This is a genomic window from Pseudomonas sp. RIT357 (assembly GCF_000632245.1).
GTDB classification, from domain to species: Bacteria; Pseudomonadota; Gammaproteobacteria; order Pseudomonadales; family Pseudomonadaceae; genus Aquipseudomonas; species Aquipseudomonas sivasensis.
On the sequence record NZ_JFYX01000003.1, the window covers coordinates 57672 to 114254 of the forward strand.

Annotated in this window: 53 protein-coding genes and 1 tRNA gene (2 of these 54 running past the window's edge); 30 read left to right on the plus strand and 24 right to left on the minus strand. The window is 60.2% G+C overall.

Annotated features, from left to right (window positions below):
• Positions 1-3 carry the beginning of a hypothetical protein gene (locus BW43_RS22620; protein WP_050442801.1) on the minus strand. Its footprint begins 585 nt before the window's first position, so only the first 3 of its 588 coding nucleotides appear in the window; the start codon lies at positions 1-3; its stop codon lies beyond the left edge, outside the window.
• Positions 4-364: 361 nt separating this feature from the next.
• On the opposite strand from BW43_RS22620, the gene BW43_RS22615 reads away from it, so the two are divergent.
• The 4 genes from BW43_RS22615 to BW43_RS28125 all read left to right on the plus strand — a co-directional run bounded on the left by BW43_RS22615 (position 365) and on the right by BW43_RS28125 (position 6540).
• On the plus strand, positions 365-805 hold the full coding sequence (locus BW43_RS22615; RefSeq protein ID WP_032884862.1) for a hypothetical protein: 441 nt from the start codon (positions 365-367) through the stop codon (positions 803-805).
• Positions 806-1280: 475 nt separating this feature from the next.
• A complete protein-coding gene (locus BW43_RS22610; protein WP_032884864.1) occupies positions 1281-2186 on the plus strand; it encodes a YafY family protein in 906 nt (301 codons plus the stop codon).
• The gene (locus tag BW43_RS22605) at positions 2186-3766 is read left to right on the plus strand and encodes a hypothetical protein (RefSeq protein ID WP_050442802.1); all 1581 of its coding nucleotides are present in this window, start codon (positions 2186-2188) and stop codon (positions 3764-3766) included. The genes BW43_RS22610 and BW43_RS22605 overlap by 1 nt, the downstream gene beginning before the upstream one ends.
• Positions 3763-6540: an AAA family ATPase gene (locus BW43_RS28125; RefSeq protein WP_081797600.1), complete on the plus strand. Its 2778-nt coding sequence runs from the start codon at positions 3763-3765 to the stop codon at positions 6538-6540. Before BW43_RS22605 ends, BW43_RS28125 begins: the two co-directional genes overlap by 4 nt.
• A gap of 287 nt (positions 6541-6827) precedes the next feature.
• Here BW43_RS28125 and BW43_RS22600 read toward each other — a convergent pair.
• A tRNA-Arg gene (locus BW43_RS22600) sits at positions 6828-6904 on the minus strand.
• Positions 6905-7262: 358 nt separating this feature from the next.
• On the opposite strand from BW43_RS22600, the gene gabD reads away from it, so the two are divergent.
• From gabD to BW43_RS22585, 3 genes are all read left to right on the plus strand, one after another.
• Positions 7263-8705: an NADP-dependent succinate-semialdehyde dehydrogenase gene (gene gabD / locus BW43_RS22595; RefSeq protein ID WP_032884866.1), complete on the plus strand. Its 1443-nt coding sequence runs from the start codon at positions 7263-7265 to the stop codon at positions 8703-8705.
• 183 nt (positions 8706-8888) lie between these two features.
• Positions 8889-10166 carry a 4-aminobutyrate--2-oxoglutarate transaminase gene (gene gabT / locus BW43_RS22590; RefSeq protein ID WP_032884867.1) on the plus strand — a complete coding sequence of 426 codons (1278 nt, stop codon included), beginning with the start codon at positions 8889-8891 and terminating at the stop codon, positions 10164-10166.
• A gap of 139 nt (positions 10167-10305) precedes the next feature.
• Positions 10306-11514 carry an HDOD domain-containing protein gene (locus BW43_RS22585; protein ID WP_032884869.1) on the plus strand — a complete coding sequence of 403 codons (1209 nt, stop codon included), beginning with the start codon at positions 10306-10308 and terminating at the stop codon, positions 11512-11514.
• A 65-nt stretch (positions 11515-11579) separates the two neighbouring features.
• On the opposite strand, the gene BW43_RS22580 is transcribed toward BW43_RS22585, so the two are convergent.
• Both BW43_RS22580 and desA read right to left on the minus strand, forming a co-directional pair.
• Positions 11580-12581 (minus strand): sensor domain-containing diguanylate cyclase, encoded by a 1002-nt coding sequence (locus tag BW43_RS22580; protein ID WP_032884871.1) that lies wholly within the window; start codon positions 12579-12581, stop codon positions 11580-11582.
• Between the two features lie 188 nt (positions 12582-12769).
• Positions 12770-13954, minus strand: a complete 1185-nt coding sequence (gene desA, locus BW43_RS22575) for a delta-9 fatty acid desaturase DesA (protein ID WP_032884873.1) — start codon at positions 13952-13954, stop codon at positions 12770-12772.
• A gap of 166 nt (positions 13955-14120) precedes the next feature.
• On the opposite strand from desA, the gene dibA reads away from it, so the two are divergent.
• The 6 genes from dibA to BW43_RS22545 all read left to right on the plus strand — a co-directional run bounded on the left by dibA (position 14121) and on the right by BW43_RS22545 (position 20358).
• Positions 14121-16034, plus strand: a complete 1914-nt coding sequence (dibA, locus tag BW43_RS22570; RefSeq protein WP_032884874.1) for a phosphodiesterase DibA — start codon at positions 14121-14123, stop codon at positions 16032-16034.
• 300 nt (positions 16035-16334) lie between these two features.
• Positions 16335-16517 (plus strand): sulfur starvation response protein OscA, encoded by a 183-nt coding sequence (gene oscA, locus BW43_RS22565; protein WP_003170956.1) that lies wholly within the window; start codon positions 16335-16337, stop codon positions 16515-16517.
• Positions 16518-16582: 65 nt separating this feature from the next.
• Positions 16583-17593, plus strand: a complete 1011-nt coding sequence (locus tag BW43_RS22560) for a sulfate ABC transporter substrate-binding protein (RefSeq protein WP_027607869.1) — start codon at positions 16583-16585, stop codon at positions 17591-17593.
• A gap of 76 nt (positions 17594-17669) precedes the next feature.
• Positions 17670-18488: a sulfate ABC transporter permease subunit CysT gene (gene cysT / locus BW43_RS22555; RefSeq protein WP_027607868.1), complete on the plus strand. Its 819-nt coding sequence runs from the start codon at positions 17670-17672 to the stop codon at positions 18486-18488.
• Positions 18489-18501: 13 nt separating this feature from the next.
• A complete protein-coding gene (cysW, locus tag BW43_RS22550; protein WP_032884876.1) occupies positions 18502-19374 on the plus strand; it encodes a sulfate ABC transporter permease subunit CysW in 873 nt (290 codons plus the stop codon).
• Between the two features lie 3 nt (positions 19375-19377).
• Positions 19378-20358 (plus strand): sulfate/molybdate ABC transporter ATP-binding protein, encoded by a 981-nt coding sequence (locus tag BW43_RS22545; RefSeq protein WP_032884878.1) that lies wholly within the window; start codon positions 19378-19380, stop codon positions 20356-20358.
• 125 nt (positions 20359-20483) lie between these two features.
• On the opposite strand, the gene BW43_RS22540 is transcribed toward BW43_RS22545, so the two are convergent.
• Positions 20484-21011 carry a DUF962 domain-containing protein gene (locus tag BW43_RS22540; protein ID WP_032884879.1) on the minus strand — a complete coding sequence of 176 codons (528 nt, stop codon included), beginning with the start codon at positions 21009-21011 and terminating at the stop codon, positions 20484-20486.
• Positions 21012-21094: 83 nt separating this feature from the next.
• On the opposite strand from BW43_RS22540, the gene BW43_RS22535 reads away from it, so the two are divergent.
• The gene (locus BW43_RS22535) at positions 21095-21781 is read left to right on the plus strand and encodes a Crp/Fnr family transcriptional regulator (RefSeq protein ID WP_032884881.1); all 687 of its coding nucleotides are present in this window, start codon (positions 21095-21097) and stop codon (positions 21779-21781) included.
• Between the two features lies 1 nt (position 21782).
• Here the strand turns inward: BW43_RS22535 and uraH are convergent, their stop codons facing one another.
• Both uraH and BW43_RS22525 read right to left on the minus strand, forming a co-directional pair.
• Positions 21783-22193, minus strand: coding sequence for a hydroxyisourate hydrolase (uraH, locus tag BW43_RS22530; protein WP_032884882.1), 411 nt, complete (start codon positions 22191-22193; stop codon positions 21783-21785).
• A gap of 22 nt (positions 22194-22215) precedes the next feature.
• Positions 22216-22689 (minus strand): heme-binding protein, encoded by a 474-nt coding sequence (locus tag BW43_RS22525; RefSeq protein WP_032884884.1) that lies wholly within the window; start codon positions 22687-22689, stop codon positions 22216-22218.
• A gap of 100 nt (positions 22690-22789) precedes the next feature.
• Between BW43_RS22525 and BW43_RS22520 the strand changes: the two genes are divergently transcribed.
• Positions 22790-23155: a response regulator gene (locus tag BW43_RS22520; protein ID WP_032884886.1), complete on the plus strand. Its 366-nt coding sequence runs from the start codon at positions 22790-22792 to the stop codon at positions 23153-23155.
• Between the two features lie 126 nt (positions 23156-23281).
• Here the strand turns inward: BW43_RS22520 and BW43_RS22515 are convergent, their stop codons facing one another.
• Positions 23282-24286: an AraC family transcriptional regulator gene (locus BW43_RS22515; protein ID WP_032884887.1), complete on the minus strand. Its 1005-nt coding sequence runs from the start codon at positions 24284-24286 to the stop codon at positions 23282-23284.
• Positions 24287-24387: 101 nt separating this feature from the next.
• On the opposite strand from BW43_RS22515, the gene BW43_RS22510 reads away from it, so the two are divergent.
• Positions 24388-25482, plus strand: coding sequence for a fatty acid desaturase (locus tag BW43_RS22510; protein ID WP_032884888.1), 1095 nt, complete (start codon positions 24388-24390; stop codon positions 25480-25482).
• Here BW43_RS22510 and BW43_RS28130 read toward each other — a convergent pair.
• The gene (locus tag BW43_RS28130) at positions 25373-26308 is read right to left on the minus strand and encodes a LysR family transcriptional regulator (protein ID WP_081797602.1); all 936 of its coding nucleotides are present in this window, start codon (positions 26306-26308) and stop codon (positions 25373-25375) included. The two genes, BW43_RS22510 and BW43_RS28130, sit on opposite strands and share 110 nt — an antisense overlap.
• A 97-nt stretch (positions 26309-26405) precedes the next feature.
• Positions 26406-27575 carry a CynX/NimT family MFS transporter gene (locus BW43_RS22505; protein ID WP_032884890.1) on the minus strand — a complete coding sequence of 390 codons (1170 nt, stop codon included), beginning with the start codon at positions 27573-27575 and terminating at the stop codon, positions 26406-26408.
• Between the two features lie 102 nt (positions 27576-27677).
• Between BW43_RS22505 and BW43_RS22500 the strand changes: the two genes are divergently transcribed.
• From BW43_RS22500 to BW43_RS22485, 4 genes are all read left to right on the plus strand, one after another.
• The gene (locus tag BW43_RS22500; protein ID WP_032884891.1) at positions 27678-28544 is read left to right on the plus strand and encodes a LysR family transcriptional regulator; all 867 of its coding nucleotides are present in this window, start codon (positions 27678-27680) and stop codon (positions 28542-28544) included.
• 222 nt (positions 28545-28766) lie between these two features.
• Positions 28767-29576, plus strand: coding sequence for an energy transducer TonB (locus BW43_RS22495; protein ID WP_032884892.1), 810 nt, complete (start codon positions 28767-28769; stop codon positions 29574-29576).
• Positions 29577-29627: 51 nt separating this feature from the next.
• On the plus strand, positions 29628-30350 hold the full coding sequence (locus tag BW43_RS22490) for a MotA/TolQ/ExbB proton channel family protein (RefSeq protein WP_099602154.1): 723 nt from the start codon (positions 29628-29630) through the stop codon (positions 30348-30350).
• A 1-nt stretch (position 30351) separates the two neighbouring features.
• Positions 30352-30753, plus strand: a complete 402-nt coding sequence (locus BW43_RS22485; protein ID WP_010565408.1) for a biopolymer transporter ExbD — start codon at positions 30352-30354, stop codon at positions 30751-30753.
• A gap of 84 nt (positions 30754-30837) precedes the next feature.
• Here the strand turns inward: BW43_RS22485 and BW43_RS22480 are convergent, their stop codons facing one another.
• Both BW43_RS22480 and BW43_RS22475 read right to left on the minus strand, forming a co-directional pair.
• Positions 30838-31785 carry a LysR substrate-binding domain-containing protein gene (locus BW43_RS22480; RefSeq protein ID WP_032884894.1) on the minus strand — a complete coding sequence of 316 codons (948 nt, stop codon included), beginning with the start codon at positions 31783-31785 and terminating at the stop codon, positions 30838-30840.
• The gene (locus tag BW43_RS22475) at positions 31785-32633 is read right to left on the minus strand and encodes an EamA family transporter (RefSeq protein WP_032884895.1); all 849 of its coding nucleotides are present in this window, start codon (positions 32631-32633) and stop codon (positions 31785-31787) included. Before BW43_RS22475 ends, BW43_RS22480 begins: the two co-directional genes overlap by 1 nt.
• A gap of 895 nt (positions 32634-33528) precedes the next feature.
• Here BW43_RS22475 and BW43_RS22470 point away from each other — a divergent pair.
• The 10 genes from BW43_RS22470 to BW43_RS22425 all read left to right on the plus strand — a co-directional run bounded on the left by BW43_RS22470 (position 33529) and on the right by BW43_RS22425 (position 44913).
• Positions 33529-34110, plus strand: coding sequence for an alpha/beta hydrolase (locus BW43_RS22470; protein ID WP_032884898.1), 582 nt, complete (start codon positions 33529-33531; stop codon positions 34108-34110).
• 48 nt (positions 34111-34158) lie between these two features.
• Positions 34159-35085 carry a sigma 54-interacting transcriptional regulator gene (locus BW43_RS22465; RefSeq protein WP_032884899.1) on the plus strand — a complete coding sequence of 309 codons (927 nt, stop codon included), beginning with the start codon at positions 34159-34161 and terminating at the stop codon, positions 35083-35085.
• A gap of 127 nt (positions 35086-35212) precedes the next feature.
• On the plus strand, positions 35213-35995 hold the full coding sequence (locus BW43_RS22460) for a MetQ/NlpA family ABC transporter substrate-binding protein (RefSeq protein WP_032884901.1): 783 nt from the start codon (positions 35213-35215) through the stop codon (positions 35993-35995).
• A gap of 512 nt (positions 35996-36507) precedes the next feature.
• On the plus strand, positions 36508-37173 hold the full coding sequence (locus tag BW43_RS22455; RefSeq protein ID WP_032884903.1) for an amino acid ABC transporter permease: 666 nt from the start codon (positions 36508-36510) through the stop codon (positions 37171-37173).
• A complete protein-coding gene (locus BW43_RS22450; protein WP_032884905.1) occupies positions 37154-37813 on the plus strand; it encodes an amino acid ABC transporter permease in 660 nt (219 codons plus the stop codon). The genes BW43_RS22455 and BW43_RS22450 overlap by 20 nt, the downstream gene beginning before the upstream one ends.
• Positions 37810-38586, plus strand: coding sequence for an amino acid ABC transporter ATP-binding protein (locus tag BW43_RS22445; protein WP_032884906.1), 777 nt, complete (start codon positions 37810-37812; stop codon positions 38584-38586). Before BW43_RS22450 ends, BW43_RS22445 begins: the two co-directional genes overlap by 4 nt.
• A complete protein-coding gene (locus BW43_RS22440; RefSeq protein ID WP_032884907.1) occupies positions 38583-39434 on the plus strand; it encodes a transporter substrate-binding domain-containing protein in 852 nt (283 codons plus the stop codon). Before BW43_RS22445 ends, BW43_RS22440 begins: the two co-directional genes overlap by 4 nt.
• Before the next feature lie 276 nt (positions 39435-39710).
• The gene (locus tag BW43_RS22435; RefSeq protein ID WP_032884908.1) at positions 39711-40793 is read left to right on the plus strand and encodes an efflux RND transporter periplasmic adaptor subunit; all 1083 of its coding nucleotides are present in this window, start codon (positions 39711-39713) and stop codon (positions 40791-40793) included.
• A complete protein-coding gene (locus tag BW43_RS22430) occupies positions 40790-41860 on the plus strand; it encodes an efflux RND transporter periplasmic adaptor subunit (protein ID WP_032884909.1) in 1071 nt (356 codons plus the stop codon). The genes BW43_RS22435 and BW43_RS22430 overlap by 4 nt, the downstream gene beginning before the upstream one ends.
• Entirely contained in the window at positions 41857-44913 is a 3057-nt protein-coding gene (locus tag BW43_RS22425; protein WP_032884910.1) for an efflux RND transporter permease subunit, read from the plus strand. Before BW43_RS22430 ends, BW43_RS22425 begins: the two co-directional genes overlap by 4 nt.
• A gap of 110 nt (positions 44914-45023) precedes the next feature.
• On the opposite strand, the gene BW43_RS22420 is transcribed toward BW43_RS22425, so the two are convergent.
• The 12 genes from BW43_RS22420 to BW43_RS22365 all read right to left on the minus strand — a co-directional run.
• A complete protein-coding gene (locus tag BW43_RS22420) occupies positions 45024-45650 on the minus strand; it encodes a bifunctional 2-polyprenyl-6-hydroxyphenol methylase/3-demethylubiquinol 3-O-methyltransferase UbiG (protein WP_032884912.1) in 627 nt (208 codons plus the stop codon).
• 39 nt (positions 45651-45689) lie between these two features.
• Positions 45690-46334, minus strand: coding sequence for a methionine ABC transporter permease (locus BW43_RS22415; protein ID WP_003187635.1), 645 nt, complete (start codon positions 46332-46334; stop codon positions 45690-45692).
• Positions 46324-47439, minus strand: a complete 1116-nt coding sequence (locus BW43_RS22410) for a methionine ABC transporter ATP-binding protein (RefSeq protein WP_032884913.1) — start codon at positions 47437-47439, stop codon at positions 46324-46326. Before BW43_RS22410 ends, BW43_RS22415 begins: the two co-directional genes overlap by 11 nt.
• Positions 47436-48251 (minus strand): MetQ/NlpA family ABC transporter substrate-binding protein, encoded by an 816-nt coding sequence (locus BW43_RS22405; protein WP_032884914.1) that lies wholly within the window; start codon positions 48249-48251, stop codon positions 47436-47438. The genes BW43_RS22410 and BW43_RS22405 overlap by 4 nt, the downstream gene beginning before the upstream one ends.
• Before the next feature lie 144 nt (positions 48252-48395).
• A complete protein-coding gene (locus BW43_RS22400; protein ID WP_032884915.1) occupies positions 48396-49748 on the minus strand; it encodes an LLM class flavin-dependent oxidoreductase in 1353 nt (450 codons plus the stop codon).
• Entirely contained in the window at positions 49748-50941 is a 1194-nt protein-coding gene (locus tag BW43_RS22395; RefSeq protein ID WP_032884916.1) for an SfnB family sulfur acquisition oxidoreductase, read from the minus strand. The genes BW43_RS22400 and BW43_RS22395 overlap by 1 nt, the downstream gene beginning before the upstream one ends.
• Positions 50942-50967: 26 nt before the next feature.
• The gene (locus BW43_RS22390) at positions 50968-52209 is read right to left on the minus strand and encodes an SfnB family sulfur acquisition oxidoreductase (protein WP_032884917.1); all 1242 of its coding nucleotides are present in this window, start codon (positions 52207-52209) and stop codon (positions 50968-50970) included.
• A 187-nt stretch (positions 52210-52396) separates the two neighbouring features.
• Positions 52397-53173: a hypothetical protein gene (locus BW43_RS22385; protein ID WP_032884918.1), complete on the minus strand. Its 777-nt coding sequence runs from the start codon at positions 53171-53173 to the stop codon at positions 52397-52399.
• A 327-nt stretch (positions 53174-53500) separates the two neighbouring features.
• Positions 53501-54247, minus strand: a complete 747-nt coding sequence (gene tcyN, locus BW43_RS22380) for an L-cystine ABC transporter ATP-binding protein TcyN (RefSeq protein ID WP_032884920.1) — start codon at positions 54245-54247, stop codon at positions 53501-53503.
• A 3-nt stretch (positions 54248-54250) separates the two neighbouring features.
• Complete coding sequence (gene tcyL / locus BW43_RS22375; RefSeq protein WP_032884921.1) at positions 54251-54916, minus strand: cystine ABC transporter permease; 666 nt, start codon at positions 54914-54916, stop codon at positions 54251-54253.
• Positions 54916-55710 carry a cystine ABC transporter substrate-binding protein gene (gene tcyJ, locus BW43_RS22370; RefSeq protein ID WP_032884923.1) on the minus strand — a complete coding sequence of 265 codons (795 nt, stop codon included), beginning with the start codon at positions 55708-55710 and terminating at the stop codon, positions 54916-54918. Before tcyJ ends, tcyL begins: the two co-directional genes overlap by 1 nt.
• Before the next feature lie 278 nt (positions 55711-55988).
• Positions 55989-56583 carry the 3' portion of a D-cysteine desulfhydrase gene (locus BW43_RS22365; protein WP_032884924.1) on the minus strand. Its footprint extends 401 nt past the window's final position, so only the last 595 of its 996 coding nucleotides appear in the window; the start codon falls outside the window, past its right edge — the gene reads right to left on this strand; its stop codon occupies positions 55989-55991.

The following is a 56583-nucleotide window of genomic DNA, read 5'->3' on the forward strand; positions in this document are numbered from 1 at the left end:
CATGGTGTGTCCTGACGTTTGGCTAAGAGGCCGGCGAGCAAAACGAACGACTTGAACCGTTTGTTAGCCCTCCGTCCGACTGCGGCATCAATGTACAGCCCCTAGCGGTACCGCTGACTGCAACGAGCATAGCGTGAAGTGGCGAGGGAAGTGGTACGGATGGCTAGTAATGGTTCTGTAGCCCCGTGTTTTATGGTCTGTAAACACAGGCGTTCCAATCCATCACCGATAAAGCTGTTGATTTTGCGCCTGACTGACAGTAATCGACCCGGAGCTGACTAGGTCAATTGAGCGCATCATCAACTGGCATTGGTTAGAATCCTCAGCTTATTTCGACAATGCTTGCTACAAACGAGGAAATTCCATGACAAGGATGGCCGCTGTTTTCACTTTACTGAGTTGCATGGCGTCGACCTCGGCATTGGCGGGGTCTGATTGTCCGTTTCCGCAGGGAATGCAGGCATCCATCGGTGCGTCGAAGCAAGCTATTGATGCCAGGCAAGCGGGCGTCGCCAAGGATGATCTGCTCACCAAAATTTCCCCGGCAGCCAACGGGCAGATGTCCCAGATGCTAAAGAGTATCGTCGATGAGGTTTACGATTATCCGGCATTGCTGCCCGAGGTGTATGCCGCCTTTCGGTTCGAGCGTTGCTTTGTTTCGCAGCAGCACGCCGAACAGGTGGCCGCTATGAAATTTTCCGATGCCTATCCGCTGCTGAAAAAATGCGAACAGCTCGACCCGGAAGGGGCCCGACCGCCTTGCGCAATGCGCGTAGTGCATACATTGACCGGAATTCCCGAGTAAACGATCCGTTAATTTGCTCGCAGGAATGCATGCTGTGTTGCTGCGTCCTGAAGTCGAGAGCGAGAGGTCGTCTAGATCCTTGTCCGCATCGAATGTCCGCCTTCTGGCCGATAGCAGACAGTCATCCACACAGTAAAATAGCCCGACATTAGACGTACCTCTCCAGCCAATCCCCTACGGCGTACTGGTTAATACGACAGCTCATCAATTCGAGCCCCCAGAGGTGCAAGCGATGTGAACACATCGTTCAAGATCAACGACGACTGATCGACGCCCACATCCCCGCCGCTAAAACCTTAGCATCAGCCACCCAAACCCTACCCCGCCTTTGAATACCACCCACCCCACCCAAAAAACCCTTGATTCACCCTTAATTAATGGCACATTGACACCCCTGAATTATTGCCACTGACATCACCTGTCAGTGGCGAGCATTAAGGTCAGTGCATCTTCAAACGGATTTGGGCAGCCAATCATGGCCACACCGCTACACGACACCCTGGCCCTTCGGCTGGCGGATATCCTTTTGCAGCTTAATCAAGGTGAGTCGCTGTGCCGCTATGACTTGGCGCAGCAGTTTGGTGTCAGTGAACGCACCATTTACCGCGACCTGAGCCGGCTCGCCGATGTGGTCGAACGCCTGCCCGATGGGCGCTACCAACTGACCAAGGAGCATCAAGGCAAGCTGCAGCCGCGTGATCTTGAGGCGTTTGCAAAGGTCACGGGAGTTAACCGACTGTTTCCGAACAACGGCCATCGGTTTCTTCGCTCGTTGCTGGCGCCGGATGAGCAGCGCAATTTTCTGGTCAAAGCCAACCATCACGAAAACGTAGAGCCCCATGACCAGCCGTTCCGGCAGTTGAACGAGGCCATTCGCCAACAACGCCAGTGCCGTCTGATGTATGCGGGCAAGCCGCGCACGCTGTGCCCTTATCGCTTGGTCAATAACAAAGGTATCTGGTACTTGGCGGCCACCGAGGCGGGTCAGTTGAAGGCCTTTGCCCTAGGGCGCATCAGCGTCTTGCACGTTACCAACGAGTCGTTCGTTGCGCAGCCGGCGGTGCATCTTCAGATCGAAGAAGACGACGATATCTGGTTCAGCAAAACCAAGATCACGGTGCAGCTCTCGGTTGCACCCGCCATCGCTTATTACTTTTTGCGCCGCCCGGTGGTGCCAGGGCAGCAGGTTGTCCGGACGCTGGGCAGCGGGGAGCTGATTGTCAGCAGCACCATCAGTCATGCCAACCAGATTTTGCCGATCATCCAGTATTGGGTTCCTCACGTACGCGTGCTGGAACCGGCCTGGCTTGCGGCGCAGTTGTACCGCGAACTTGAACACTACTTGCACACTGCAACCCAACCCACCACAGGAACTGAGTAATGAACCCACCGGTAAACGCGACTGAGTCCACCTCACTTATCCCACTGGACGGCGTATTGCTGAGCAGCGACGAGCACCAGACGCAACAGGCGCAGGTCATTGAGACGCAGATGTGGGGCGGCGCGGATAACACCGAGGCCACTGCCCGGTTGCTGTCCGAGTTCGTGCATTCCAGCGAGCAGCATTCGCACATGCCCGTCGAAGAGTGGTTGGCGCAGGAATTCGGCAAGCATCCTACCCTTTGGCAAAGCGATGCGGATCGGTTGGCGACGGCCAAGGAAGTGGTGACGTCGGTCATACGCTTCAATGAGTCGGCGAGCTCCTTGCGTGGGCACTTGCAGCGCGGGCAAAGCGAAGCCAGCTGGATCGCACGCGAATTGGAGAAAGGCGCGGGCGTCAGCGGCGCGGTTGGTGTGGGCCAATACGCTACGCGCATCGATGTGGCCCTGGCCGAAGCCACGGCCGGTGCCAGGGTGATGATCACCAACAACAATGGCGACATCAGTTTTTCGCCGAACCTGGATGGCTTTATCGCCGAGCAGCATCACGTCGACACATTCAATATCGACGCGGTGACCAAAGGCAGCGAATACCGGGCCAAGGTCGTTAACTCCAACGGCCTGAATTCGGTCGACATCGTGATCGTCGACGGCCAGGGCAATGTGGTGCATGAGTACCAGTCCAAATACGGCAGCGATGCCAAAGCCACCGAACAGTTGTTCAAGCGCGGCGAATACGGCGAGCAAAAACGCCTGGTGCCCGAGGGTCAAGGCAAAGACATCGCCAACAGCACCGAAGTCGTTGAGATCGACGGTGTGCAATCCGAGCCACTGAGCAAGGAACAGGCGCTGGAGTGGCAGCGCAAGGCCCGCGAGGAAGCGGAGGCGCGCCAGTATGAATGGAGCGACACCAACCGTATTAATGTGGGCAAGCAGATCGGCAAGCAGGCGCTGGTCGGTGCAAGTATCGCGGCGGGCTTGCACGGCGTGCGTATTTTGGCGCGACGTACCTGGAATGCACTGATGGGCAAGGAGAACCCACCGGCCAGCGTAGACCTCAGCGACTTCGTCAACAGCTCCCTGAGCAGCACCGCCCAGGTCTTCACCCAGGTGGCCGTCAGCGGTGCGTTGGTGGTGGCGGCCAAGAATGGTTTGCTCGGCGCCATCATGAAGCGCACCCCGGCGGGCCAGCTTGCGAATATTGCCTGTATCGCCTTAGCCAATACCAAAATTCTCTACCAACTCGCCACCGGCAAACTGTCCAAGGAAGAAGCGCTCAACCGCATGGGCCAAACCACCACTTCGGCGGTGTTTGCGATTGCCGCGGGCTCCAAAGGCAGTGCACTGGGCATGGCAATTGGCACCGTGTTCGGCCCACCTGGTATCGCCGCTGGCGGGTTTATCGGTGGCATGATTGGCGCCATGGCCGGCGGGGTGGTCGGTGAGCAGTTGTTCGAGGCCAGTAAAAGCTTGGTGCAGGCGTCGGTGGCTGTGGTCAATCGCGTCACGGCCAGTGTGGTGGAAGGCGCCAAGGCGCTGGCCAGCAGTCTGGGTAACTTTGCCAAAGGACTGTTCGCATGAGCTCCAGCCTCGCAGCGCTGAACGACAAACTCCACGCGCACTTGAGCGCCGGCTACCCCGGTTTCTACATTCAGTCCAGCGAAGAGGCGCGGGTTGACCGGGTGCTTGCGCAGGCCGGCGAAAGCCTTGGTCTGCATGTCATGGAGTGGAACCTCGCCTATGGCTGGGTAGACTTTCACACCAAGCAACCGCGCACCGACGCCTCCCAAACCGAGTTGGCGCACTGCCTGCCAGCGCTGGCGGACGAGGACCTGAGCCGCAAGTTGATCGTGATCAAGGATGCGAAGTCCGCCCTGGAAAACCAGCCGCTGGCGATCGCACGCCTCAAGCAACTGCTTAACCGTATCCAGCGCCATTATCGCGGCGAATGTGCGGTGGTGTTGGTTGCCGAAAGCCTGTTCATTGCGTCGCAGATTGAAGCGCAAATTACCTTGTTACCGCTGCCCTTGCCGGGGCGCGAGGACATTCTTGCGCAAATCGAGGCCTTCTCCGTAGAGCACGCCTTGAGTATTCCCAAGGCGTTGTTGCCACGCCTGGCCGCCACGTGCAGCGGGTTGAGCGAAGAGGAAATCCGTCAGGTGCTGGCCATGGTTCGACAGCCTCACCCTGAGCTGAACGATGCAGCCCTTGGCCTGATCCATTATGAGAAAGAACAGATCATCGCCAAAAGTGGCGTGCTGGAAATGGTCAAGGTCGGTGAGACGGCCAGCGACATCGGCGGCCTGGAAAACCTCAAGCATTGGCTCAAGCGCCGCGCTGAAATCTTCCGCCGCCTGGATGAAGCCGAACGAGCCGGTGTGACGGCGCCCAAGGGCGTACTGATCGCGGGCATGCCTGGCTGCGGTAAATCCCTTACCGCCAAGGCCGCTGCCCATCTGTTCCAATTGCCGCTGCTGCGCCTGGATATTGGCTCGCTGCTGGGCAAGTACGTCGGTGAAAGCGAGCACAACATGCGCCGCGCACTGACCATGGCCGAAAGCGTCAGCCCGTGCATTCTCTGGATCGACGAGCTGGAAAAAGCCTTCGTCGGGATGGGCAGCGGCGAAGGCTCGGAGGTTTCATCTCGGCTGTTTGGTTACTTCCTGACCTGGATGCAGGAAAAGACCGGCGCCGTGTTCGTGATTGCCACCGCCAACAACATCAGCGCCCTTCCCGCCGAGTTGCTGCGCAAAGGCCGTTTTGATGAGGTGTTCTACGTCGGCTTCCCCAATGCCAAGGAACGCTCGGCCATTCTGAATATTCACCTGAAGGACGACTGGCGGCAGTTCACAGAGCAGCAGCAACAGACCCTGGCGGCGCTGTGTCGCGACTATTCCGGCGCCGACATTCAGAACGCCGTAGGTGAGGCGCGCGAGAGCGCCTTTCTGGACGGGCAAGCGCTGACCCACGAAGACATCGAACGAGCGATCCGCACCACGGTGCCGCTGCGAGAAACCCTGCGTGAGCAAGTCGGCAAATACGAGGTGTTGTTTGAAAAGCTCAAGCTCAAGCCGGCCTCGCGAATCGACGGGCTGAGCATTGCGCAGATGATCCAGCTGGCCGACAGCCCCAACCCGATGCGCCGCAAAGAAGTGGCGTGTCACCTTGAGTGCCCGGATGACCTGCTGGAAAAACTCAGCACGGATACTGATGCCGAAGTTCGCCGCAGCGTGTACCGCAACCCCAACTGCACCGAGCGGTTGCTGGCCGGTTGCTTGAGCAAAGACAAGAAATCCGCCGACTTTGATATGACCACCTATCAACTCAGTTGCCTGCACCCACGTGCGCCCATGGACCTGTTGGCCAGCGAGCTGGGCAAGTGGGATGGCAGCGACTATATCCAGGAGGAGAACCTGCTGGCGTGTTCCCACCTGAGCGATGAGGTGTTGCTGGCGCTATTCAATAACAGCAAGAAGCACGCTACGCGCTTGGAGATTTGCAAGCAGACGACGTTGTCGGTGGAGCTACAAGCACAGTTGGTGGAAAGCCTGTGGGAGGTGGTGCTTAACAATCATGCGGAGCAGTTCCTCGCGTTTATCAACAACCCGGTACTGGATCCGTCGCTTCATAGGAAAATTGCGACTCACGATAAGCATCAGATCGTGAATGCGTTGATCAGGTTGGAGAACCTGTCTGAGGACGCGCAGATGGTGTTGCTCGGTGATGAGAACCACGTATTCAAACTTGCGGAGAACCCGAATATCAGCGCGCATGTCCAGTTGTCGTTGCTGTTGCAAGCGTTGTCTGAGGCACAGGTCAAAGTCGTCTTATCACAGCTTAAGCAGGGTGACGAAGAGATCACGATTCCTGAAGACATCGGTACGCATACATTCAGAAACAGCAGCTTCGAGGACGCTTATTCGAAACTTGCGAGCAGCCCGTGCTTAAGTGCTGACGCCATCAAAGTATTGGTAGCGATTGAGCGATATATTCACCACTCCCACATCAGTCTAAACCTTGCTAGCAACCCGCTGCTGCCCAGCTACTTGCAACTCAAGTTCGCCAACAGTGATGACCTAACACTGCAAACTTGCTTGGCGAATAACCCCAATCTCAGCGACGAGGCCCGTACCGTCCTGATCGAACAGGGTTACACGCCTGTGGTATGTGATGACTCTGCAGACAAAGCCCGCGCCGAGGTGAAACCCAAGCCGCGTAGTTCTGTAAGCACCGCCTCCCAGGGCAAAACAGTGGGCACTGCATTAGCTTCAGCCTTGGCCGGAAACCTTTTGGGCGGTGAAATAAAGCTACAAGGCGGTTTTTTCCCATCCTGGTTCAAGGGAGACAAATCCTAAAACAGACATCCATTCAGGCAAGCATTGCGGCATTGGGCGGGGCGGAAAATGGACGGAAAATGGGGACAGATTTATTTACGTTCAGACCAAAGCCCTATTCAATGCGTGACAACACACCTAACGCAGGATTGCAGGCTAGGAGCAGTGCCGACTGCCGGCCTGAGATCACAAGAGCCCATATGCGATGCAACTATCCGGAAACTCCATAAAGTTGCGCCCCAAGGCTTACAAAGAATCACCCACAAAAAAGCCCCAGGTCTTTCGACCTGGGGCTTTTTATCTGTATCTGGTGCACCCGGCGGGATTCGAACCCACGACCCCTGCCTTCGGAGGGCAGTACTCTATCCAGCTGAGCTACGGATGCTTGTGCGGGCGACATCATACCCATGTCGTCCTTGGGCGTCCATGCTGGTGTTTGGCGCTAGACCGGTAGGAAAAGGCCCTAAGTCGGGCGCCGGTGGTAACGGTGTGGGAACGTGGCGGGAGCGCGCTGATCTGAAAGTTCTGGCTAATGCGCCATTTTCGTTCTTTTTTTCGAACAGACTATTGCCCTGTACCCCCATTGATCCTAGGATTCGTTTGAGATTTCAAACGCTCTGTCTCCCGTGCGCATTCATCTTTCTCGCGTGCTGGGGCTGATTTCCCTGACGGCAGCCCACAAGGCGCCTTTCAACAACTCTAATTCGCTCCGCGTGCGCGCGGTGCTGTTAAGGAAAGCCGACATGCAGCTTAAAGATACCCAGTTGTTCCGCCAGCAAGCCTTTATCGATGGCGCTTGGGTCGATGCGGACAATGGTCAAACCATCAAGGTCAACAACCCTGCCACGGGCGAGATTCTCGGTACCGTGCCAAAGATGGGCGCCGCGGAAACCCGCCGTGCCATCGAAGCCGCCGACAAGGCCCTGCCGGCCTGGCGTGCGCTGACCGCCAAGGAGCGCGCCAACAAGCTGCGCCGTTGGTTCGAACTGCTGATTGAAAACCAGGACGACCTCGGTCGCCTGATGACTCTCGAACAAGGTAAGCCGCTGGCTGAAGCCAAGAGCGAAATCGTCTACGCCGCGTCCTTTATTGAGTGGTTCGCCGAAGAAGCCAAGCGCATCTATGGCGACGTGATCCCCGGCCACCAGCCCGACAAGCGCCTGATCGTGATCAAGCAGCCAATCGGCGTGACCGCAGCTATCACTCCTTGGAACTTCCCTGCCGCGATGATCACCCGTAAAGCCGGCCCGGCCCTGGCCGCCGGTTGCACCATGGTGATCAAGCCTGCGTCGCAAACCCCGTTCTCGGCCCTGGCGCTGGTTGAGCTGGCCCACCGTGCCGGTATCCCGAAAGGCGTGTTGAGCGTGGTCACCGGCAGCGCTGGTGACATCGGCGGCGAGCTGACCAGCAACCCGATCGTGCGTAAATTGTCCTTCACCGGCTCGACCGAAATCGGTCGTCAACTGATGGCTGAATGCGCCAAGGACATCAAGAAAGTCTCCCTGGAACTGGGCGGCAACGCGCCGTTTATCGTGTTCGACGACGCGGACCTGGATAAGGCCGTCGAAGGCGCGATCATCTCCAAGTACCGCAACAACGGTCAGACCTGCGTCTGCGCCAACCGCTTGTACATTCAGGACTCGGTCTACGACGCGTTCGCCGAAAAACTGAAAGTCGCGGTGGCCAAATTGAAGATCGGCAACGGTCTGGAAGACGGCACCACTACCGGCCCGCTGATCGACGAAAAAGCGGTGGCTAAGGTTCAGGAGCACATCGCGGATGCCTTGAGCAAAGGCGCCAAGCTGTTGGCCGGCGGCAAGGTCATGGAAGGCAACTTCTTCGAACCGACCATCCTGGTCGACGTGCCGAGAAACGCCGCTGTCGCCAAGGAAGAAACCTTCGGCCCGCTGGCGCCGCTGTTCCGTTTCAAGGACGAAGCCGAAGTGATCGCGATGTCCAACGACACCGAGTTCGGCCTGGCTTCCTACTTCTACGCCCGCGACCTGGGCCGTGTGTTCCGCGTGGCTGAAGCCCTGGAATACGGCATGGTCGGCGTCAACACCGGGTTGATCTCCAACGAAGTGGCGCCGTTCGGCGGCATCAAGGCCTCGGGCCTGGGCCGTGAAGGCTCCAAGTACGGGATCGAGGATTACCTGGAAATCAAATACCTCTGCCTGGGCATCTAAGCCCCGGTTTGGCATTGCAGTAAACGCAAAGGGCACGAGAGCGCTGACTCTTTGCGTGTTTCACACCGTTATTCGTAGTGGCCGGGAAAGCTGTGGCAGTCGATCATCGCATGCTGCCGTAGTTGCCTCCCCGCCACGTATTCCTTGGACCACGCCACCCGATGAGTGGCGAATGAGGACTTTATGAGCAAGACCAACGCATCCCTGATGAAACGCCGCGAAGCCGCTGTACCACGCGGTGTTGGCCAGATTCACCCGATCTTCGCTGAGTCGGCGAAGAACGCCACCGTGACCGACGTTGAAGGTCGCGAGTTCATCGACTTCGCCGGCGGTATCGCCGTGCTGAACACCGGCCACGTGCACCCGAAAATCATCGCCGCCGTGACCGAGCAACTGAACAAGTTGACCCACACCTGCTTCCAGGTACTGGCTTACGAGCCGTACGTAGAAGTGTGCGAAAAGATCAACGCTAAGGTGCCAGGTGATTTCGTCAAGAAAACCCTACTGGTCACCACCGGTTCCGAGGCCGTTGAAAACGCCGTGAAAATCGCCCGTGCCGCCACGGGCCGTGCTGGCGTGATCGCTTTCACCGGCGCTTACCACGGCCGTACCATGATGACCCTGGGCCTCACCGGCAAAGTCGTGCCTTACTCGGCCGGCATGGGCCTGATGCCAGGCGGCGTGTTCCGCGCGCTGTACCCGAACGAGCTGCACGGTGTGAGCGACGACGATTCCATCGCCAGCATCGAACGCATCTTCAAGAACGATGCCGAGCCGCGTGACATCGCAGCCATCATCATTGAGCCGGTGCAGGGCGAAGGCGGTTTCTACGTCGCGCCTAAATCGTTCATGAAGCGCCTGCGCGAGCTGTGCGACAAGCACGGCATCCTGCTGATCGCTGACGAAGTGCAAACCGGTGCCGGCCGTACCGGTACCTTCTTTGCCATGGAACAGATGGGCGTTGCCGCCGACCTGACCACCTTCGCTAAATCCATCGCTGGCGGCTTCCCGCTGGCCGGTGTGTGCGGCAAGGCTGAATACATGGACGCCATCGCTCCAGGCGGCCTGGGCGGCACCTACGCCGGTAGCCCGATCGCGTGCGCCGCTGCGCTGGCGGTGATGGAAGTGTTCGAAGAAGAGCACCTGCTGGACCGCTGCAAAGCAGTGGGCGAGCGTCTGGTGACCGGTCTGAAAGCTATCCAGGCCAAGTACCCGGTGATCGGTGAAGTGCGTGCCCTGGGCGCAATGATCGCGGTCGAGTTGTTCGAAGACGGCGACAGCCACAAGCCAAACGCAGCGGCCGTTGCCTCTGTAGTAGCCAAGGCGCGCGACAAGGGTCTGATCCTGCTGTCCTGCGGCACTTACGGCAACGTGTTGCGCGTCCTGGTCCCGCTGACCTCGCCGGACGAGCAGTTGGACAAAGGCTTGGCGATCATCGAAGAGTGCTTCTCGGAGCTGTAAGCGCAAGCTGACCTCTGCGACAGAAAAAACCCGCTTCGGCGGGTTTTTTTGTGCCCGTTGCCGCGTATTCAGGCCTTGTTCATTGTACGTATGGGCTTGCGTTGTCTAAGGTTGCAGCATTGCCGATGGAGCGTGCTGGATGACTGCTGTTGATTTACCGGCTGTACCCCGTGTGTTGATTGCCGAGGCGGATCCCTGGTCGCGGGATCTGCTCAAGCAAGTGCTGTTGAATGTGCGTTGCGACGCGCGGCTGGATGTGTGTGCCGATGGGCAGCACGCGGCTACGTTGCTGCGCGAAAAGGGCTACGACCTGATCCTGGCGGATTGGGAGCTACCGGGCATCGACGGCCTGAGCCTGCTGCGCAATGTCCGCCAGCAACGCCGCTCGCCCGCGTTACCGTTTATTTTGCTGAGCAGTCGCAATGACAGCGCCAGCGTGCGTGAAGCCTTGCCCCTGGCGCCCACGGCGTACCTCACCAAACCCCTGAACATGGAAAGCCTGACCCAGCGCCTGCAGGATCTGCTGCTTAATGAAGGCGAAAACGTGTACTGCGAAATTCCGCCGCTGGCGCCCGGCATGACGTTGCCCGTGTTCCTGGAGCGTCGTCGCGAAGCGTCTGATGGCGCGCCGTTGCGGGTCGATGTGAAAGCTGCCGTACAAGCCAGCCTCGGGCCTGATGGCCTGGACCTCAAACGCCTGGAAGACCTCGTGCGCATGGACCCGCAGATCACCGCCGTGCTGGTCGCTGCCGCCAACAGCGCCGGCCATCACGGCAAGCCGGTGCAGACGCTACCGTCGGCCTTGCATAAGCTCGGCGCTGGGCAAAGCATGAACCTGATCCTCGGCCTGGCTCTCAAGCACAATGTGGTGCTGGGCGACCCGGGCTTGGAGGCTTACGCCGAGCGTCATTGGCAGGTGTCCCAGGACACCGCCGACTTTGCCGGTCGCCTGGCGCGCATGTTGGAGCTGGATCACGAGCGCTGTTACGCCGCCGGCATTCTGCATCGGCTGGGTGATTTGGCATTGCTGCGCTGCCTGGAAGACTGGCGCCAGGGCGGCGGGGCGTTGGATGACGAAGCAATTGGTGAGTCCCTTTACACCTTCGGCGCCGCCTTTGGTTCGGCGTTGCGGGCGCGCTGGCGCTTGCCGCTGGAGTTGCGCCAGCTGATCGCCGCGATTTATTCACTGGAGGGCGGGGTGTATGCCCGGGATGCGCTGGTGGTGAACCTGGCGGCGCAGATGGCACGACTGACCGAACATGAAGGTCTGGAAGCGCTGGCCGTGAGCAAGACCGCGCGCTTGCTCAAGATCGGTTTGTCTGAGCTGACGCGGGTGCGCAAGGCCTAGAGGGTGATGACATTCAAGCCCTTCCCACACGTCATCTCTGCTGTTGCATAGAGTGGGGGATGAGCCTAACCCGCAATCACGCGGTTCTTGCCCTGGCGCTTCGCCTCATACATGGCGGCATCGGCCCGGGCGAACAGGCTGTCCAGGGTCGAGTCTTCTTCAGTGAGGCTGGCCAGGCCCTGGCTGATGGTCACGCCGAACGCTTGGCCTTCGTAGCTGAAACTCAGCTCTTGGATTTCCTTGCCCAGGCGCTCAGCCACTTGCAAGGCCATCTCCGGCGCGCAACCCGGCAGTACGGCCGCAAATTCTTCGCCGCCAATGCGCCCGAACAGGTCACCACGGCGTAATACGCCACGACCACTCTCGGCGATACGCCGCAGCACCTGGTCGCCTTCCAGGTGGCCATAGGTGTCGTTGACGTCCTTGAAATCATCAATGTCCAGCAACAGGAAGGCCAGTTGCGCGCCTTGGGCACAGGCGGTGTCGAAGGCCTGGTTGGCGCATTCGAAGAAGTGCCGGCGGTTGCTGCTCTGAGTCAGAACGTCGGTGGTGGCGAGGCGGTGCAGCTCCAGTTCCAGCTGCTTCTTGTCAGTGATGTCTTCGGCCATGCCCACGACGATCAGCGGCTCGCCGGGCTCAGCCTGCTGGTTGATGTAGCACTTGTCGCTCAGCCAGCGGATCTGACCGTCGGCGGTGATAATGCGGTATTCGCGATCTTCCACGGCGCCCTGTTCCAGCACGCGGGCCAGGCTGTGTTCGGCGTAGTCGAGGTCTTCGGGGTGAATGCTGTTGCGCCATTCCCGATGATCGGCCAGTAACAGCCCGGTCGAACGGCCGAATATCCGCTCGTAGGCCGGGCTCACGTAGAGCACGCGGCGGGTCTCCCAATCGATGGCCCAGAGCACGGCATTCACACTGACCAGCAGTGAGCTCAGCAATTGCTCGCGCTCGCTCAACCGCTCGACTTCGCCCTGGGCATGCACCAGTGCCAGCAGGGTCGCTGCCGCAGCCGGACGCGGGGGGTCAGCGGTAGCGATGTCGGTAGGAAAGGGCATTTCGTGAACCATCGGCACAACTCTCTCTGGGCGCGCCGCAGGATTTAGCAGCGGTCACAACAAGGGGCCACCATGATGGCGAAGTGTTCATTGAGAGAGGGTAAATGCGATGAAGTTCCGTGAACGGTGCCGATTGGCGGTGCCCGGAAAATGACGCCAAAAAGAGGATGCGTGGGAGGGCAAGCCCTCCCACGGCTTTGTCAGACTGCCGCAGGACGCAGCGAATAGGTCTTCAATTGGTGGGCGAAATCCCGCAGGGACTGGATGCCGCTGGCCTCGGCCTCGTGCACCCATTCCTTGATGGCGGCGAGCATATCGTGGCCGTTGGTACTGGTCTTGAGCCAGATCTGCTGCAATGCCAGGCGCTTTTCGTAGATCACTTTCAAGGCCTGGCTATGTTCCAACATGCTCTGGATGCGTAGGTGGTGGCGGTCATCCAGCAGGCTGGTTTCCCGCGACAGCAGGCGTTTGGCACGGTGGAACTGGTGGCGCACCGAGTGATCGACCTTTTCCAGCTCCTGCTTGACCAGCGGGCCGATCACCAACTTGCGGTACTGGGCCATGATCTGGAAGCGGTTGTTGAGGATCGCCATGGCAGTATCCATGTCCAGATGGCCTTTGCCCTCGACGCGATGAGCAATCGGCGCCACACGCTGGACCTTGGCCAAGCGCAGGAAACTGAACAGCTTGATCCACGCCCAGCCCAGGTCGAACTCCCACTTCTTAACCGACAGCTTGGCCGAGTTGGGATAGGTGTGGTGATTGTTATGCAACTCTTCGCCGCCGACGATGATGCCCCACGGCACCAGGTTGGTCGCCGCGTCACGGCATTCGAAGTTGCGATAGCCCACGGCATGGCCCAGGCCGTTGATGACGCCGGCGGCCCAGAACGGGATCCACATCATCTGGATCGCCCAGATGGTGATGCCGATGGTGCCGAACAGCAGCAGATCGATTACGCCCATGATCGCCACGCCCAGCAGCGGGTAGGGGGTGTAAATCTTGCGTTCGATCCAGTCATCCGGGCAATTTTTGCCGTAGATGCGCAGGGTTTCGGGGTTTTCGGCCTCGGCGCGGTACAGCTCGGCGCCTTTGCGCAGCACCGTGGACAGGCCCTTGATCACAGGGCTGTGCGGGTCGTCGACGGTTTCGCACTTGGCGTGGTGTTTGCGGTGGATAGCGGTCCACTCGCGGGTGTTCTGCGCCGTGGTCAGCCACAGCCAGAAGCGGAAGAAGTGTTTCAGGCCGGCATTGAGCTCCAGGGAGCGATGGGCTGAATAGCGGTGCAGATAAACCGTGACCCCAACAATGGTCACGTGGGTCATCAACAGAGTGACTGCAACCAGTTGCCAGGCTGACAGGTCAAGAAAACCGTTGTACCACATAGGCTGTTTGGCCCTCTGATAAAGAAAAAAATAGCACCCGCATTATCACTGGCTTTAAGGATAAAACCAGTCACCGTTTCAGATAAGACTTACAAGGTGTTTCCTAATCTATAATCTCGGCGCGTTGTAGGACGATTCTGTTTTTTTAGTAAGGACTACTGGCCATATGCTGTTTTCATACCGAGGTGCCCTGCGTGTGGGGCTGGTATACCTGCTGGTTTCGATTGTGTGGCTCCAGCTCAGCAATCAGATATTGATCAACTTTCTCGATGAACGGGGGGAGTTGGGGTATTGGCTGCAGATGCGCGGCTACGTGTGGGTGGCCCTGAGTGCCTTGGTCATTTACTTCTTATGCGCGCGCTTTGCTCGGGCCCAACAGTTGCAGCAACCCCTGAAGGAAAACCTCGATCGGTTGCGCCAGGCGGCTGCGGTCTTCGACTGCACCCGTGAAGGCGTGTTGGTCACTGACACCAGGGGCCTGATCGTGCACGTAAACCGGGCATTCATGGAGATCACCGGCTACCAGCGCGCAGACGTCATGGGTCAGCAGCCCAGCCTGTTCAAGTCCGGGCGCCATTCGTCGAATTTTTACCAGCAGATGTTCCAGACCCTGGAGCGCACCGGTGAATGGAGCGGAGAAATCTGGAACCGGCGCAAAAGCGGCGAGATTTATCCACAGTGGCAAACCATCCGTGTGATTCACGATGACCAAGGCCACATCAGCCATTACGTCGCGGTGTTTTCCGACATCAGTGCCATCAAGGATTCCGAGCACGAGTTGGCGCACCTGGCGCATCACGATCCACTGACCGACCTGCCCAACCGCCTACTGTTCACCGACCGCGCCGAGCAGGCGCTGGCCTCGGCGCAACTGCACAAACGCGGCTGCGCGCTGCTGTTGCTGGACCTGGACCACTTCAAGATTATCAATGACAGCCTTGGCCATAACGTCGGCGACCAGTTGCTCAAGCTGGTGGGCGAGCGGCTCAATACGCTGTTCGGCCCCGGAGTGACCCTGGCGCGACTGGGCGGCGATGAGTTCGCGGTGCTGGCGGAAAGTTGTTCACAGGTGATGCAGGCGGCGGCATTGGCGCAGCGCATGCTGGACGTGATGAAGCAACCGTTCATCTTCGACGGTCATCAACTGTTTATCAGCGCCAGCATCGGCATCAGCCTGTTTCCCAACGATGCATTGAGCGCGGAACAACTGCTGCGCAACGCCGACTCTGCGCTGTTCAAGGCCAAAAGTGTGGGCCGCGAGGGCTATGCCCTGTACACCGAAGAACTCACCGCCCACGCGCAGCACCGTGTGGAAATCGCCAGCGAACTGCGCCGCGCCCTCGACCAGCAGGAGTTGCGCGTCTACTACCAGCCTGTACACGACCTGCAAGGCAGCCGTCTGGTCGGCGTCGAAGCCTTGGTGCGCTGGCAACATCCGGAACGTGGCCTGGTGCCTCCGGGCGAGTTCATCCCCATCGCCGAACGTACCGGTTTGATCGCCGATATCGACGCGTGGGTCTTGGAGCAGGCCTGCCGCCAGATGTGCCAATGGCTGGCCGATGGCGTGCTGCTGAGCTTTATTGCGATCAACGTGTCCAGCCGTCTGTTTGCCCGTCGCGAACTGTATGAGCAAGTCGCCCAGGTGCTGCACGCCACCGGCCTGGATCCGGCTTTCCTGGAGCTGGAAGTCACTGAGAGTGCAGTCATGGACGACCCCGAGGAAGCCCTGGAGCAACTGCACCGCCTGCGTGAGTTGGGCTTGCGCCTGGCCATTGATGACTTTGGCACCGGCTATTCGTCCCTGCTGCGCCTCAAGCGCCTGCCGGTGCAGAAGCTGAAGATCGACCAGGGCTTTGTTGCCGGGGTGCCATGGGATGACGACGACGCGGCGATTGTGCGCGTGGTGATCGCATTAGCGAAAAGCATGGGCATGCAGGTACACGCTGAGGGAATTGAGCAGATGGAACAGGCGAGGTTCTTGTTGGAGCAGGGCTGCGATTTGGGGCAGGGGTATTGGTTTGGAAAGCCGGTGCCGGCGCAGGACGTTGACTGGGACCGCGCGCCCACCATCCAGACTTGAAACGCATTCCAATGTGAGAGGGGGCTTGCCCCCGATTTCGGTGTGTCAGGCCGAACATTGGTACCTGATTCACCACCATCGGTGGCAAGCCCCCACCCGCATTTTGGAACTTCACAACGCGTTATTTCGGCGCTCGGGCGCAAAACTCTCTCGCAACCCCACGTCCCATCAGAAAATTCTTTCTGGTTATATAAACATTCTTAAATAGTATTTTTAAGAATATCTGCGCTTATCTACTATCGCCCTACGCCGCAAGCAGTGCCGCCACTGCCAGGCACTATTCATTTAAGGAGCGAGACCATGAGCGCATCTCTACGTAGCGTCGACGGCCAGGACGAAGCAGCCATTTTGCGTGAGATCCAGAGCGCCCTGCGCGATCTGCGGTTTGGCGCGGTGGAAATCACTGTGCATAACGCCCAAGTGGTCCAGATCGAACGCAAAGAAAAATTCCGTCTGCAGAACCCGGGTAACAAACCGAGCTAAGCAACCGCGGCGATAGACCCGTCACTATAAGAAAAAGCCAACACCCCAGAATTTCAGGAGCTTCTATGTCGTCGATTCGCCGTTATGCCCTGGCCGCACTGGCCAGCGCCGTGTTTGCCGGTTCCGCTGTTGCCAAGGACTACGAGTTGCTCAACGTCTCGTACGACCCGACTCGCGAGCTGTACCAGGATTACAACGCTGAGTTCACCAACTTCTGGAAGCAGTCCCACCCTGGTGACACCGTTAAGATCCAGCAGTCCCACGGTGGTTCGGGCAAGCAAGGCCGGGCGGTGATCGACGGCCTGCGCGCCGACGTAGTGACCCTGGCCTTGGCTGGCGACATCGACGAAATCGCCAAATTGGGAAAAACCCTGCCGGAAAACTGGCAGACCCGCCTGCCGGATGCGAGCACCCCGTACACCTCGACCATCGTGTTCCTGGTGCGTAAGGGCAACCCTAAAGGCATCAAAGACTGGGGCGACCTAATCAAGAAAGACGTTTCCGTGATCACGCCGAACCCGAAAACCTCCGGCGGTGCGCGCTGGAACTTCCTTGCCGCGTGGGCCTACGGCCTGAAATCCGGTGGCAGCGAAGCCAAGGCCCAGGAATACGTGAAAGAACTGTTCAAGCACGTGCCGATCCTCGACACCGGCGCGCGCGGTTCGACCATCACGTTCGTCAACAACGGTCAGGGCGACGTGTTGCTGGCCTGGGAAAACGAAGCCTTCCTGGCCCTGAAAGAAGACGGCGGCGCCGACAAGTTCGACATCGTTGTACCTTCCCTGTCGATCCTCGCAGAGCCGCCAGTGGCCGTGGTCGACAAGAACGCCGAGAAAAAGGGCAATACCGAGATCGCCACTGAATACCTCAAGCACCTGTACAGCCCGGCTGGCCAGGAGATTGCGGCGAAAAACTTCTACCGCCCACGCGATGCAAAAGTAGCCGCCAAATACGCCCAGCAGTTCCCGAAACTGGACCTGGTGACTATCGACAAAGACTTCGGCGGCTGGAAAACTGCCCAACCGAAATTCTTTAACGACGGTGGTGTGTTCGACCAGATCTACACGGCGCAGTAAGCCGAGAAATACACACCCACGGAGCCCGCATTCACCTGCGGGTTTTGTGTGTCAGTTCCGCTAACCAAGGACTCTTATGTCGCGTCGTATTTCCCCCGTCATACCCGGCTTCGGGCTGACGCTGGGCTACACCGTGGTGTACCTCAGCCTGATCGTACTCATCCCCCTCGCGGCGATGTTTGTACACGCCGCTCAACTCACCTGGGATCAGTTCTGGAACATCATCTCCGCACCCCGTGTGCTGGCGGCGTTGAAACTGAGCTTCAGCACCGCGCTGTACGCCGCCCTGATCAATGGCGTGATCGGCACGCTGCTGGCCTGGGTGCTGGTGCGCTACACCTTCCCCGGTCGCAAGATTATCGATGCGATGATCGACCTGCCGTTCGCGCTGCCCACCGCTGTGGCCGGTATCGCCCTGACGGCGCTGTACACGCCGACCGGGCTGGTGGGCCAGTTCGCCGCTGACCTGGGCTTCAAGATCGCCTACAGCCCGTTGGGCATCACCCTGGCGCTGACCTTCGTGACCCTGCCGTTCGTGGTGCGCACGGTGCAGCCGGTACTCGCCGATATCCCCCGGGAAATCGAAGAAGCCGCTGCCTGCCTGGGCGCCAAGCCGTTGCAGGTGTTCCGCTACATCCTCGTCCCCGCGCTGCTGCCCGCCTGGCTGACCGGCTTCGCCCTGGCGTTTGCCCGTGGCGTCGGTGAGTACGGCTCGGTGATCTTCATCGCCGGCAACATGCCGATGAAAACCGAGATCCTGCCGCTGCTGATCATGGTCAAGCTTGACCAGTACGACTACCGCGGTGCCACCTCCATTGGCGTGCTGATGCTGGTGGTTTCCTTTGTCCTGCTGCTGCTGATCAACTTGTTGCAGCGGCGCATCGAACGTCCATAAGGAGGCGCGGAACATGTCCCAATCGTCTATTTCCGCCGCGTCCTCGGCCAACGCTGCCCGGCGTGGCAGTGCGGTGTCGCGACGTATCCTGATCGGCCTTGGCTGGCTGGTGTTCTTCCTGTTTTTGCTGCTACCGCTGTTTATCGTGGTGTCCCAGGGCTTGAAGAACGGCCTCGGTGCGTTTTTCACCGCGATCCTTGAACCGGACGCGTTGTCCGCGCTGAAACTCACGGTGATCGCCGTGCTGATTTCGGTGCCGCTCAACCTGGTATTCGGCGTCAGCGCCGCCTGGTGCGTGAGCAAGTACTCGTTCCGTGGCAAGAGCATCCTGGTGACGCTGATCGACCTGCCGTTCTCGGTCTCCCCGGTGATCGCAGGCCTGGTCTACGTGCTGATGTTCGGCGCCCAGGGCCTGTTTGGCCCGTGGTTGCAGGAGCATGACATCCAGATCGTGTTCGCCTTACCCGGCATTGTGCTGGCGACCATCTTCGTGACTGTGCCGTTCGTGGCCCGTGAACTGATCCCGCTGATGCAGGAGCAGGGCACCCAGGAAGAAGAGGCCGCACGCCTGCTCGGCGCCAATGGCTGGCAGATGTTCTGGCATGTGACTGTGCCGAACATCAAATGGGGCCTGATCTACGGCGTCGTGCTGTGTACCGCGCGGGCCATGGGTGAGTTCGGCGCGGTGTCGGTGGTGTCCGGCCACATTCGCGGCGTGACCAACACCTTGCCGCTGCACGTCGAGATTCTCTACAACGAATACAACCACGTTGCCGCGTTTGCGGTGGCCAGCCTGCTGCTGATCCTGGCGCTCTTCATCCTGCTGCTCAAGCAGTGGAGCGAGAACCGTATCAACCGCCTGCGCAAAAGTGCCGGTGAGGAATAAGTCATGTCGATCGAAGTCCGTAATGTCAGCAAGAACTTCAACGCCTTCAAGGCCCTGAACAGCATCAATCTGGATATCCAGAGTGGCGAGCTGGTGGCGTTGCTTGGCCCATCCGGCTGCGGTAAGACCACCCTGCTGCGCATCATCGCAGGCCTGGAAACTCCGGATGACGGCAGCATCGTGTTCCACGGTGAAGACGTCTCCGGCCACGACGTGCGCGATCGCAACGTCGGGTTTGTGTTCCAGCACTACGCGCTGTTCCGCCACATGACCGTGTTCGACAACGTTGCGTTCGGCCTGCGCATGAAGCCCAAGAACCAGCGCCCGAACGAAAGCCAGATCGCGGCCAAGGTTCACGAGCTGCTGAACATGGTGCAACTCGATTGGCTGTCTGATCGTTATCCGGAACAACTCTCCGGTGGTCAGCGCCAGCGTATCGCCCTGGCCCGCGCCCTGGCGGTCGAGCCGAAAGTGCTGCTGCTGGACGAACCGTTCGGCGCCCTCGACGCCAAAGTGCGTAAAGAACTGCGCCGCTGGCTGGCACGCCTGCACGAAGACATCAACTTGACCTCGGTGTTCGTGACCCACGACCAGGAAGAGGCCATGGAAGTTGCCGACCGTATCGTCGTGATGAACAAGGGCGTGATCGAGCAGATCGGCTCACCGGGCGACGTCTACGAAAACCCGGCCAGCGACTTTGTTTATCACTTCCTTGGTGACTCCAACCGCCTGCATCTGGGTGAAGACAAGCACGTGCTGTTCCGTCCCCACGAAGTGTCGCTGTCGCGCCATGAACTGGAAGATCACCACGCGGCCGAAGTGCGTGATATTCGTCCATTGGGCGCGACCACGCGGGTGACCTTGAAGGTCGAAGGCCAGACAGACCTGATCGAAGCCGAAGTGGTGAAAGACCACGACAGCCTGACCGGTTTGGCGCGGGGCGAAACCTTGTTCTTCAAGCCCAAGGTCTGGCAAAAAGCCTGATAACCCCGCATTACCTAATGTGAAAATGGGGCCAATGTGGGAGGGGGCTTGCTCCCGATAGCAGTGGGTCAGCTGATAAATATGTCACTGACCCACCGCCATCGGGAGCAAGCCCCCTCCCACAATTAGACCTCTCTCGGCTTCAGATCGCGTCGAACCACCGGCCCCGAGCGCTCTTCAATCTGTTGCTTCAAGCCCTGCCGCAACCCCAGCAAAAACGCCACCTCCGCCACCACAAACAACGGCCCTACGATCAATCCCGACACATCATCCACAAACGCCGGCTTCTTGCCTTCGTAGTAGTGCCCGACAAACTGAATCACCCAGCCCACCACGAACATGCCGACGCCGCTGCTGAGCCACACCATCGTGCTCTGCGCCGCCAACTCATGCCCGGCCCATACCGACAAGCCCATCAGCACCGTCATCAGCACGCCCAAGGCCAGTTCCAGGCGCAGGTAAAACCACGCCGAAAACAACGCCACGATTACCGCCGGTGAAATCCATAGGCCTCCCACGGTCCATTCGGGACGCGACAGCAGCACGGCTACTGCCACCACAATCAGCGGGATACCAATAAAGTGGCTGGCGATATTGCGCGGGTCGCGGTGGTAGGCGGCGTATTGACTGAGGTGGTCGACGAGGCTTTTCATTGTTGTTCCTCCTGTAGGATGTTGGATCATGCCCTGTCAGCCTGCGCCTGACTGTCAGCTGGGCGACAATCTTCGGAGTTCTCATGGACGCAGAGAAATGGCACGCCCGCTTGGCCAGCGGCCATTGGTTCAGCCATCTGCCTGTAGATCTACAGCGTAGTCTGCTGGCGGCGGCGCGGCTGCGCACGCTCGCGGCGGGGCAGTGCCTGTTCAAGCGCGGCGACCCGCCTTGCGGCCTGTATGCGGTGCTGGAAGGCGCGGTGCGCATCAGCGCGGTGAATGCCCAAGGCAAGGAGGCGGTGTTGAGCCTGGTGGAAACGCCTTACTGGTTCGGCGAAATCTGCCTGTTCGATAACCTGCCGCGCACCCACGATGCCCTGGCCATGGGGCCATGCACGTTGTTGCAGGTGCCACAGGCGGCGATGCTGACCATCCTCGAAGACCATCCGGCGTATTGGCGCGATGTGGCCCTGTTGATGAGCCACAAACTGCGCTTGTCGTTGATCAATATCGAACAGATGAGCCTGATGCCCGCGTCGGCGCGTCTGGCCCATCGGCTGCTGATGATCGCGCAGGGCTACGGCGAAATAGACCAGGCGCGCCGCACCTTGCAACTGCCCCAGGAGGACCTGGCCGCGATGCTGGGCCTGTCGCGCCAGACCACCAACAGTCTGCTCAAGGCGCTGGAGCAACAAGGCCTTATCGGCCTGAGTTACGGCGCGATTGAAGTGCTGGACCTGCGCGGTTTGCAGCAGGCCGCTGGCCTATGAACTACGACCCGCGATAGGTGGAGAAACCGTAAGGGCTGAGCAACAACGGGATGTGGTAATGCTGGTCCGCCTGTTTCACCTGGAAGATCACCGGCACTTCAGGGAAGAACGTCTCGCGGTTGGCCTTTTTGTAGTAGTCGCCGGTCTTGAACACCACGCGGTACTCACCCGGCGTCATGCTGCGGTTGGCGGGGAACAGTTCGGCGATGCGCCCCTGCTGGTTGGTGACGCCTTCGGACAGCGACTGCCATTTGTCGCCTACCTGCTGTTCCAGGGTGACGCTGACACCGGCGCTCGGCAGGCCGTTTTCCAGGTTGAGCACATGCACGCTCAGAGGGTTGCCGTCGGCCAGGGCCAGGTTGCACAGGCCGCTGAGGCTGAGGGCGGCGAGGGTCATGCTGAGGGTTTTCATCGAGAGATCCTTTGGAGGGGAATCAGAGGGAAGTTTTCAGGCCCAGTTGCTCGGCGGCTTTTATTGCGCAGGACTCGTCCTGGGCTGCGCCGCCGGCACCGGCGATGCCCAGCGCGCCGACCAGTTCGGCCTCGGCAAACAGCGGCACGCCGCCGCCGAGTAACAGCAACTCGGGCAAGCTGTTAAGGTTGGCGGCCTCGGGGTTGTTACGCGCGCGCTCGGCAAACAGCCGCGTCGGGGTTTTGGTCGACAGCGCGGTGTACGCTTTGCGCTGGCTGGCGAGGCTGTTATGCGGGCCGACGCCGTCGGCACGCAGGCTCAGCAGCAGGTTGCCGCCCCGGTCCAGTACCGTCAGCGCGGCGCTGCAGTGGGCAAGGCTGGCATCGGCCAGTTGGCGTGCGGTGTGCAAATCGAGGTCGGCATGGCGTGGCAGCTGCGGTGCAGCGAACGCACCGGTGCAGACGGCGAGGCTCAAGAACAAGGCATGGCGGGACATAAAGACGACTCCGGAAAACAGGCCGCTACCGTAGCCAGTCAACAGGGTCAGAAACCGCACAATTTGATGACAGGTTTGTAATCAAACCCAGAGGTAAGGCATGCAGGTGTTGTTAGTGGAAGACCAGCCGCAACTGGCGCAGCTCATGGCTCAAGGCTTAAGCGAGGCCGGTTTCGCGGTGGAAGTCGCGGCCAATGGCATGGCGGCGCAGCGCTTTGTGGAAAGCACCGAATACGACTTGGTCATTCTCGACGTGATGCTGCCGGGCTTGAATGCCTGGAAATTGCAGCAGGCGATTCGGCACAAGGGCAAGACGCCGGTGTTGTTCCTGACCACGCCGGGCGGCATCGAAGATCGCCTGCGTGGGTTGGAATTACATGAGGATGATTACCTGCTCAAGCCGTTTGAGGCCAAGGCGTTGGTGGCGCGGGTGAGGAAGTTATTGCGGCGCGATCGCGGGCTCTGATTGCCCCGGCATGTTGATTGCCTGAACCATTGCTATCGCGGGCAAGTCCCCTCCCACATTTGAAATGCGTTCCCCTGTGGGAGGGGGCTTGCCCCGATGAGGCCTTCAGCCTCTGCGCGAATCCACCTACCGCAACCCATCGCGAAACTGCCCTGGCGTCACCCCCGTCCAACGCTTGAACGCCCGGTTAAAACTGCTGGTATCGGCAAACCCCAACAAATGGCTGATCTCTGCCAATGAGCACTGCGGGTCCCGCAGATGCTGCAACGCCAGGTTCTGCCGGCACTCGTTGAGCAACGCATCAAACCGACACCCTTCATCCGCCAGGTGCCGCTGCAAGCTGCGCAAACTCAAGTGCAGCGCTTGGGCAATCCGCTCGGCACTCGGCTCGCCGTCGGGTAATTGTGCCTCGATCGTGGCGCGCACCTTGCGCTCCCAGGTCAGCGGTTGCAGCTGGGCGAGGGTGCGTTTGAGCACGGTTTCGTTGTGTTCGGCCAACTCGGGGTTGGCGTCGTCCAGATGGCTGTCGAAGTCCTGGGCTGCAAATTCCAGGCAGTCCTCATCGGCGCCAAAAAATACCGGTGCGCGGAACACCGTGTGCCAAGGCTTGGGATCGGCCGGTTCCGGGCGCCGCAAATGCACGGCCAAGGGCGCGTAGTCACGGCCCAGGCGATTGCGGCAGGTGCGCACATAGATCGCCGCGAACGCATCGATGGCTTCCAGTGCCGGTGCGGGGCTGCCTTGGGGTTGCAGCAGGCGGAAACGGTAGCGTTCGCCGTCCCGACTCAGCTCCAGCTTCAGCGCATCGCTGACCACTTGGTGATAACGCACGATGCGTTCGAACACTTCCCGCAGACTGCCGCTGGCCACCAGCGCGTATCCCAACGCGTGAAAAGTGGTAGGGCTGACAAATCGCGACACGCGCAACCCAATTGCCGGATCGCCGCTGGCCTGCACTGCCAGCTCCCACAGGCGCGTGGTCGCCGACAGCGGATAGCGCGCATTGGGATCTTCCATCTGCTGCGGGTCGAGCCCAGCCTCGATGCACAGCGCGGCGCTGTCGAGGCCGAGGGCGTCGAGCTGCTTGCGCAGGGCGCGGGTCCAACTGGCGAGGGACGTGGGTTCTGTCATGGCGATTGGCGCTTGCGGTCAACAGGTTGGCGTGTGGGGCTAGCGTCCTGCATGAAGGCCTGGTGCAGGATGTAACCATCTATGAACAAGAGGATGGGAGCATGGACGGTACTTCTGCAAGTCCCCAGCAGATGAACGCACAACAGCGTTCAGCACATATCCGTGAAGTCGTACTCGCCGAAGGCGTGCGCCTGCGCCAGCAGCACCCGTGGTTGCTGCATCAAGACGCCCTGGGCGCGGGCATTTTAGCCTTCGCGCTGCTGGGCATGATCGGCTCGGCGGCGCTCTACATCACCGGTCACATGGCCTGGTGGGCGTGCCTGTTATTGAACGCCTTCCTGGCCTCGCTGACCCACGAGCTGGAACACGACCTGATCCACAGCATGTACTTTCGCAAGCAGCGCCTGCCCCACAATTTGATGATGGGCCTGGTGTGGCTTGCGCGGCCAAGCACCATCAATCCGTGGATTCGCCGGCACCTGCACCTTAACCATCACAAAGTCTCCGGCACCGAGACCGATATGGAAGAGCGCGCCATCACCAATGGCGAGCCGTGGGGCTTTGCGCGGTTGCTGATGGTGGGCGATAACGTGATGTCGGCGTTTATCCGCATGCTGCGGGCCAAAACCTGGGGCCACAAACTCAAGATCCTGAAACGCTCACTGCTGGTCTACGCACCGCTGGCACTGCTGCATTGGGGGGCGTGGTACATCTTCCTCGGCTTCCATGCAGCCAACGGCGTCGCCAGTCTGCTGGGTGCGCCTATCGAATGGTCCGCCGGCACCTTGCAGGTGATGCAGGTGATCGATATTGCCGCCGTGGTGATCATCGGGCCCAACGTGTTGCGCACCTTTTGCCTGCACTTTGTCAGCTCCAACATGCACTACTACGGCGATGTGGAATTGGGCAACGTGATCCAGCAAACCCAAGTACTGAACCCCTGGTGGATGTGGCCGTTGCAGGCGTTTTGCTTCAACTTCGGCAGCACTCACGGGATTCACCATTTTGTGGTGAAAGAGCCGTTTTACATCCGCCAGATGACCGCCAAGGTGGCGCACAAGGTCATGGCCGAGATGGGCGTGCGGTTCAATGATTTTGGGACGTTTGCGCGGGCCAATCGGCTTGGTTTTCCACCGCCAGCAGCGTTTCGATCAGTGCCTTCGCCGCAGGCGACAAGCGAACCCCAGCGCGGCTGATCACTGCGCAACGGTTGTTCAGGCTTTCCAAGGCATGAGGCACATTGCGCCAGTGCAGCACGTTCAATTCGCCGCTGGCCAAGGGGGCGGCGAAGGCTTCTTCTGCGCCCAGGCCGATGGTGTCTGACTCGCGCACGATGAGGGCCAGCGCGGCAAACTGCTCCAGCTCGATAGCGGGGGCAAAGTCGATGCGCCCACTCAGGTTCGCCAACAGTTTTCGAATGCCCGGTGCGATCAGTGGCGTGGCGAGGGGATAGTCGAACAGGTCGTTGGTCGACAGGCTGTCCTTGGCCAGCAACGGGTGCCCGGCACGGCAGAAAAACACACTGCGCCGCGGCGTGAGGGCCTGAGTCTGGAAGTTTGGGTCGGCTTCGAAGTGGCGCACATCGGCGATAAAAAATTCGATCTCTTCACGGCTCAGGCTGCGCCCGAGTCTTTCCCAGTTATCCACTTGCAACGCGCTGCGTACCTTGGGGTAGGCGGTGATGAACCGTGCCATCGCTTGGGGCACCAAGTTGACCGCCGCCACCGCATCACTGCCAAAGCGTACTTCACCGGCGTCGAGCTTGGTCATGCGTGTGACTTCATGGCTGAGCAATGCGGCGCCTTGAACCAGGCTCAAGGCATGCTGCAACACCACCTGGCCTTCGGGGGTCGGGCGCAGGTCTTTATGGGCGCGATCCACCAGCACGCAGCCGAACTCTTGCTCCAGGCCCTGGATGCTGCGGCTGAAAGCCGGCTGGGTGATGCCCATGGCTTCGGCGCCGCGCACAAAACTGCGGTACTCATTCAGCGCGATGAAATAGCGCAGTTGGCGAAGGTCCATGGTGTGCCCGGCATCCTTTAAGAGAACCGGGATTTTAAGGGGATTGCTTATGTCGTCAACGAAGCTTTATTGGTTTAACTAGATCTTAAAAGCATATCTATAGAGCGGGTGCCGTGCGGTAACTCGTCGGGCTGAACACCCGCGTCACCATCAGCATCGCCACTGCAGTCACCGTCAATACCACCCAGGCGCTGGTGAAGTTGCCGGTGATCTGGCGCAGCCAGCCGGTCATCCACGGCGAGATCGCGTTGATCAGGAAGCCTACGCCTTGTACGAAGGCCGCCAGTTGCCCGGCTTGCCGAGGGTCGCGATGGTGGTCGAGGGTCAACAGCAGGCTCAAGGCGAAACACGCGCCCAGACCGAAGCCGCACAACGCCACCCACAGATGAGGAAATTGCAGCGGCGCCAGCAGCAGACCGAGGTAACCCACCGTTTGTGCCAGCAGGCTGATCCCGAGCAGGGGGCGACGGTCGATACCGCGTTGCGCGAGCACTGGCATCAGCAGCGCGGCAATCACTTGGAAGATGGTCATGAACGCCAGCAGCGAACCGCTGGGCAGCACGCCCCAGCCCAATTGCTGATAGTAGGCCGGCAGCCACGCCACCAGGCTCATGTAGCCACAGTTCACCAGCCCGAAATACACCGCCAGCAGCCAGGCGCGACGATTGCGCAGGCCCTTGAATGCGGGCACCACCTGGGGATTTTTTGCTGCGCCCAGCGGCAGCCAGGCCCACAGCAACAAGGCGCCCAGCGCTGGCAACAGCCACACGCCCAATCCTGCCTGCCACTCCTCGAAATGCGTGGCCACCAGCGGACTGAGCAGCGCCGCCAAGCCACCACCGGCCATCAGCGAGGCCGAATAGACGCCCATCGCCACCGGCACGCGATGATGGAACTCACGCTTGATCATCGCGGGCACCAACGCCTGGATCAGCGCCACACCGGCACCGCCGAGCAACGCCGTGACCAGCAGCGCCGACGCTTGGCCCATCACCCAGCGCGCCAGGCACGCCAGCAGAATCATCATTAAACCCAGGGCGATACCGCGCCGTTCGCCCAGTTGCGCTTCCACGCGCACGCCCACCAACGCCACCAGCCCCATGCACACCACCGGCAAGCTGGTAAGCAGGGCACTGCTCTGGAAGCTGAGGCCGGTGGCCAAGCGGATTTCACCTAGCAGCGGACTGATAGAACTGAGGATCGGCCGAAGGTTGAGGCCCAGCACTACGAGCAGGCCCCAGCCGGCGAGGGATTTGTTGAGGGTCATGCAGCGTCCATGCAGTGGGTAAATGAGGCGTGAGTATGGCCATCGCCACAGGTATTCTGAAATTAAATATAACCATGCCAACCAGTGGCAAAGAGAATGATGATGTTCGATCCCGTGTTGCTCAGAAGCTTTGTCGCCGTGGTGGACTGCAGCAACTTCACCCGCGCCGCCGAGCGACTGCATTTGACCCAATCCACCGTCAGCCAGCAGATTCGGCGCCTCGAAGACGCGGTGGCGTGCCAGTTGCTGGACCGCGACCAACGCCGCGTGGTCGCCACGGCTGAAGGTGAGCGCTTGCTGGCCTATGCGCGGCGCATCCTTGCGCTGCATGAAGAAGCCGCCGATGTGCTGATCAACCAGCAGAGTGACGGCGTGCTGCGCCTGGGGGTACCGGAAGACTTTGCCGCAGAGCGCCTGATGCCGCTGCTCTCGGCGTTTGTGTTGGCGTATCCACGGGTGCGCCTGGAGGTCACCAGCGGTCTCGGTCCCGAGTTGCAGCGCCAATTCCGCAGCGGCGAGTTCGATGTGTTGTTGGTCAAGCAGATGGGCGACAGCGATGACTGTCTGGCCTCGTGGCCCGAGCCGCTGTGTTGGGTCGATAGCCGCAGCATGCCGTCGTTGGGCCGCGACCCCTTGCCGTTGGTGGCCTTTCCGGTGGGCGGGTTGTACCGCAACGAAATGCTGCACCACCTGGAAGTCAGCGGCTGGCGCTGGCGCATCGGCTATTCCAGCGCCAGCCTGGCCAGTGTGTGTTCGGCTGTGGCGGCGGGGTTGGGCGTGAGTCTGTTACCGCGCCGGGTGGTGCAGCCTGGGCATGTGGAGTTGGGGCCGGACAGCGGTTTACCGGCGGTGCAAGGCGTGCGCCTGGCGTTATATGCGCGTCCTGGCCTGAGCGCGGCGGGGCAATGCTTGCAGGCTGAACTGTTGGATTTGTGCGCAAACAGCCCCGTCGAACCATGCCTTTACTGAATATTTTTTATGCCTGAAAAGCATTGAAAAAACACACCTCGGCGCCAGGCCTTGCAGGCTCTGGCTTGGGCGTTCGTGCCGGCTTTGTTTATTCAATTTAGATCTATGTATAACTTCAAAGATTACTTTAAGAGATAAGCGTCTGGCCCCGATGATTCAGCCCTCGACGGCCTTCCACGCAGGCCTGTCGGTTTTTGTTTTAAGACCGTAGGGAGTGAATCAATGGGCAATGTCCAGACCGCCGCCAGTGCACACGAGGCGCTATGGCGTCAGGCACCTGGTGGTGAGTTGGTCGACCTTGGCCGGCCGCACCGCGCGCCGTTGGGGCAACTGCGAACGCAGAAGACTCCAAAGCGTTTTTCTAGCCGCCGCGAAGGGATTCTGCTGGGGCTGCTGGTGCTGGCCCTGCACGGTGCGGTGATCTATTGGGTGAGCCAGAAGGCGACGCCAGTGCTGCCGATTGTGCCGCCGGAAATCCCACCGATGACCATCGAGTTTTCCCAGCCAGCGCCGCCAGTGGTTGAACCTCCACCGCCTGCGCCACCACCACCACCGCCGCCTGTGGTCGAGCCACCGCCCCCTGTGGTGGATGAGTTGGCTGCCAAGCCGGCGCCGAAAAAGATTCCGAAACCCAAGCCGGTGCCAAAACCCGTGCCCAAACCGGTCGCCAAACCGGTAGAGCAACCGCCGGCGCCACCGGTCCCTGCGCCACCTGCGCCAGCGCCGGTCGCCGCGCCTGCGCCCGCCCCGGTTACTCCGGCTTCTGCCAACGCCGCGTACCTGAAGAACCCGGCACCTGAATACCCGTCACTGGCCCAGCGCCGGGGCTGGGAAGGCACGGTGTTGTTGCGGGTTCATGTGTTGGCCAGCGGCAAGCCGGGTGAGATCCAGATCCAGAAAAGCAGCGGTCGCCAGCAACTCGACGACGCCGCACTGACCGCCGTAAAGCGTTGGAGCTTCGTGCCGGCCAAGCAGGGCGATGTGGCTCAGGACGGCTGGGTCAGCGTTCCGATCGACTTCAAGATTCACTAACTATTGCGCTTCGGTGTGTTGCACACGCCGCGACTTGTACAGAGGGAAAACATCATGGCATTAGCATCTCCACTTGAATCCATCGAAAGCGCGGTGATCTGGCTGCTGGTGGTCTTTTCGGTCGCCACCTGGGGCTTGGCCTTGCTCAAGGGCGTGCAGTTCGGTCGCCTCAAGGCCCAGGATCGCAAGTTCCACAAACAATTCTGGGCGGCGTCGAGTCTGGATTCAGCCGCTGAATTGGCAGAGACCCAACCGGGTGCCGCTGCCCGCGTGGCCCAGGCCGGTTATGCCGCGATCCAGGTTGGCGATGCGCCTCACGCTGCCGACTTGAGCCAGGCAATCAACCATCAGGACCGCCTCGAACGCGCCCTGCGCCAGCAGATCGTACGTGAGCGTCGCTCTCTGGAGACCGGTTTGGCCGTGGTCGCCAGTATCGGCAGCACCTCGCCGTTTATCGGCCTGTTCGGCACCGTGTGGGGGATCATGGAAGCGCTCAAGGGTATCAGCGCCGCCGGTTCCGCCAGCCTGGAAACCGTCGCCGGCCCCATCGGCGCCGCACTGGTTGCAACAGGCGTGGGGATCGCCGTCGCCGTACCTGCGGTGCTGGTTTACAACTACTTCCTGCGTCGCCTCAAGCTGACTGCCGCCGACCTGGATGACTTCGCCCACGACTTCTATAGCCTGGCGCAGAAAAATTCCTTCCGTGTGCTGCTGCACCCGGCGCTCAACAAAAGCGCTGCCGGCAACCCGCAAAAAGTGAAGGAGGCGTCCTGAAATGGCCTTTTCCACGCAAGACAGCGATGAAGTGCTGAGCGAGATCAACGTCACGCCGCTGGTAGACGTGATGCTGGTGCTGCTGGTGGTGTTTATCGTCACCGCGCCGCTGTTGACCAACGCGATCCCGATCAACCTGCCCAAGACCGAGGCCGTGGCGCCGGTGGAGCAGAAAGACCCGCTGGTGGTGAGCATCGACGGCGCCGGCAAACTGTTTATCAACAAGGACGAAATCCAGCCGGACCTGCTGGAATTCAACCTGCAGGCGGCCAAGGCCAAGGACCCCGATGTGCGGGTGCAACTGCAGGCGGATGACGGAGTGAACTACGGCGAAGTGGCGCGAGCCATGGCGTCTATCGAGCGCGCGGGGATTACCAAACTGTCGGTGATTACTGCACGTTAGCTTCAAAAGCTTCGACAATTTTTTGGCCGTCTCCTTGGCAGGGTGCGGCCTTTTTTTTGCCTGGGTTTCAGCAATACCACACGTTCAAAGTGCGCCAACCCCAGCGATTTGTGGATACCGGATTTCAACTTCTCGCTGAAACGTTCTAACGCTCTCTTTTAGCCAGTTAATCAACCTGGCGATATCAGGTTCCGACTGCCGCCCATTCCGACAAATAACGTAGTACGCGGCCGGCGACATCATCACCGGGCCGCCTAGCGTGACTAATGCACCTTCTTCCAACTGGTCATACACCAACGCTGTTCTGGCCAGCGCAATCCCGCCCCCCTTCACCGCCAGGCTGATTGCCAGGCTTGAGTCCGGAAAGCGCGGCCCATGGTGATAAGGCGCAGCCGCCAAGCCCTGAAATGCAAACCAGCTTTCCCACCCCGGGCACACTTGATCGTCCACGCGGTGAATGAGCGGGTATCGCGCAATATCTGTCAGCGGAATATCGCCGTTCGCTTGTTGAAATGCCGGCGAGCAAACCGGGAACACGGCATCGCGCATAAGTAGCTCGGCATGATGATCCGGGTAGTTGCCGTATCCCATCACAATCGCAACATCGAATTGATCGGCGCCGAGATGGGTGCTGTTCATATCCGCACTGGTCAATACCAGGTCGAGATTCAATGAAGCGTCGGAGTGAGAACCATGCATCCTGGGAATCAGCCAGGTGGAACACAGAGAAGACGTGCACGAGAGGTAAAGCGGCTGGGACTTGCTCGGGTTAAGTGTGTGCAACACCGCCTCAAGCGCGTTGAAAAAACCGTCAGCCACCGGCAACAAAGCCTGTCCCGCAGCGGTGAGATTGACGCCCCGAGAGTGGCGCTCGAACAACTGCACGCCCCACCACTCCTCCAGCCCTGCAATCTGATGGCTTATCGCACTGGCGGTCAGGTTCAGCTGGGAGGCGGCGCGCGCAAAACTCCCCGTTTGCGCAGCGCTGACGAAGGCTTGCAGCATGGGAGTAGGTGGCGGACGTTGGCCCATCAGGTGCTCACTTTGATCAGGATGATCCCGCAAACAATGACGAACGCCGAAAGCATCCGCCGCCAGCCGAACCGCTCGTGAAAAAACAGCGCGGCAATAATGGCGCCGATAATAACACTGGTTTCCCGCAACGCTGAGACCTTGGCCACCGCGTCCAGGGACAGCGCAAACAGCACCAATCCGTAGGAAGTGAGGTAAAGAACGCCGCCCATAACGCCGACTTTCCAATGGTTGCGAATGGCCTCGGCGAATGCCAAACGCTTCTTGAAAAACGCCAGCGCCGGAATCGGAATGCTCTGGAATACCGTCAGATAGAGGATGTATTGCAGCACCGTCTCACTGGCTCTTACCCCTTTGGCATCCACCACCGTGTATGACGCGATAAACGCACCAGCACATACGGCCATCAAGATTGGTTTGAACATGCGCGCGGTCATCCTTCGCACGAATGTCAGGCTGATGATGCCTACACAAATCAGCAACACCCCGCCCAATGCGTGGAACGACAGATGCTCATTCAGCAGGACGTAAGAAAACAGTGCGACCAGAACCGGTGGCACTCCACGCATCACCGGGTAGACCTGGCCGAAATCACCGGTTTCATACGCTTTGATCAGGAACAATCGATAGGCGGTGTTGAGCACTACGGAAACCAGCACGTAGCCCCACACCTGCAGGCTTGGCGCATTCACCAGCGGCAGCGCCGCCAGGCAGATCAGCAACGCCGTACCGTCGACCATGGCCAAGGTCATCAAGCGACTGCTCCCGGCCCGGACGACTGCGTTCCAAGTGGCGTGCATGAGGGCAGATATCAAAACTAGGGTGATCGCGATGTTGGAGTTGTCCATGGGGCTCGGGCGGGGGAGGAAATGAAGGCGGCTATTTAACGCAGTCATGTGCCATGGTCAGAAGCGAAAGCTCGTCAGTGCTGCCATTAAGAACCGTCATGGTTTTTAAAGGGCCAGCAAGTCATGTCCCTTTAAATTGCAGGACGTTTCCGAGACAATCCCCGCCGCCTTGCGGCTGTTGGAATGGATGGCTAGTCTTCGGCCCGTCGCTGGTTTCCAGTGATCGGGTTTAGCAGCCTGATTTCAATAGGCACACGGTTCACATCTCCATTTATGGTGGCTGTGCGTGGGGCACCCTCGGGTGCGCTGGTGTTCCTATTGGCCAGTCTGCTAACCCGCGTACAGCTGCCACCTATCGTTTAGCAGCGCTAGTGGTAGCTCCGGTGTTCAATAGGAGTTGCACCATGACAAAAGCACTTCCCGATCCACCCGTTGACTGTCTCGTCGCCAACGACAACCTCGGTTTCGAGGACGCCCAACTCTATATCGCCCATCTGATTCACAGCGCCTAGGCCACCGTATGGGACTGTTGTGACCACCTGCAACCGCATGATCGAGCGAAAATCCATGCGGTGTGGCATTTGCTGGAAATGGCCAAGACCGTGGTAAATCGCACCATCGACTGCATGCCTCGTACCCATCACGTCATCTAAAAACCACTGCAAATTGAATGTGAAATCGAGTCAATGTGGGAGGGGGCTTGCCCCCGATAGCGGTGGATCAGCCACCTACTTGTTGCTGACGGACCGCCATCGGGGGCAAGCCCCCTCCCACATTTTGAGCCTAGATACATTTGGTTTTTTGGTTATTAATAAATAGCTTCTTATTCCTTAACGAATATAACCCTCGTCCCTATACTGTCCTACAACGTTAAACGCTGCAGGAGGGCACACCCATGCACAGCGAGTCGATTCGTTATCTGATCGTGCCGGGCTGGCAAGGATCGCCAGAAGATCATTGGCAAACCCATTGGCAAAATAGCTTGCCCAACAGCGCGCGCGTTGAGCAGGCCGATTGGCTCACCCCGCGTCGCGAAGACTGGGTGGCTGCGTTGGCTGAAGCCATTGCTGCCGACAGCACGCCGGTAATCCTGATCGCCCATAGCCTTGGCTGCATCACTGTGGCCCATTGGGCCGCCGCTGCGCCGTTGCAGTACTTGCGGCAGGTGCGCGGTGCCTTGCTGGTGGCGCCGGCTGATGTCGAACGTCCGGCTTGCTCTCCAGCCCTGCGCAACTTCGCGCCGATCCCGACCGACTTGCTGCCTTTTCCCAGTCAGGTGGTCAGCTCCGACAACGACAGTGCCGTCAGCGCCCCGCGTGCGCTGGAACTGGCGCGCAATTGGGGCGCCGAAGCCGGCATCCTGTCCGGCGCCGGCCATATCAATGTGAAGTCCGGCCACCAGCGCTGGGAGCAGGGTTTCGCCTACCTCTATCGCCTGCAAAGCCGCCTTGAGCACCACGCCCGGCGTAGCGCATAAATTTTTTCAACGCCCCGTCCCTGAGTGGATTTGGGGCGGGAGCCTGCCATGAGTCTGCATGAAACCTTCGGCCAGCCGTTGCTGACCTTCCCCGACGCCGAAAAGAGCCCGCTGAGCATTCGTGCCAAGGCACTGGTGTTCGTCGACCCGCGTTCGCGTCAACTGCGCGAAGAGCTGGAAAGCCTCGCACCGCGTGCTTTGCCCGTGTTGATTCGCGGCGAGACCGGCAGCGGTAAAGAACTGCTGGCGCGGCATATTCACCGGGGCAGTGATCGCACCGGGCTGTTTGTCTCCGTCAATTGCGGCGCCATCAGCCCGACGTACGCCGACGCCGAGTTGTTCGGCTACGCGGCGGGCGCCCACAGCGGCGCGGCCAGCAGCCGGGCCGGGTGGTTTGGTTCGGCCAATGGCGGCACCTTGTACCTGGATGAGATCGGCGACTTGCCGTTGCCGATCCAGGTGAAATTGCTCGCAGCCCTGGAAAACCACGAAGTTACCCGCGTCGGCGCCCATCAGCCCAGCCCGGTGGATGTGCGCTTGGTAGCTGCCACCAGTATTGATCTGGCCCAGGCCGTGGCGGCGGGCAAGTTTCATGAGCGACTGTTCCATTACTTGAGCGAAGGCCGACTGGACTTGCCAGCGCTGCGCGAGCGGGTCGGCGATATCCTTTCGTTGGCCGAATATTTCCTGGGCATCTACAGCCAGCGCCTGGACCTGCCGGTGCCGTTGATCAGCGACGCTGCCCAGCGAGTCCTGGAGCACCACAGCTGGCCGGGCAATACGCGCGAGCTTGAAAACGTTATTCACTTTGCCTTGCTGGTCAGCAGCGGCGACGAGATTTTGCCCGAACATTTGAACCTGCCGGTGGCGGGTTCACCGGTGGAGCAGCTGCAGCGGATTTTCAACGCTGCCAGTCCTGCCGAGCAGGAATCATTGCGAAAATTCCTGTATGAGCAAAATGGAATATCAACGTGAATAAAAGATATTGTTCGGGAATAAAAAATATAGGTATTGTCCGTTTCACGCCGCGATAGCACTTCGCTGGCACACCACATAAAAACGGTCGTCACCGACGCCCCCGGAATTCCGATAAGGACACTGCATGAAAAAGGTTCTGTTGTTTACCGCTCTGGCGGCTGCCCTGACTGCCGGCTTCGCCCAGGCCAACGAGAAACTGGTCGTAGCCGCGACCCCGGTGCCGCACGCCGAGATCCTCGAACTGGTCAAGCCAGCCCTCAAAAAGCAAGGCGTGGACCTGGAAATCAAAGTCTTCACCGACTACGTACAGCCAAACGTGCAGGTTGCCGAGAAGCGCCTGGACGCCAACTACTTCCAGACCCTGCCGTACCTGGAAAACTTCAACAAGGGCAAGGGCACCAACCTGGTTACCGTGGTTGGGGTGCACGTTGAACCCTTCGGCGGTTACTCGAAAAAGATCAAGAATATTTCTGAGCTCAAAGATGGCGCCACCGTTGCCATCCCGAACGAAGGTTCCAACAGCGGCCGTGCCCTGTTGCTGCTGCAAAAGAACGCTCTGATCACCCTGAAAGACCCGACCAACGCCCTGGCCACGCCGAAAGACATCGCCAGCAACCCGAAGAACCTGAAGTTCAAAGAGCTGGAATCGGCCCTGCTGCCACGCGTGCTGGACCAGGTTGACCTGGATTTGATCAACACCAACTACGCCCTGGAAGCTGGCCTCAACCCAGCCAAGGACGCGCTGATCATCGAAAGTGCCGACTCGCCTTACGTGAACTTCCTGGTGGCTCGCCCGGACAACAAGGACAGCGACGCTATTCAGAAACTGTCCAAGGCCCTGACCAGCCCGGAAGTGAAAGCATTCATCGAGAAGAAGTACAACGGCGCGGTCGTGCCGGCGTTCTGATGTAACTCAAAACCCCCTTCAAGGTTTCAACGCCGACGGCTTGTAGAGCGTCGGCGTTTTTTTATGCCTGGAATTTGGAATGCAATCGACATGTGGGAGGGGGTTTGCTCCCGATAGGGGTGTGTCAGTCAAAGATGTACTGACTGAACCACCGCTATCGGGAGCAAACCCCCTCCCACATTTGATCTTCATCTTACTTTGGATTTTTCGTGGTTTTAGAGCGCTCGGCTGTTAATCGCCCTGCGCAACGCCACCAACCACTTCACCAGCTCCTGCGGATCAATCGGTTTCGCTTTGTTCATGGTTCATTCCCTCGAAAAACAGACCCCCCAACCATAGCTGCCACCTGTCCAACCCGCGAATCCGGTGGTTATCTTTTTGGGTGATATCAATATGCTATTTAGGTATTTAAATTTTGCTTTTTATACCTTTAGAGTTCGCGCTACCCGGCGTTACCCACGCCGGAACGGACTGCGCTCGCGGCATTACCCATGCGGCGATATGGACTCAAGATGACCTTCGATTTCGCATTTATCCTCAGCACCCTGCCGGCGTTTCTAAAAGCCGTTGGGGTGACACTGCAAGTAGGCTTGATCGCCATTGCCACCTCGCTGCTGGTGGCGCTGATCAACGCCGCGCTGCTGGTGTTTCGCACGCCCTACCTGTCGCGCCTGGTGGCGCTGTACGTGGAGCTGGCGCGTAACACGCCGCTGCTGATCCAGCTGTTCTTCGTGTACTTCGCCTTGCCGGCCCTGGGGTTCAATATCTCCGGGTTCTGGGCGGCGATCATCACCATGACCTTCCTCGGCGGCGCCTACCTCACCGAAGTGCTGCGCGCGGGTGTGGAAGCGGTGCCGCTGGCGCAGATCGAGTCGGGCAAGTCCATTGGCCTGTCTCACTGGCAACTGCTGCGCCACGTGATCCTGCCTCAAGCGGGCATCCTCAGCCTGCCGGCGTTGTTCGCCAACTTCATCTTCTTGCTCAAGGAGACCACCGTGGTCTCTGCCGTGGCGGTGCCGGAGATTCTCTACACCACCAAGAGCTACATCGCCCTCTACTACAAGACCTACGAAATGCTCGCCGTGCTGACGCTGATTTGCGTGCTGTTGTTCTTGCCGCTCTCGCTGCTGCTCAGCCGCCTGGAAAGGAGGCTCCAGCATGGCCAGTTCGGGTCTTGAGTTGTTGTGGGTGTCGTTGCCGCAATTGGGTAAGGGCGCTGCGCAAACCCTGTCGATTTCGTTTTTGAGCATCGCCTTCAGTACGGTCGGCGGCGTGTTGTATGGCGTGCTGCGCACCTTGAACAACACGCTGATCAACGCGGTGCTGCGGGTATACCTGGAGCTGTTCCGGGCGATTCCAGTGCTGGTGTGGTTGTACCTGCTGTTCTTTGGCCTGCCGATCTTCTTTGGCCTGAGCATCCCGAGCTTCTGGTGCGCGGTGCTGGTGCTGTCGTTGTGGGGCGCCAGCGAAGTGGGCGAGGTGGTACGCGGCGCGTTGCATTCGCTGCCCCGTGGCCAGCGCGAAGCCGGCCTGTCGATTGGCTTGTCCGACCCGCAGTTATACGGCTACGTGTTGCTGCCCCAGGCCCTCAAACGCATGACGCCACCGACCATCAACGTCTACACGCGCATCATCAAGACCAGCTCCCTGGCGGTGCTGATCGGCGTGGTGGATGTGATCAAGGTGGGCCAGCAAATCATCGAGCGCACCTATGAGTCGGTTCTGATCTACGGCGTGCTGTTCCTGTTTTTCTTCTTTATCTGCTACCCGTTGTCGGCCGCCTCCAAGGTGCTGGAACGGCGCTGGGCCCAAGCATGAGCGCATTGATCGAGTTCCAGGGTTTCAACAAATTCTTCGGCGACCAGCAGGTGCTCAAGGGCATCGACCTGAGTGTGCAAAGCGGTGAAGTGGTGGTGATCCTCGGCCCCAGCGGCTGCGGCAAAAGCACCTTGTTGCGTTGCCTTAACGGGTTGGAAGTGGCCCACAGCGGCAGCCTGCGGTTTGCCGGCAAGGAGTTGCTGGAAAAAAATACCGACTGGCGCCAGGTACGCCAGGACATCGGCATGGTGTTCCAGAGCTACCACCTGTTCCCGCACATGAGTGTGCTCGACAACATCCTGCTCGGCCCGCTCAAAGTGCAAAAACGCGACCCCCGCGAGGCCCGCGAGCAGGCCGAGAAACTGCTGGCGCGCGTGGGCCTGGCTGACAAACGCGATGCCTTCCCGCGCCAGCTTTCCGGCGGCCAGCAGCAACGCATCGCCATCGTCCGTTCGCTGTGCATGAACCCTCAAGTCATGCTGTTCGACGAAGTCACCGCCGCCCTCGACCCGGAGATGGTCAAGGAAGTGCTGGAAGTGATCCAAGGCCTGGCCCGCGATGGCATGACCCTGCTCATCGTCACCCATGAAATGGCCTTCGCCCGCGCCGTCGCCGACCGCGTCGTGTTTATGGAGGCCGGTCGCATCCTCGAACACAACACCCCCGAAGAATTCTTTACGAACCCGCAAACCGCACGCGCGCAGCAGTTCCTGGAGAAGTTCTCCTTTGTGTCAACACTGCCCAAGAAAACCAAGGAACTGGAGTTGCTATGAAAAAGTTACTGCTGCCACTGTTGGCCGTCGCCTTACTGGCCGGCTGCGATAAGAAGGCCGAAGAGCCCGCTAAACCTGCTGCCGCCGTGAGCTACCTCGACAAGATCAAGGTGCGCGACAAGCTGATCGTTGGTGTCTTCACTGACAAGCCACCGTTTGGTTTCGTGGATGAAGCTGGCCGCTACGTCGGCTTCGATACCGACATTGGCCGTCGATTCGCCAAAGACCTGTTGGGCGATGAAAGCAAAGTCGAATTCGTCGCCGTCGAGCCGGCGAGCCGCATTCCGTTCCTGCAAAGCGATAAGGTCGACCTGATCCTCGCCAACATGACCGTGACCCCGGAACGCAAGGACGCCGTGGATTTCACCAACCCCAACCTGAAAGTCGCGGTACAGGCCCTGGTGCCGAACGACAGCTCGGTCAAAAGCCTGGACGACCTGGCCACCCGCACCACTATCGTCACCACCGGCACCACTGCAGACATCTGGCTGACCAAGAACCACCCGGACTGGAAACTGCTCAAGTTCGAGAAAAACTCCGAGTCGCTGCAAGCGTTGTCGGCTGGCCGTGGCGATGCCTATGCCCAGGACAACCTGGTGCTGTTCAGCTGGGCCAAGCAGAACCCAGGCTACCGCGTGCTGGAAGAGAAACTCGGCGACGAAGCGCCCATTGCGCCTGCCGTGAAGAAGGGCAACGTCGAACTGCGTGACTGGGTGAATGCCGAGTTGGCGAAGTTGGGTGAGGAGAAATTCCTGCTCAAGCTGTATGACCAATATGTGCGTAAAGAACTGAGCGATGACACCAAGCCTGAAAGTGTGATTGTTGAAGGCGGGAAGTGGCAGGGCTAGTTCTGCGCTGACTGTTATGCCGCTATTGGGAACATGGGTATCTACACAACTTTCAAACCCTGACAAATCTCCCTGTGGCGAGCGGGACAAGCCCGCTCGCCACTACAGCCCTATCTGCCGGACGTTCAGCGTTGAGCCAACGTTGTGTAGATACCTATGCCCCGATGAGGCCGGTGAACCCCCCTCAATACGCCTTCCCCATGCAGATAAGGAACCCTGATCTAAGCTCACAGTCGCATACACACTGGCACATCGCATCGCGCACAAGGAGTCTGCATGGGCGGTCGTATTTCCATCTGTATCGTCGGTTTGGGTTTAGTGGTGTTGCTGAGCGCTTGCGGCCAGGAAAAGGCTGAACCCAAGCAGCATTCCCGAGTATTTGTGCAAACCGTGCAGCCCGCGGATTTCGCCGCGGCAGTCACGCTGACCGGGGATATCCAGGCGCGCGTGCAAACCGACTTGTCCTTCCGCGTCGGCGGAAAAATCATCCAGCGCATGGTGGATGTGGGCGACCGCGTGACCGCCCGACAAGTGCTGGCCAAGCTCGATCCCAAGGATTTGCAAACCAACGTCGATTCCGCTCAGGCCCAGGTCGTGGCGGAACAGGCGCGGGTCAAACAGACTGCCGCTGCCTTTGTGCGCCAGGAAAAACTCCTGCCCAAGGGCTACACCAGCCGCAGCGAATACGATTCTGCCCAGGCCGCGCTGCGCAGCAGCCAAAGTGCCCTGGCCGCCGCGCAGGCCCAGTTGGCCAACGCCCGTGAACAACTCGGCTATACCGCGCTGATTGCGGATGCGCCGGGAGTGATCACCGCACGCCAAGCTGAAGTCGGCCAGGTGGTGCAAGCCACCGTGCCGATCTTCAGCCTGGCCACCGATGGCGAGCGCGACGCGGTGTTCAACGTCTATGAATCCCTGTTGGTGGAGCCGCCACCTGACGCGCCGATCACCGTCAGCCTGTTGGATAACCCCAGCATCAAGGCCCAGGGCAAAGTCCGTGAAGTCACGCCCGCCGTGGCGGCCAACACCGGCACGGTGCAGGTGAAGATTGCGCTGCAATCTCTGCCTAAAGGCATGCAGCTCGGTTCGGTGGTCAGCGCCACCGCCAATGGCCCGGCCAAACCCAGCGTCGAGCTGCCGTGGTCGGCATTGACCAAAGACTTGAGCGAACCCGCCGTGTGGCTGGTCGACGGCGACGGCAAGGCGCAGTTGCATAAAGTCACGGTGGCGCGGTACCTCACCGGTAAGGTCATCATCAGTGATGGCCTTAAAGGCGGCGAAAAAGTCGTCGTGGCCGGTGGGCAATTGCTGCATCCCGGCATGTTGGTCGAGATTGCCCAGCAGGGAGCCAAGCCATGAAGCGCCTGACGCTCATACTCACCACCAGCCTGTTGCTGATGGCCTGCTCCAAGGAAGAACCCGCGCCCGAGCCGGTGCGCCCAGTTCTGTCCATGGAAGTGAAGGCCGAAGACCAGGAAACCCTCGGCCGTTTCGCCGGCACCATCCAGGCGCGCTACGAAAGCAACCTGGGGTTCCGTGTGTCGGGGCGTATCGCCCGCCGCGCCGTGGATGTGGGGGCTGAAGTGCAGAAGGGGGCCTTGCTCGCTGTCCTTGACCCCACCGACCAGCAAAACCAGTTGCGCGCCGCCCAAGGCGACCTCGCTCGCGTCCAGGCGCAATTCATCAACGCCCAGGCCAACGCTCGCCGCCAGCAGGAATTGTTCAACCGTGGCGTCGGCGCCCAGGCGCAGTTGGATATCGCCCAGACCGATCTGAAAACCACTCAGGCCTCTCTCCACCAGGCCCAAGCGTCAGTCAACCAAGCCAAGGACCAGCTCAACTACGCCGAGCTGCGCACCGACCACGCCGGTATTATCACCGCCTGGAACGCTGAGGCTGGCCAAGTGGTCAGCGCCGGTCAGCAAGTGGTGACCCTGGCGCGCCCGGACATCAAGGAGGCGGTGATCGACCTGCCCGCCGGTCTCGCCGAGCGGCTGCCGCCGGACGTGGTGTTCCTCGTCGCCGGGCAACTCGACCCCAGCGTCAACACCACTGCCACTGTGCGCGAGATCGAACCCCAGGCCCAAAGCGCCACGCGCACCCGTCGCGCGCGCCTGACCCTGGCCGAAACACCGCCCGCGTTCCGCCTTGGCACGGCGATCAGCGTGACCTTGAGTTCGGCCATCGCTCCACGCATCGAGTTGCCCCTGAGCGCCTTGCAGGATGTCGACGGCAAGACCCGCATCTGGATCCTCGACACCCAAAGCCAGACCGTGCAACCGCGCGACATCACAGTGCTTAGCCGTGATGCTGATAGCGCCTTGCTCAACGGTGGGGTCAAACCCGGCGAACGTATCGTCACCGCCGGCGTAAACAGCCTGAAGCCTGGGCAAAAAGTCAAAATCGACGAGGACAGCCCGCGATGAAAGGGAGCTTCAACTTATCCGACTGGGCCCTCAAGCATCAGTCCTTCGTCTGGTACCTGATGTTCGTCGCGCTGCTGATGGGCGTGTTCTCGTACATGAACCTGGGCCGCGAGGAAGACCCCTCGTTCACCATCAAGACCATGGTGATCCAGACCCGCTGGCCGGGCGCGACCCAGGAAGAAACCCTCAAGCAGGTCACCGACCGCATCGAGAAAAAACTCGAAGAGCTCGACTCCCTCGACTACGTGAAAAGCTACACGCGACCGGGTGAATCCACGGTGTTCGTGTTCCTCAAGGACACCACCAGCGCCAAGGCCATCCCGGAGATCTGGTACCAGGTCCGCAAGAAGATCGACGACATTCGCGGTAGCTTCCCCCAGGGCTTGCAGGGGCCGTCATTCAACGACGAATTCGGTGATGTGTTCGGCTCGGTCTACGCCTTTACCGGCGACGGCCTGTCGATGCGCCAGTTGCGCGACTACGTGGAGCAGGTGCGCGCCGAGATTCGTTCGGTGCCGGGGTTGGGCAAGGTCGAGATGATCGGCCAGCAGGACGAAGTGATTTACCTGAATTTCTCCACGCGCAAACTGGCTGCGTTGGGCGTTGACCAGCGCCAGGTGGTGCAGAGCCTGCAATCGCAGAACGCGGTGACCCCGGCCGGGGTGATCGAGGCCGGCCCTGAGCGGATTTCAGTGCGCACATCCGGGCAGTTTGCTTCGGAGAAAGACCTGGCCGATGTCAATTTGCGCCTCAATGACCGCTTCTATCGCCTGGCGGACATCGCCGAGATTACCCGTGGCTACGTCGACCCGGCGCGGCCGATGTTCCGCTTCAACGGCAAGCCGGCGATTGGTTTGGCCATCGCCATGCAGAAGGGCGGCAACATCCAGTCGTTCGGCAAGGCGCTGCACACGCGCATGGACGAACTGACCGCCGACCTGCCGGTGGGCGTCGGTGTGCATAAGGTCTCCGACCAGGCCGAGGTGGTGGAAGAGGCCGTCGGCGGCTTTACCAGCGCGCTGTTCGAAGCGGTGATCATCGTGTTGGTGGTGAGCTTTATCAGCCTCGGCATGCGCGCCGGGCTGGTGGTGGCGTGCTCGATTCCATTGGTGCTGGCGCTGGTGTTCGTGTTCATGGAATACAGCGGCATCACCATGCAGCGCGTGTCGCTCGGTGCGTTGATCATCGCCCTCGGCCTGTTGGTGGACGACGCGATGATCACCGTGGAGATGATGATCACGCGCCTGGAAAAAGGCGAAACCAAGGAGCAGGCCGCGACCTACGCCTACACCTCCACGGCATTCCCGATGCTTACCGGTACCTTGGTGACCGTCGCCGGTTTCGTGCCGATTGGCCTCAACGCCAGTTCGGCGGGGGAGTACACCTTCACCCTGTTCGCGGTGATTGCCGTGGCGATGCTAGTGTCGTGGGTGGTGGCGGTGCTGTTTGCGCCGGTGATTGGCGTGCACATCCTCAGTGCCAAGGTGAAACCCCACAGCGCTGAGCCGGGGCGCATCGGCCGTGCGTTCAATGGCGGCATGCTGTGGGCCATGCGCAACCGTTGGTGGGCCATCGGCATCACCGTGGGCCTGTTCGTGGCGTCGGTGTTCTCCATGCAGTTCGTGCAGAACCAGTTCTTCCCGTCGTCGGACCGACCGGAAATCCTCGTTGACCTCAACCTGCCGCAAAACGCCTCGATCAACGAGACGCGCAAGGCTGTTGATCGCCTCGAAGCGATCATCAAGGACGACCCGGACATTACGCGCTGGAGCACCTATATCGGCCAGGGCGCGATCCGTTTCTACCTGCCCCTCGATCAGCAATTGGAAAACCCGTATTACGCGCAGTTGGTGATCGTCAGCAAAGGCCTGGAAGAACGCGGTGAGCTGATCGCGCGCCTGCAAAAACGCCTGCGTGATGACTTCGTCGGTATCGGCAGCTTTGTGCAGCCGTTGGAAATGGGCCCGCCAGTGGGCCGCCCGATCCAGTATCGCGTGTCCGGCAAAGACACCGACCAGGTGCGCAAGCACGCCATCGAACTGGCGACCCTGCTGGATAAAAACACCCACCTGGGCGAGATCATCTACGACTGGAACGAGCCGGGCAAAGTGCTGCGCATCGACATTGCCCAGGACAAGGCGCGCCAGCTCGGGCTGTCATCCGAAGACGTGGCGCAGTTGATGAACAGCGTGGTCAGCGGCGCCTCGGTGACTCAGGTGCACGACGATATCTACCTGATCAACGTGGTCGGCCGCGCCGAGGACGCCGAGCGCGGTACCCCGGAAACCTTGCAGAACCTGCAGATTGTCACGCCCAACGGCACCTCGATCCCGCTGCTGGCGTTCGCCACTGTGCGCTATGAACTGGAGCAGCCGCTGGTGTGGCGTCGCGACCGCAAGCCGACCATCACCATCAAGGCCTCGGTGCGTGACGAGATGCAGCCGACCGACTTGGTCAAGCAGCTCAAGCCGGAGATCGACAAATTCAGCGACGGCCTGCCGGTGGGCTATAAGGTCGCCACGGGCGGTACCGTGGAAGAAAGCGGCAAGGCCCAAGGCCCGATTGCCAGCGTGGTGCCGTTGATGCTGTTCCTGATGGCGACGTTCCTGATGATCCAACTGCACAGCGTGCAGAAGATGTTCCTGGTGGCCAGTGTCGCGCCGTTGGGGCTGATCGGCGTGGTGCTGGCGTTGATCCCCACGGGCACGCCCATGGGCTTTGTGGCGATCCTCGGTATCCTGGCGCTGATCGGCATCATCATCCGCAACTCGGTGATCTTGGTGACGCAGATCCACGAATATGAAGTGGCCGGCTACACGCCGTGGGACGCGGTGGTTGAAGCCACCGAGCATCGGCGTCGTCCGATCCTGCTCACGGCGGCAGCGGCGAGTCTGGGCATGATCCCCATCGCCCGGGAAGTGTTCTGGGGGCCGATGGCTTACGCGATGATTGGCGGCATCATCATCGCCACCTTGCTGACGCTGTTGTTCCTGCCGGCGCTGTATGTGGCCTGGTACAAGATCCGCGAACCCCAACAGGAAGATCACGGTTAAAAATGTGGGAGGGCGGCTTGCCCCCGATGGCGGTGGGTCAGTCAAAGATGCTCCAACTGATCCACTGCTATCGGGGGCAAGCCCCCTCCCACATTTGAAGTGCGTTGCCTCTAAGGTCTGCGCCAGACACTGGCCAGCCAAGGCTGCTGCTCACGCGGCAACCCCGCCGGCCGGTAGTAATGCTCCAGCTCCACAAACCCGGCGGTGGTGAGCAGTGTTTGCCACGCCTCCAGGTCGTGATAAGCCCCATAGCGCGGCCCATTCCAGCCTTCCTGGTTATCACCCCGCGGGTTGGAGCTGAACAGCACACCCCCAGGCTTCAGTGCCCCATGCAGTTGCTTGAGCACACGTGGCAGTTCCTGCTTGGGGATATGAAACAGCACCGCATTGGCAAAGATCCCATCGAAGCGTTCAGCGGGTAAGTCCAGCTTGAGGAAATCCTGCTGCAACACCTCGCAGCCGCTGTCTTCGCGCGCCATCTGCGCAAAGCGCTCCGAGCCGTCGAGGCCGACGGCGATATGGCCCATTCGCGTAAACGTCTGCAAATCCCGTCCCGGCCCGCAACCGAAATCCAGCACGGTGAACGGCGCAGCACCTTGGAGATGCCGCAGCAGTGCGTCGATATTCTGGCTTACATCGTGATCGCGAGTGCCTTCACGGAAGTCCTCGGCCACTGTGTTGTAGTGGTCGAGGGTGGTGGACGTGATCTGGTTGAGATCGTCGGGCTTGAGGGTCATGACGGTGAATACCGGGCGCTGAGAGGGCCCGACTATACCTCACCTCTTGTTCAGCACCCGCGCCAGGCGATCGCCGCTCAGTTGAATCACCGCCACCAGCACCACCAGCAGCACAATCACGGTCAGCATGATCTGTGTGTCAAAACGCTGATAGCCGTAGCGGTACGCAATGTCGCCCAAGCCGCCGGCACCAATCGCGCCGGCCATGGCCGACGAGTTGATCATGGTCACCAGCGTAATCGTAAATCCGCCGACAATTCCCGGCAGCGCTTCGGGCAACAGCACATGCCAGATGATGTGCCAACGACGGCAGCCCATGGCTTGTGCGGCTTCGATCAGCCCGTGGTCGACCTCGCGCAAACTCACTTCGGCGATCCGCGCGAAGAACGGTGTCGCGGCGATGGTCAGCGGTACAACCGCCGCCCACACACCGTAGGTGGTGCCAACGATCAGCCGGGTGAACGGGATCAAGGCCACCATCAAAATCAAAAAAGGAATCGAGCGGAACAGATTGACGAAGGCCCCCAGCACCCGGTTCAGCGCCGGCGCCTGGTAGATGCCGCCCTTGTCGCTGGTCACCAGAAACACCGCCAGTGGAATCCCCACCAGCAATGCAATCAGCGACGACACGCCGACCATCAACAAGGTGTCGATGGCGCCCTGTACTAAACGATCAAACCACATAGCCCAGCACCTCCGCCTGTTGTGCCCAATTCGCGGCGCGGTTGCGCAGTTCTTCGGCGCTGTGGGGTGAGCCATTCACCGCCAGCAGCAATTGCCCCAAGGCATGGCCCTGGATGCGTTCCACACCGCCTTGCAGCAAGCGCACGCGCCCGCCGAGAGCGCTGAACAGCGCGGCCAGGTCCGGTTCATCGCTGGCACTGCCGGTGAGCTGCAAGCGCAACACCACTGCAGCGTCCGCTGATGACGGCGAGTGCTGCAACCGGCTTTGCAGTTCTTCCGGCAGCCCATGTTGCAGCGGCGCCAGCAGGGTCTTGCTGACCTCGTGCTGCGGGTTGCCAAACACTTGCCACACCGGGCCTTGCTCGACGATGCGCCCGTGTTCCAGCACCACCACGCGGTCGCAGATGTCGCGGATCACCGCCATCTCATGGGTGATCAAGACGATGGTCAGGCCCAGGCGCCGGTTGATCTCGCGCAACAGGCCGAGGATCGATTGGGTGGTCTCCGGGTCCAGCGCCGAGGTGGCTTCGTCGCACAGCAGGATCTGCGGGTCGTGCACCAGCGAACGGGCGATGCCCACGCGCTGTTTCTGCCCACCGGAAAGCTGCGCCGGGTAGGCCTTGTGCTTGTCCTGCAAACCCACTAACTCCAGCAGCTCACGCACCTTTTGCTCACGCTGGAGCTTGGGCACGCCGGCGACTTTCAGCGGCAATTCGACGTTCTGCCACACGGTCTTGGCCGACATCAGGTTGAAGTGCTGGAAGATCATGCCGATGCGCCGACGCAGCGCTACCAGATGGTCTTCGTCGAAGTCGCCGATGTCCACCTGATCGATCAGCACGCGCCCGCTGCTCGGTTGCTCCAGCCGGTTGATGGTGCGGATCAGCGAGGATTTACCAGCACCGCTGCGGCCAATGATGCCGAAGACCTCACCGCGCTGGATCGCCAGGTCGATGCCGTGCAGGGCATGCACCGTGCCGTCGTAGGTCTTGCCCAGGTTGATAAAGCGCACGTGCGCGCGGTTCAGGTCTGGATGCAGTTCAGTCTGCTCGGCGTCCCTGGGCGGTGTGCCCAGGTCGCGCAGTTGAGAGTGGGCGGCGGTCATTTTTTATCTTCCCAACCCACTTGGTAGAGCTTGCCAAGGGATTTATCCAACGCAGCGCGCACCACCGGCGAGTGCTGGTAAATGTCGACGAACTTGATTACACGCGGGTCGGTTTTGCTCTTCGGTTGGATCACGAACTGGATGACGTATTCCGGGTGGTCGAGGCCGTCGAACAGCAGCGCCGATTCCGCGTCGAAAGTCTTGGACAGGCGGATATACGCCGGGTAGCCCTGCACCAGGTCTGCATCGTCATAGGCACGTACCAGCTGCACGGCCTCGACTTGCAGGATTTTGATTTTCTTTGGGTTTGCGACGATGTCTTCTTCGGTGGCCTTGTAGCCCACACCCGGCTTGAGGGTGATCAGCCCGGCCTTGGCCAGCAGTTGCAGGCCGCGACCGCTGTTGATCGGGTCGTTGGCGATGGCCACGCTGGCGCCTTCGGGCAGCTCGTTGAAGCTTTTGTACTTTTTCGAATACAGCCCGACGTTGTTGATGATGCCCGGCGCGTAAGGCACCAGGTCAAAACCGGCGGCGGCCTTGGCGTTTTCTAGGAAGGGGATGTGCTGGAAGTAGTTCACGTCAATATCGCCGGCGGCCAGGCTGACGTTGGGCGCGATCCAGTCGGTAAACTCCACCAGCTCGACTTTCAAGCCTTGCTTGCCGGCTTCAGCGACTGCGGCTTCCAGGGGAATCGCGAAGGCCGCGGTGGTGCCGATTTTCAACGGTGCATCGGCGGCGAACACCGCCGAGCTGAACAACCCGAAGGCCAGGGCCAGTGCTTTGACTGGGTTATTGAGGAATGTCTTTTTCATAGTGGATTTCCAGTCATAAGGTATTAGGACAAACAATGCAGATCCAATGTGGGAGGGGGCTTGCTCCCGATAGCGGAGTGTCAGCAAACCAATCCGGTGACTGATACACCGCTATCGGGAGCAAGCCCCCTCCCACATTTTTGTTCAGTGGCGGTAGGTCGAGCCGGTGTGTTGTTCAGGTAGGCGAGCACTGCCGTGGAAGACTTTTTCCCGTAGCGTGCCGCTCTCATATTCGGTTTTGTACGACCCCCGCTTCTGCAGCACCGGCACCACCAGGTCGATAAAGTCCACATAGCTTTCCGGCGTCACAATCCGCGTCAGGTTGAAGCCATCCAACCCGGTTTCGCTGATCCACGATTCCAGCTCGTCAGCGACTTGTTCGGGCGAGCCGACCAAGGTGATATAGCGTCCGCCGAGGGCGTGCTGCTCCAGCAATTTGCGCCGGGTCCAGTCGTTGTTTTGCAGGTTCTTGGTGGCCGACTGGATTGCGTTGCTCTTCACGTACTGGATCGGTTCGTCGATTTCGTACTGGGAAAAATCAATCGCGGTGGACGCCGAGAAGTGCGCCACGCCGGCCTCCGCGCTGGCATAGCTCAGGTACTCGGCATGCTTGGCCCAGGCCTGTTCTTCGGTGGCGCCGACGATTACGTTGAGGCCCATGAACACCTTGATGTCATCCGGATTCCGCCCGGCCTCGACTGCACTGGCGCGCACCTTGTCCACCTGGGCCTTGGTCGACGCTTTGTTCTGCCCGCTGATAAACACGCACTCGGCATGGCGCCCGGCGAACAGCAAGCCACGGTCCGAGCTGCCGGCCTGGAACAGCACCGGCGTACGTTGCGGCGATGGTTCACACAGGTGATAACCCTCCACCTGATAAAACTCGCCATGGTGCTCGACCTTGTGCACCTTGCCCGGCTGCGCGTAGACCCGCGCTTGCGGATCGTTGAGCACCGCGTCGTCTTCCCAACTGCCTTCCCAAAGTTTGTACAGCACCTCCAGGTACTCATCGGCTTGGTCGTAGCGTCGGTCATGCTCGACCTGCTCGCTAAGGCCCATGGCTTTGGCGGCGCTGTCGAGGTAGCCGGTGACGATGTTCCAGCCCACCCGGCCACGGCTCAGGTGATCAAGCGTGGACATGCGTCGGGCGAACAGATACGGCGGCTCATACGTGAGGTTGGCGGTCAGGCCGAAGCCTAGATTCCTGGTGACTGCAGCCATGGCCGAGACCAGCAGCAACGGGTCGTTGACCGGCAGTTGGATCGACTCCTTGAGCGGCACGTCGATGGAGTTTTGATAGACGTCGTACACGCCGACGATATCGGCGATAAACAAGCCGTCGAACAGCCCACGCTCCAGGGTTTGCGCCAACTCAGTCCAGTACTCGATGGTCTTGTACTGGGTGGACGTATCTCGTGGGTGGGTCCACAGGCCGTGGTTGATGTGCCCGATGCAGTTCATGTTGAAGGCATTGAGCAGGATCTTTTTCTTCGCCATCAAATGGTCCCCCGCAGTGGCGGGTTTTCAGCATTGAGGTAGTAATTGCCTACCGCGTGGTACTTCCAGCGCACCGGGTCGTGCAGGGTGTGCACCCGTGCGTTGCGCCAGTGGCGGTCGAGGCCGTGCTCGGCCAGGGTCGCCTGGCTGCCGGCGAGTTCGAATAAGGTGCTGCCGGCGGCCAGGGAGATTTCGGTGCTCAAGGCGCGTACTTCGGCCACGGCAATCGAGGCAGCCGCAACGGTCTCGGCATTGCTGTCGGCCTGGGCGCGGTCGAGGAATTCACCTGAGCGTTCCAGCAATGCCTCTGCGGCGTGCAGACGGATGCTCAAGTGGCCGAAGCTCTTCAGGGTCAACGGGTCTTCAGTGGCCTTGTCGTTGCCGGAGTCGATCCATGGGCGAGTCTTGGTGCGCACAAAGTGCAGCGCATCCTCAAAGGCGGCGCGGGCGATGCCGGTGTCGATGGCAGCATGAAGAATCTGCGCGAGCGGGCCGACGGTAGTCGGGCGTTCAAAGGCGCTTTGGAAAGGGACCACGTCGTGGGCAGCGACCCAGACGTTATCGAACACCACCGAGCCGCTGCCGGTGGTGCGCTGGCCAAAGCCGCTCCAGTCGTCAATCACGCTCAGGCCTTCGCTGTCGCGCGGTACAAACGCCAACTGCTGCACGCCGTGCTCATCCACCACTGAGGTCGGGATGCGTTGCGCGTAGATCGCACCGGTTGAGTAGAACTTGCGGCCCGTGATGCGAAAGCCGTCGCCGTCGCGTGTGATGCTCGTGACGCGATCGTGAGCGGTCTTGGTGCCCAGTTCTGCAAGGGCATTGCCGAAGCGCTGGCCGGCGAGTACTTCGGCGTACAGGCGTTGTTGCTGCGCGGGGCTGCCGTTAACGCGCAGCACTTCCAGGGCATAGAAATGGTTTTGCGGAATCTGGCCCAGGGAGGCGTCGGCCTGGGCGATCAAGGCGATGACCTTCGCCAGGGTGACGTTGGACACGCCTGCACCGCCGTATGCCTTCGGCACGCTGATGCCCCACAGGCCGGAGCGGGAAAACACGTCCAACTCGGGCAGCGGCAGGCGGCGTTCGCGGTCGCGCTGGGCGCTGTCGCGGCGGAAGTCTTCGGCCAGGTCGCTGGCGACAACAAGGGCTTGTTCATCGCTGGTGATAACCGCGACGTGATGAGAAAGGGTCATGCGTATTTCTCCAGAGGTCTGGTCGGTTAAATCCAGGAGTGGCGAGCAGGCAGGGTGCCGTTTAAGCGATAGGTGCCCACCGCGTGGTACTTCCATCGCACGGGGTCGTGCAGCGTGTGTACGCGCGCGTTGCGCCAATGCCGGTCGAGGTTGAACTCAGCGAGGGTGGCGCGACTGCCGGCCAGTTCAAAGAGCTTCTCGCTGACCAGCAACGACACTTCAGTGGTCAACACTTTGGCCTCGGCCACGGCGATTGAGGCGCGTGCAGCGGACTGCGCGGTAATCGGCGCGGCACTGACCTGATCCAGCACTTGGCCGGCCTTGCGCAAGAGCGCTTCGGCGGCGTGCAGCTCGATTTTCAGCTTGCCGATATCGGCGATTACATACAGGTCATCGCTGGCGCGTTCGACCTTGGCGTCGATCCAGGGCCGTGAGCGCTCGCGAACAAAGCTGATGGTGTCATCCAGAGCACCACGGGCGATGCCGGCGTCGATCGCGGCCTGGATTAATTGCGAGACGGCGCCCTGGATGTTCGGGCTTTCGCCGATGCGCCAGTTGTCGACCACCAGGTCGGCGTCGACCGGTACCTGGTCGAGCAGCACCGTACCGCTGGCGGTGGTGCGTTGGCCGAAGCCTGACCAGTCATCGACGATGCGCAGCCCTTCGGTGCCACGGCGCACGAACGCCATGACCTGCTTGCCGTCATCGTTCAGCGCCTTGATCGCTACCCAGTGGGCAAACAGCGCACCGGTGGAGTAGAACTTCTGGCCGCTGATCACGTAACCGTCGCCCTTGGCGGTGATGCGCGCCTTGAGTTCCAGGGTGTTTTTGGTGCCCCGTTCCGGGCCGCCGTTGCCGATGCGCCAGCCGTCGAGCACGCTCTGGAACAACTGCTTTTTCTGGCGCTCGGTGGCAGCGCCCTGCAACAGGTGCAGGATGCCGAAATGGTTCTGCGGGATCTGCCCGAGGGCCGGGTCTGCCGCGCTGATGATTGCGAACACGTCGGCCAGCGTCACGAATGACACCTGCGGGCCGCCGTATTCGCGGGGAATGGAAATACTGCCTAGCCCACTGCGGGTGAACTGTTCGATCTGTGCCCATGGCAGCTTGCGTTGCTGATCGCGCGTGGCGGCTTGCAGGCGCGCGGCCTCGGCCAGCTCATGGGCGGCGTTCAGCGCCTCGGCGTCGTTGCGCAGCACGGCGGCCGGCAACAGCAGCGGTGCTACGTCCAGATCACGTTGGGGGGGTGTTAGAGCCAAGTTAGACATCAGCGCCGCTCCTTGGCTGCACGTAATGCCCTGGCGTTGTGCACCGGGGTAATTCTGACCATACCGACCTCGCATTCAATGAAATGAAAACAGAAAAATCAAAGATGTCCGGTGGTCCGGTGCATATACCCTAAGCTTGTTAAATATTTAAATAAACTAACTTTTGGGAATATGCATAGAAGGGCGATCAACCGGGTTCACAGGGTGAGCCCAGAGGGCGTGGCTGATAGACCGGCGCGGTGCCGGCCGGACGGGTGATCGCGCTGGCGGCAATACGTAGCGTCCGGGCTGGCGCCCAGCGCGAATTGTTGCCGACCCGGTCCAGAATGCAGTAAGTCACCTCCAACCGGCTGTCGTCGCCGGCCTCGACTATCAACGTCGGCGGCACCCAAACCTGCACCGCCTGGCCGACGGCCTTGGCCTGTATCTTCGGCAGGTCCATGCGTGCGTCGCCCCAACGCAGGGTGATGGCATCGCCGGTGGTCATGTTCAGGTAGGGCTCGATGGTCAGCGGAATCCCCCGCCGCACCTGGCTGGCATTCACGCCGTAGCGGCGAATGGTGTCCGGCAGACCCACCGGGGCAAGGTTCTGGTTTTCACCGCTGTAGAGGGCGCAGGGCAGGCCTCCGGGGGAGTTGGTTTTCACACGCAGGTGCGTCATGGCCGAACGTGCTGGGGCGCGGCCGACCTGCATGATTTGGTAATGAACCTGAGCGACACCCTCCTGCACAAAACTTTCCGGAACACGCAGTCGGGTAGGCATGCCGACTTCGCAGGCAGTCACCCGCCGTGAGGCCGCAAAACAGTTGTTCCAGAACAGCTCGATCAGATCGCCGTCATCCATGCCAGGGTAGGGTGCGATATCGACCAGCAGCTGTGCGGCTGCCAGGGCATTGATGCCGTTTCGAAGGGCCTGTGGCAACGTCGGGGCGGTGAGCAGGGCCGGGGTTGCAGTGCACGTCATAAGTAATCTCCTTGATGCAGCCAGCAGCAATCGTTCCGACCCTTTGGCGCAGGTGCGCAGCGGGGCTGAAAGGAACGATTCAGTGAATAGCCGGGATAGGATCCAATCCTCTGGGCCTTAGATAAGAGGGTTGGCCAAGGGGCGTCAATGGCGGCAAAAGGCTTAACGGCGGGTTCGGTGATATTCAGACGGGTCTGACTGGGCGGGGGATTTTAAGGCGCAATAGCGAGCGTGTTTTACAGCTGTGGGCGAGGACTTCTTGTAGGAATACTAATGGTGGCGAGGGAACAAGCTCCCTCGCCACAAATGCTCAATCGTAGGGTGCAGTTAATGCGCGAGGAATTTGCTCAAAAACTGCCGCGTGCGTTCTTCCTTGGGGTTGGCAAACAATGCCTTGGCTTCGCCCTGTTCCACGATCACGCCCTTGTCGAAAAAGATCACCCGGTTGGCAACGTCTCGGGCAAAGCTCATTTCGTGGGTGACGATGACCATGGTGCGATTCTCCTCAGCCAGGCTGCGGATGGTCGCCAGCACTTCACCCACCAGTTCCGGATCGAGTGCCGAGGTGGGTTCGTCGAACAGAATCACCTCCGGCTCCATGGCCAATGCACGGGCAATCGCCACGCGCTGTTGCTGACCACCGGACAGACGCCGTGGGTAGGCGTCTTCCTTGCCCGCCAGGCCGACCCTGGCCAGGAGCTTGCGCCCCAGGGCAATAGCGTCTTCGCGCGGCATCTTCTTGACCACGGTGGGGCCTTCGATGACGTTTTCCAGCGCAGTGCGATGGGGGAACAAGTTGAAGTTCTGGAACACAAAACCCACGTGTTGGCGCAGGCGCCGCACCAGGTTCTGTTGCTGGTTGAGCGGTTTGCTGCCGTCGATCTGGATGTCGCCCACCTTGATGCGGCCGCTGGTGGGTTCTTCAAGGAAATTCAGGCAGCGCAGGAAGGTGGTCTTGCCGGAACCGCTGGGGCCGATGATGGCGACAACTTCGCCTTCCTTGACCTCAAGGTCGATGCCGTTGAGCACCACCTGACCGTTGAATTGTTTGGTCAGTTTTTCAACCACGATCATGCTTCAAGACTCCAGGTCATGCCGGTTGACCCGGTCTTCCAGACGATTTTGAAAATGCGCCAGGATGCTCGCCAGTACCCAGTAGATCAGAGCGGCGGACAGATACATGGTGAAAATTTCGAAGGTACGCGCCGACACCAGTTGCGCCTGGCGAAACAGCTCCGGCACCTGAATGGTGGCGGCCAGCGCCGTGTCCTTGACCAGCGAAATAAAGCTGTTGCCCAGCGGCGGCAGCGCGGTGCGCATCGCCTGCGGCAGGATGGCCCGGCGCAGGGTCTGCGCGCGGGTCATGCCGATACTGGCAGCGGCCTCCCACTGGCCACGCTCGATAGACGCGATGGCGGCCCGCAGGATTTCACACGCGTAGGCGGCCATGTTCAGCGAAAAGCCGATCATGGCTGCCGGGATCGGATCCAGCTCGATGCCCACTTGCGGCAAGCCGTAGTAGATCAAAAACAGCTGTACCAGCAAGGGCGTGCCGCGAAAGAACGAGACATAGACACGGGCAGTCCAGCTCAGCAGCTTGAAGCGCGACAGACGCATCAAGGCCAGGCCGAAGCCCAGCAGCAAGCCGAAGAACATGCCGCCAAGGCTGAGAATCACCGTGTAATACGCGCCCTTGAGCAGAAAGGGCGCGGAATCCAGCGCGAGTTGGAAACCTGCTTCCATTATTGAGTGACGTCAGCGTTGAAGTACTTCTCGGACAGCTTCTTCAAGGTGCCATCGGCGCGCAGCTTGTCGAGGGCCTTGTTCACCGCCTCCAGCAATTCAGGCTCGCCTTTGCGCAGCGCGATACCGGCTTCCTGGCGGGAGAAGGCATCGCCTGCAGCGGCGGTGTCCGGGGCTTTCTTGGCGTATTCCAGGGCGGCCAGGCGGTCGATCAGAATCGCGTCGATACGGCCGATGCGCAGGTCCTGGAACTTGGTCGGATCATCGTTATAGGTCTTGATGATGGCTTTGGGTTGGTTGTCCTTGAGCCATTGCTCGTAGTTGGTGCCCAGGCCCACACCAACTTTTTTGCCGGCCAGGTCGTCGGCGGTCTTGATGGTGTCAACGTTCTTCTTCAGCACCAGCGCCTGGATACCGGAAACGGTGTAAGGCGTGGAGAAATCGTACTTCTTCTTGCGCTCTTCAGAGATGGTCACTTGGTTGACCACTGCGTCCAGGCGCTTGGATTCCAGGGCAGCGAGGATGCCATCCCATGGCGTGGCCTGCAGCTTGACCTTGACGCCCAACTCCTTGGCCAGCGCTTCGGACAGCTCGACTTCGAAACCGCTGAGCTTGCCGCTTTCATCGACGAAGCTGAACGGCGGATAGGTGCCTTCCAGGCCGATTTTGATCTCGCCGGCCTTTTTGATGTTGCCCAGTTGCTCGCCGGCAACGGCCTGGCCCAGCAGGCTGGCACCGAGAGCCAAACCCAAAGTACCGACCAGCAACGTGCGACGGAATACGGAAATAGTCATGAAGAGCCCCTGTGTTTTTATGTTGAGCGAAGCAGGTGACGCGGTAGTCGTATCCTGCCTTAAAGCGCGAAGCGCGTCTTCGCCTTCGGCGCGATGATAAAGCCGGGTTTTAAGACTTGAAAATAATATAAAACTCAATTGATATTCTTTTTATGAATATGCGTTGAGTCTAATGTGGGAAGGGGCTTGCCCCCGATAGCGGTGTATCAGTAACAGATGAGCTGGCTGATACTCCGCTATCGGGGGCAGGCCCCCTTCCACATTTAGCCCGCGTTTATTCAGTTGAAAACCGAGTCATAGGCAAACAACGCCGGTGCCCCACCGGTATGCAGGAAAATAATCGGGCCATCTTCAAAGCGCTGGCGCCCTATACCGTCCAGCAAGCCGGCCATGGCCTTGCCAGTGTAGACCGGGTCCAGCAGCAGGCCTTCCTGGCTCGCCAATAGCTTTACCGCCGAAAGGGTCCCGGCGTTCGGTTCGCCATAACGCGGGCCGAAGTATTCGTCCCACAGGATCACCTTGAAGGCTTCGGGGATATCCACGCCGAGCAACTCGGCAGTGCGTTCGGCCAGGCCCTGGACTTTGGGGCGCTGGGCTTCGTCGGTGCGCGATACGGTGACGCCGACTACCGGTAAGTTCGGCAGTACTTCACTCAACGCCAAGGCCAGGCCGCTGTGGGTGCCGGCACTGCCGGACGCCAGTACCACGGCGGCGAATTCGATGCCGCTGTCTTCGATCTGCGCGGCCAGTTCCAGCCCGGCGCGCACATAACCTAAGGCGCCGAGGGCATTGGAGCCGCCGATGGGCACCAGGTACGGCTTCTTGCCGTTGCTGCGCAGGCGGTCGGCGAGGGCGTTGAGTTGGTCGTCGACG

Excerpts from the sequence above, each read along its gene's own strand:
- BW43_RS22615 (WP_032884862.1), top strand. The coding sequence starts at position 365 with ATGACAAGGATGGCCGCTGTTTTCACTTTACTGAGTTGCATGGCGTCG.
- BW43_RS22610 (WP_032884864.1), top strand. The coding sequence starts at position 1,281 with ATGGCCACACCGCTACACGACACCCTGGCCCTTCGGCTGGCGGATATC.
- BW43_RS22605 (WP_050442802.1), top strand. The coding sequence starts at position 2,186 with ATGAACCCACCGGTAAACGCGACTGAGTCCACCTCACTTATCCCACTG.
- BW43_RS28125 (WP_081797600.1), top strand. The coding sequence starts at position 3,763 with ATGAGCTCCAGCCTCGCAGCGCTGAACGACAAACTCCACGCGCACTTG.
- gabD (WP_032884866.1), top strand. The coding sequence starts at position 7,263 with ATGCAGCTTAAAGATACCCAGTTGTTCCGCCAGCAAGCCTTTATCGAT.
- gabT (WP_032884867.1), top strand. The coding sequence starts at position 8,889 with ATGAGCAAGACCAACGCATCCCTGATGAAACGCCGCGAAGCCGCTGTA.
- BW43_RS22585 (WP_032884869.1), top strand. The coding sequence starts at position 10,306 with ATGACTGCTGTTGATTTACCGGCTGTACCCCGTGTGTTGATTGCCGAG.
- BW43_RS22580 (WP_032884871.1), bottom strand. The coding sequence starts at position 12,581 with ATGGTTCACGAAATGCCCTTTCCTACCGACATCGCTACCGCTGACCCC.
- desA (WP_032884873.1), bottom strand. The coding sequence starts at position 13,954 with ATGTGGTACAACGGTTTTCTTGACCTGTCAGCCTGGCAACTGGTTGCA.
- dibA (WP_032884874.1), top strand. The coding sequence starts at position 14,121 with ATGCTGTTTTCATACCGAGGTGCCCTGCGTGTGGGGCTGGTATACCTG.
- oscA (WP_003170956.1), top strand. The coding sequence starts at position 16,335 with ATGAGCGCATCTCTACGTAGCGTCGACGGCCAGGACGAAGCAGCCATT.
- BW43_RS22560 (WP_027607869.1), top strand. The coding sequence starts at position 16,583 with ATGTCGTCGATTCGCCGTTATGCCCTGGCCGCACTGGCCAGCGCCGTG.
- cysT (WP_027607868.1), top strand. The coding sequence starts at position 17,670 with ATGTCGCGTCGTATTTCCCCCGTCATACCCGGCTTCGGGCTGACGCTG.
- cysW (WP_032884876.1), top strand. The coding sequence starts at position 18,502 with ATGTCCCAATCGTCTATTTCCGCCGCGTCCTCGGCCAACGCTGCCCGG.
- BW43_RS22545 (WP_032884878.1), top strand. The coding sequence starts at position 19,378 with ATGTCGATCGAAGTCCGTAATGTCAGCAAGAACTTCAACGCCTTCAAG.
- BW43_RS22540 (WP_032884879.1), bottom strand. The coding sequence starts at position 21,011 with ATGAAAAGCCTCGTCGACCACCTCAGTCAATACGCCGCCTACCACCGC.
- BW43_RS22535 (WP_032884881.1), top strand. The coding sequence starts at position 21,095 with ATGGACGCAGAGAAATGGCACGCCCGCTTGGCCAGCGGCCATTGGTTC.
- uraH (WP_032884882.1), bottom strand. The coding sequence starts at position 22,193 with ATGAAAACCCTCAGCATGACCCTCGCCGCCCTCAGCCTCAGCGGCCTG.
- BW43_RS22525 (WP_032884884.1), bottom strand. The coding sequence starts at position 22,689 with ATGTCCCGCCATGCCTTGTTCTTGAGCCTCGCCGTCTGCACCGGTGCG.
- BW43_RS22520 (WP_032884886.1), top strand. The coding sequence starts at position 22,790 with ATGCAGGTGTTGTTAGTGGAAGACCAGCCGCAACTGGCGCAGCTCATG.
- BW43_RS22515 (WP_032884887.1), bottom strand. The coding sequence starts at position 24,286 with ATGACAGAACCCACGTCCCTCGCCAGTTGGACCCGCGCCCTGCGCAAG.
- BW43_RS22510 (WP_032884888.1), top strand. The coding sequence starts at position 24,388 with ATGGACGGTACTTCTGCAAGTCCCCAGCAGATGAACGCACAACAGCGT.
- BW43_RS28130 (WP_081797602.1), bottom strand. The coding sequence starts at position 26,308 with ATGGACCTTCGCCAACTGCGCTATTTCATCGCGCTGAATGAGTACCGC.
- BW43_RS22505 (WP_032884890.1), bottom strand. The coding sequence starts at position 27,575 with ATGACCCTCAACAAATCCCTCGCCGGCTGGGGCCTGCTCGTAGTGCTG.
- BW43_RS22500 (WP_032884891.1), top strand. The coding sequence starts at position 27,678 with ATGTTCGATCCCGTGTTGCTCAGAAGCTTTGTCGCCGTGGTGGACTGC.
- BW43_RS22495 (WP_032884892.1), top strand. The coding sequence starts at position 28,767 with ATGGGCAATGTCCAGACCGCCGCCAGTGCACACGAGGCGCTATGGCGT.
- BW43_RS22485 (WP_010565408.1), top strand. The coding sequence starts at position 30,352 with ATGGCCTTTTCCACGCAAGACAGCGATGAAGTGCTGAGCGAGATCAAC.
- BW43_RS22480 (WP_032884894.1), bottom strand. The coding sequence starts at position 31,785 with ATGGGCCAACGTCCGCCACCTACTCCCATGCTGCAAGCCTTCGTCAGC.
- BW43_RS22475 (WP_032884895.1), bottom strand. The coding sequence starts at position 32,633 with ATGGACAACTCCAACATCGCGATCACCCTAGTTTTGATATCTGCCCTC.
- BW43_RS22470 (WP_032884898.1), top strand. The coding sequence starts at position 33,529 with ATGCACAGCGAGTCGATTCGTTATCTGATCGTGCCGGGCTGGCAAGGA.
- BW43_RS22465 (WP_032884899.1), top strand. The coding sequence starts at position 34,159 with ATGAGTCTGCATGAAACCTTCGGCCAGCCGTTGCTGACCTTCCCCGAC.
- BW43_RS22460 (WP_032884901.1), top strand. The coding sequence starts at position 35,213 with ATGAAAAAGGTTCTGTTGTTTACCGCTCTGGCGGCTGCCCTGACTGCC.
- BW43_RS22455 (WP_032884903.1), top strand. The coding sequence starts at position 36,508 with ATGACCTTCGATTTCGCATTTATCCTCAGCACCCTGCCGGCGTTTCTA.
- BW43_RS22450 (WP_032884905.1), top strand. The coding sequence starts at position 37,154 with ATGGCCAGTTCGGGTCTTGAGTTGTTGTGGGTGTCGTTGCCGCAATTG.
- BW43_RS22445 (WP_032884906.1), top strand. The coding sequence starts at position 37,810 with ATGAGCGCATTGATCGAGTTCCAGGGTTTCAACAAATTCTTCGGCGAC.
- BW43_RS22440 (WP_032884907.1), top strand. The coding sequence starts at position 38,583 with ATGAAAAAGTTACTGCTGCCACTGTTGGCCGTCGCCTTACTGGCCGGC.
- BW43_RS22435 (WP_032884908.1), top strand. The coding sequence starts at position 39,711 with ATGGGCGGTCGTATTTCCATCTGTATCGTCGGTTTGGGTTTAGTGGTG.
- BW43_RS22430 (WP_032884909.1), top strand. The coding sequence starts at position 40,790 with ATGAAGCGCCTGACGCTCATACTCACCACCAGCCTGTTGCTGATGGCC.
- BW43_RS22425 (WP_032884910.1), top strand. The coding sequence starts at position 41,857 with ATGAAAGGGAGCTTCAACTTATCCGACTGGGCCCTCAAGCATCAGTCC.
- BW43_RS22420 (WP_032884912.1), bottom strand. The coding sequence starts at position 45,650 with ATGACCCTCAAGCCCGACGATCTCAACCAGATCACGTCCACCACCCTC.
- BW43_RS22415 (WP_003187635.1), bottom strand. The coding sequence starts at position 46,334 with ATGTGGTTTGATCGTTTAGTACAGGGCGCCATCGACACCTTGTTGATG.
- BW43_RS22410 (WP_032884913.1), bottom strand. The coding sequence starts at position 47,439 with ATGACCGCCGCCCACTCTCAACTGCGCGACCTGGGCACACCGCCCAGG.
- BW43_RS22405 (WP_032884914.1), bottom strand. The coding sequence starts at position 48,251 with ATGAAAAAGACATTCCTCAATAACCCAGTCAAAGCACTGGCCCTGGCC.
- BW43_RS22400 (WP_032884915.1), bottom strand. The coding sequence starts at position 49,748 with ATGGCGAAGAAAAAGATCCTGCTCAATGCCTTCAACATGAACTGCATC.
- BW43_RS22395 (WP_032884916.1), bottom strand. The coding sequence starts at position 50,941 with ATGACCCTTTCTCATCACGTCGCGGTTATCACCAGCGATGAACAAGCC.
- BW43_RS22390 (WP_032884917.1), bottom strand. The coding sequence starts at position 52,209 with ATGTCTAACTTGGCTCTAACACCCCCCCAACGTGATCTGGACGTAGCA.
- BW43_RS22385 (WP_032884918.1), bottom strand. The coding sequence starts at position 53,173 with ATGACGTGCACTGCAACCCCGGCCCTGCTCACCGCCCCGACGTTGCCA.
- tcyN (WP_032884920.1), bottom strand. The coding sequence starts at position 54,247 with ATGATCGTGGTTGAAAAACTGACCAAACAATTCAACGGTCAGGTGGTG.
- tcyL (WP_032884921.1), bottom strand. The coding sequence starts at position 54,916 with ATGGAAGCAGGTTTCCAACTCGCGCTGGATTCCGCGCCCTTTCTGCTC.
- tcyJ (WP_032884923.1), bottom strand. The coding sequence starts at position 55,710 with ATGACTATTTCCGTATTCCGTCGCACGTTGCTGGTCGGTACTTTGGGT.